Source organism: Pseudaquabacterium rugosum, from assembly GCF_038066575.1.
Lineage (GTDB): Bacteria > Pseudomonadota > Gammaproteobacteria > Burkholderiales > Burkholderiaceae_C > Pseudaquabacterium > Pseudaquabacterium rugosum.
Genome location: NZ_JBBUTF010000035.1, coordinates 1 through 44,896 on the forward strand (window position 1 = coordinate 1; position 44,896 = coordinate 44,896).

Genomic DNA, 44,896 nt, shown 5'->3' on the forward strand with positions numbered 1-44,896 from the left:
TGCCGGGCGATCTCCGCCGGCTTCACGTCCTGGCTGCGCAGCAGGCTGATCTGCGTGCGCTCCTCGATGCTCAGGCTTGAATATGCTTGGCCCATCGCCTCAGGTCTTTGATTCAGTTCAGGTGTTGCACTTCAGTTTAGAGTGCGCCAGGGCTTGATGCGCGGGCTGATCATGAGGGGCGATGTTGCCGCAGGTCGGCGCGGGGTGCGGGCGTCAGGCGCGGGGTTTCAAGAAGCGCCCATCAGGCGCGGGGTTTCAAGAAGTGCCCCAATGGAGGTGGCCAGCATCACGGGACATAAGACCCTTCAAATGCTGAAGCGATATACCCACCGCAATGCCCGCGATCTGGCTCTCAAACTCAATTAGAAGTGCGCGAGAGTTTACGGTGCTTTCGGGGTTATTGGAAAGATGGCGTCTTCGATGCTTTTTAGAAATTTTGATAGACTCTGCGATCGGCCTCGTGATGTTAGATAGAACTCATCCATATCTATTGAGTTTATGGTTCTCCTTATGTGGGGGATCTTCTTTCGATAGCGGCGACCCTCTAGTTTGTAAATTGTGTCCAGGGTTTCTGCTGGGTGATCCCAGCTGCTGCCATTCTTGTTGGCAAGATCGAACCCGGCAGCAGTAATGCGTGGCAACGTTAGATTTGGATGAATGCGCTGAAAATGTGTTAACTCATCAAGAAACCAAGATTCGACTTCCATGATTGCCAGGTGCATGTCAATTGGAAGGGGGTGCGTTGGCATGCCGAACATTTGCATTTGTTCGATTTTCTGTGTATTGCCTCGGGCTTCTGGGTAAACATCCCGCAATCCAATAATCTTTGAATACCCCGCGCGCACGAGATCAGCATACCGGTCACGGATCTGAGTCTTTACTTGACCATCACATGCGCAGTTTGCTACCAGAGCAAAGGCTGGCGCTGGATCAGTGCCGCGCATTTCGATAAATTGAAGCGACCCTTTATGTTGCTTCAAGACCTTAACTGATATACCATTCTTCCCGCAGATCGCATCCAGCAAACTAACTGTGAGCTCTAGTTCGGTGTGCCCCTCAACAAATATTGCGAGCTTCGTCATCTTAGTGGAAACCGCCAGAGGTGAAAAAATCGAAATTACTGAGTCCCGTAAATCGGAAGCTCTCGAATTCGTTGGGTGAGTTTCTGGAGGTGTAGCCCTTGACCTCGGGGCCATTTCGTTGGAGGACGATCCAATGATCGAGGGAAACTGAGTTCATGACGAAACGATCATTGCTCGTCATTATTATTTGGCAGGCCCCGCTGGCAGCCTTTTGCATGGCAATTTCTACTGCTGCGCACGCCCGCTCGTAGTCTAAGCCTTCACCCAGGTCGTCAATTAGGATCAGGCCCTTTCTCCCTGAGAAAGTGCTCCAATTCAGCTTGATGGTAAGCGCAAGCGCTCGGAACATGCCCTGCGATAGGAAAATTTGAGGAATTCGGGGGCTCAAATCTCGTTCAACCACAACCAATGACAACAGTGGCGCACCATGGGGGGCCATGGCAATTCCAGGATCCAACGGTTCTACTGCAACCTCTCGGAGTGCGTAACCCAATTTCCCCATGTCTTCAATGATTGCCCGATCAAAGGCGTCACCAAAGTGCTTGTACCCAGCTATGTACGTGCCGACAGCATCATCTGGATCTTCCTTATTTGAGCTTGCTTGAAGCTCTTCGATCACTGATGTTTGCTGTGCTGCTACGTGTAATCTGGACCTTCCGAAATCACTTCCAAAAATGTATGTTGCGGAAGACGAGGCCCAGTTTGAAATGTCAACAATGAACGGGTGCTGCAACTGGTCCTTCTTTGCCTGTAAAGCAATGGTCCCAGTCGGCACTGCGAACTCCAGATACCGATCCTCTTTAGAGTAATATATTGATCCCTGACCCGTTTCATTGCGAGTTAGTCGATCTGTTCCGTCAACGGAAAGGCGTTCATGTTGGACAATTTTCTGTTTAAATGATATCTCATAAACATACCTCTTTTCCTCAATTAGAAATTCGGCACTATAGGTTCCGGAATCGAGGGCATTCGGTCTTGCGCCAGATATTATTCCCATTAGGCCGGTGATCACGCTGATAAGCCGTGATTTTCCTGTTGCGTTCTTGCCGACGACCAGATTTGAAGGGCCAAAGTCCAGGAGGTTTAGTCTCCAGAACCTCGGCTCGTTCTCGAACTCGGCGTAGGAAAGGTTCAGTAGTGTCATGGGATTCTCGATTTTTGGCGTTGTGTTACTGGAGTGAGGCGGATGCCATCCGGCTCATAATTTTGACAGGCGGGCAATCTTGATATCGTATATGTGGCCCGTTATCGAACCATCTATGATTTTCTGAACCACTTCATCAACCACAGATAAGGGCACAAGAAACCATTCCCGTGGCTTGACTGGATTCCCAAGCCGATCCTCAATAGTCAAGTCAATCTGCGCCGCGCCAAACAGCCGGTGAAAGATGGCCTCCAGCTTCACACGGTTCAGGTTGTGCAGTTTGTAGGTGGCGACCACCTCAACGTCCGCCAGCAGGTAGGTGGCGTCCTTGTCCGCCCCGGCGATGCGCGTCTCCACCTTGCCGCCCGTCACCCCGATCTTGTGGATCAGCTCGCGGTGCGCGGCGACGAACGGGTGATTGGACTTGCTGCGCAGCACGTAGATCGTGCCGGACTCGATGTCGTCGGGCTCGGCCTCGCCGCCGAACAGCGGCCCCATGTCGGGGTCGGACAGGCGCCGGCCGGTGTCGTCCTTGTACAGGGCGCGCTGCAGGGATCGACGAAGCAAGTTGCTCTCGGTGCCGTTGGCGTAAATGACGCGCAAGCGCGCATCGCTTTCGCCATTCGGGGCCTTGATGGTGTCGCCCACCTCGGCCACGTAGGCGAGTTGACCGCCGAGGACGAAGAAGTTGCCATCGGCCACGCTGGCATCGCGACCAAAGCGCAGCGCCTTCCGCACGCCGGCCTTCAACTCCTGTTCCACCTGCTCAAACAGGGGTTGGAAGGTCTCGAAATCTTTGCAGGGCTCGCGGTCTGCCACCTCTTCGGCGGCACGCTTTTCCAGGCTGGATCGCACGTGGCGAAGCACGGTGAGGTCGTCATTTGCCTGTGCAACATCGCCGATTCCCAACTCGGCAAGCAAGGCGTCTTCGTCGAGGACATCGACATCGGCCGCGGCGCTGGATGCGCCTGCCAGCAGGCCCGGCGCGTCCAGCGCGGCCAGCAAGGCACGCGCCTCTGGCAGCTTGCGCAGCTGGTCCAAGCGCACGGCGTACAGGCGCTCGAAGATGTCACCGCCTTCACCATGCTGTGGTCCACGTCCGTGGGCCTGGTGAAAGCGCAGGATGTCTTCAAAGCCCGCGATGATGCGTTCCTCTCGCGGGGTGCGGCTGGATGCCTTGAGCGGGGCGACTTCAACACCCAGCGCATCCAGCAGTTCGTCGTCGTCCATGTCAGCCATTGGCGGCGCCTCCCTGTGCTTGCGCTGCCTTGGCCTGTGCCCGGTAGCGCGCGAAGGCGGCCACGCCCTCGGCCATGCGTTTCTCCCAGGCATCGGCCGAGTTGATGTCCGGCACACGGCCCCGTTCGTTCTTGAACTGCAGGGCCCGCTTGGCCAGGTCGCGCGCTTCTTCCTCGGGGATGCTCACTTTCTTTGCCGCAATGGCGGCCTGCACCTGGCGCAATGACTTCTCGTCCATTGCCTTGGCCAGCACCGAGTAGGCGGCGTCAAACGGGTTGATGCTGTCGATCAGGTCGATGTCCAGGTCGCGCACGTTGACGAACTTGCGCACGCCGTCCAGCAGCGCCGTGCTGCCTTGCACCGCGCCACCGCCCGAACTGCTGCCTTGTGCATCGGCCTGCGCCAGGGCCAGCTTGGCCTGCTGGGTGATGTTCATGGCCGCGATGGCGTGCTGTCGAATGGCCTCTTGGTCGCCCTCGCTCAGCTCCGGGTAACGCTCGCGCACGATCTTGCCCATCCGCAACTGCGTCAGCTCTTCGGGCACCGTGTTTTCCTTGTCGAACAGGCCGCGTTCTAACGCGGTCTTGTCCTGCAAGAAACTGGTCACCACTTCGTTCAGGTCTTCCTTGCAGATGCGTGTGGCCTCCGGCGTTTCCGGCTTGGCCAGGCCGTTGATCTCGACGTGGTACTGGCCCGTCGCCTCGTTCTTGCCGACGTTGGTGCGACCTTCTTGATAGCCCTCCGGTCCGTAGTTGAAGCCGTCCTGCGCGCCAGCATTCTTGGGCGTGAACTCATAGCGCGGTGCCAGCACCTGTTCCATCAACAGGCTGGCCGAGATGGCCTTGAGCATGTCGTTCACGGCCTCGGTCACGGCAGATTGTTCGGCCGTGGGCTCGGCGATCAGGTTGGTGAAGCGCGAGCGCTCCTTGCCTTTGGCGTCACGCGTGGCGCGGCCGATGATCTGCACGATCTCGGTCAGGCTGCTGCGGTAGCCGATGGTCAGCGCGTGTTCGCACCAGATCCAGTCGAAGCCTTCCTTGGCCATGCCCAGCGCAATGATCACGTCCACGTGGTCGCGGTCGTCCTTGTGCGCCGGGTCTTTCAGCGCTCCCAGCACGCGGGTGCGCTTGGCCGCGTCGCTGTCGTCCACCAGATCGGCCACCTTGAGCACCCGGCCAGCTTGGGTCTGCACCAGGTGGAAGCCGGTGACAGCATCAACGCCGGTCCAGGTGCCCAGGCCGTGCATGATCTCGTCCACCTCGCGCTGCTTGTCCTTCAGGCTTTCGCGCGCGTTGACGTTGGGGATGTGGACGATGGTCTTCAGTGCTGGGTCCAGCACCTTGGTAACCGCATCCACATACGGCCCGGTGTAGAAAAAGTAGCCGATGTCCAGCGACTTGAGCCACTGGTAGCCGTTGAGCTGCTCGTAGTAGGTGTAGGTGATGGTCTCGAAGCGGGATTCGTCCGCCGGGCCCAACACCGCTTCGCTGTCGCCACGGAAGTAGGAGCCCGTCATCGCCACCAGGTGCACCTTGTCGCGGGCGATGAAGGCACCCAACTGGCTTCCCAGCACGTTGTCGGGGTTGCTGGAGACGTGGTGAAACTCGTCGATGGCGATCAGCCGGTTGTCGAAAGCCGCGATGCCCATCTCTTCCACCGCAAAGCGAAAGGTGGCGTGCGTGCAGACCAGCACCTTGTCGCTGTTGGCCAAGAACTGGCGCACTGCGGCCACCTTGGACTTGGCCGCACGGGGCTCGTCCCCACCTGGCGCGTTGCACAGGTTCCACTGTGGGGCCACCTGCCAGTCCCAGTAGAAGCCGAACCGTGTCAAGGCTTCATCGGCAAAGCTGCCGCCGATAGACCGCTCAGGCACCACCACGATGGCCTGCTGCAGGCCTTGGTTGTGCAGCTTGTCGAGCGCAATGAACATCAGCGCACGTGACTTGCCCGAAGCCGGGGGCGACTTGATCAGCAGGTACTGCTCACCGCGCTTGGCGTAGGCGCGCTCTTGCATGGCGCGCATGCCCAGCTCGTTGGCCTTGCTGGATGCGCCGGTGCGTGCAGTGGCGATGGACACCGAGGGCACGGTGTAGGCGTTGGTCGGGTTGTTGGCGTGGTCGCTCATGATGTTTTCTTTTTTCCCTTGGCGGCCTTCGCTGCAGGCTTGACCTTCTCGGCCGCCGTCATCTTGGTGTACAGCTCAAACAACTTTTCCAGCCGCTCTGTGTCGTTCTTGAAGCGGCGGCCGATGTAGATGCGCTCCAGCACCTCGTCGTTCTGCTCGTGGGCGTGGTGCAGGTTGTCCGGCATGGTTTCCGGGTCGTACAGGTCGGCGATGGTGGCGGGGAAATGCGCCTCGCGGGCCAGCAATATGTCTTCGGCGCAGCGGGTCAAGTCGGCCTTGTTTTGCTCGGTTAGCAGCGGGACGGGAAAGGTGTTCCAGCCGAGGGTGTTGGAGTACGAAAAATCGGTGCGCATCCGCACGCAAACCGTGCCAATCCAAACCCAATGAAGACGCGAGGCGATCAAGGCCATATTCCACAGTGGCGCGTCATACAGCGCAAAGCACTTGTTGCTCGGCACTGAACCTGACTCAATCAGCCCAACCGGCAGGAAGGGGCGATTTTCTGAACTGACCCCCGGCACCACGATTGAATGAATCTGTCCTTCATTCATCCGCTGGAACTGATGTGGGCGATTGGCAATCTCCCTTGCCGTTGTACCGCCTTTCTTGCGGGACTCTTTGACCAGATCGAATCTATTTCTTACGGCCGGGATCGACATGGACTCTGCGAGATCGCCATCAGAAATCCAAAGGCAGTGTCTCGGAATGCCGCGAATGAACTCCGACGAACCGTAGATCCTTCGGGTCAATCGCGAAGTCTGTTCTGCAGATAGGCCGAGTGCTTGCAGCTCCTGCGTATCCATAAGTAGGTGGCCACCGTCTATCGGCGTGTTGCCGAAGGTCATTTCGGCCTGCGGACCCATCGGGCTGCTTGTCTTTTGAACCTCAATGTTTGGGCCCGCCGTCAGATAGCCATTGATGTTCTCCGCGATCTTCACAATCGAATTGCCATCATCGGTAGCCGAGATCAAGCGCCTGGCGCCCCGGATGTTCTTGCCAAAGCCGACGATGGCAACGGTCACTCCAGCATTCTTGCTGGCAAGGTTTTGCCACTTGAAGCTGGTATGCGCGAAGAAGATTTCGCAGCCATCTGAAAAGAGCATGGACCAAAGTGTGGGGACTTGAACCCCTTGACACGCCGAGTTCGTGGTCACAAAGGCAGCGAGTGCTCTGCCATGTCCCATGTAGTCGCTGGCCTTGATGAACCAACCCGAAACATAGTCGAGTGACTTCCAGTTTTTACAACGATGAGCGAAGAGGGCTTGGATGTCGCTCTTCTGCGCGTCGTCCTGCCATCGCGCGCCCAAGTACGGTGGATTGCCGAAGATGTAGAGCTCGCCGCCCTCATTTTCGAAGTCGATCTGCGCCTGATCCTGTGGCGTATCAAACAGATCATCCGCAGCTAACTTCACGCCGGTCCCCGTCGGCGGGCAAATGCTCGACCAATCCAGCCGCAACGCATTGCCGCAAACAATCCAGTTCTGGGCATCCAGCGGCAAAAATTCCGCCAGCGCGTCCTTCTGCCCGCGATACAGCACGTCGCACTGAAACTCGGCAATGATCAGCGCCAAGCGGGCGATCTCTGCCGGAAAGTTGCGAAGCTCGATGCCCCGGAAGTTGGTCAGCGGAATCTCGCTGCCCAAATGCACTTCACCCCTGCGGCGGTTGATCTCTGCCTCGATCTCGCGCATCTGCTTGTAAGCGATGACCAGGAAGTTGCCCGAGCCGCAGGCTGGGTCGAACACCCGAATGCGCGCCATGCGCTTGCGCAGGTTCAGCAGCTTGCGCTCGTTGTCACCGGCCTCGGCCAGCGCGGCGCGCAGGTCGTCCAAGAACAACGGGTTCAACACCTTCAGGATGTTGGGCACGCTCGTGTAGTGCATGCCCAGAGCGCCGCGTTCTTCGTCGTCGGCCACCGCCTGGATCATGCTGCCGAAGATGTCGGGGTTGATCTCGCGCCAGCTCAGCGCCCCGGCGTGCAGCAGGTAGGTGCGCGCCATGCGCGTGAAGCGCGGCACCTCGGTGCTTCCGGAGAACAGGCCGCCGTTCACGTAGGGGAAGCCGTTGGCCCAGTTGGGCAAGCGCGGCAAGGCGGTGGCGCGGTCGGCCACCTTGATGTTCATGGCGCGGAAGATCTCGGACAGCACCTCGTGGGTGTTGCTGCCGTCGCTGGCGCTCATCTGGTCCACGGTCTGGGTGAACAGGCCGTTGCCGTTGAAGATGTCGGTGTCTTCGGCAAAGAAGCAGAACACCAGGCGCGCCATGAAGTGGTTCATGTCGCTGCGGCGCTCATCCGAGGCCCAGGCCGGGTTCTCGCGCAGCAGTTCGACGTACAGCTTGTTCAGCCGCCCCGTGGCGCGCACGTCGATGGGGTTGTCCTTGATCTCCTTGATGGTGGAGATGCCGGCCAGCGGCAGCAGGAAGCCGAAGTGGTTCGGAAAATCGGGGAAGGCGCTGGCGATGGTTTCGCCACTGACTAGCTCTTCAGCCTCCAGCGTCTGGCCATCGGTGGCGAGGATGAACTTGGCCTTGGCCTTCGTCGTGGCCAGGCTGGTGCGAAGGGCCTTGAGCGTGTCGCCTACTGCCCCGGAAGCGCAGACCGCGAGGTGGATGTTGTTGCGCAGCAGCACGCCGCCCGCAACGTCAGAGGCGTTGTTGTTGCCCGTGCGCAGGCGCTTGAGCGTGGTGTCCTTGTTGCCGAAGGCGGCCAAGAAGGCAAAGGGGAACTCCGCCGCGTTGAAGGGCTGGAAGGCTAGCTCTGACAGGGCCTGCTCGATTTCTACTGCGTTCATGCTGAAGGGGGCATTCCGGCGCCGGGCCACAGGCGCGCAAAGTCGAAGGAGAGTTGTCGGTGGTGGCGGATGGACAGAAGGTACACCGTCGCCTCGGCATCCATGGCCGCGTACATCAGCAGGTAGTCGCCGTGCAGGTACTCGCGCAGCGCACTGGCAGCGCCCTGCGGTAGCGTGGCAAGCTGGGCCAGCGCCTCCGCTGACTGCGGCGGGTTGTCCAGGTAGCGCCGGCCGATGCGGGGGAAGCGGGCCAAGTTCGGGATGACCGTGGCGCGCAGCTCGGCCAGCAGGTCGTCAAACGCAAAGGCCGCGTCGGCTTCGATCAGAAACGCCTCGATGGCGTCCAGCCGCTCTAGGAAGCTCGCGGTCAGCTCGATCCGGTACAGATCCTCAGTCACGCTTCTTGGCGATCTTGCCTGCTGCCTCTGCAACTGCGGCGCGGCGCTGCTGAAGCTGGGCAATGGCGGTATCGGCCCCAGCGGTGCGGCCGGCCTCGATGTCGGCCAGGCCGCGTTGTGCATCGGCGATCAGCAGCAGATGGATGCGCTCGCGCTCCAGTCGGTGGTAGTAGTCCAGCCGGTCGGCGTCGATCAGCGCGACGTAGCTTTCACCGTTCTTGGTGATGATCTTTTCGGCGCCGGCCTTGGCCTGGTCGGCCAGCTCGGACAGGTTCGCTCGTGCCTGGGTGAACGGCACGACGTCGCGGGCTGAAAAGCCCATGGCCGGCTCCTTTGCGGGGTAGATGACAGGATTCTGTGCAGTCTACTCCAGCGCAGGGCTCGGCTGGCCTACGGCGGCGTGCTTGTCAGTGGTGATCTTGAGGGGGGGGCTGTCGCTGCCGGTCCAGGCGACCGGTGTGCCGATGTCGGCGTTGGTGAGGACGGCTCTGTTGCACAAATTCTTAGCGAGCCCCCACGTAGCATCCACCCCATGACCACCGACACCGACGACCTGCCCCCGCTCCCCGACACCCCCACCGGCCGCTACCGCCACTACAAGGGCGGCGAGTACGAGGTGCTGGGCTGCGTGCGCCACAGTGAGACCTGCGAGCCGATGGTGCTCTACCGCCCGCTCTATGCCGCCCGCGGCGACTGGGTGCGGCCGCACGCGATGTTCTTCGAGGACGTGGTGATCGACGGCGTGCGGCGGCCGCGCTTCGAGCGCATCGCGTGACGCTCCCCGACCTCGCCCCGCCGCTTCCCCTCCGCCCGGCGCCCCTTGACCCACCTGAGGAGTCGATCCGCATGACCCCGACCTACCGCAAGCCCCAGATCTGCATCCTCGGCAGTGCCGAGCCCGGCAGCCCGGCGTATGACCTTGCGGCCGAGGCCGGTCAGGCGCTGGCGCGGCTCGGGGTCACCGTGGTCAGCGGCTGTGGCAGTCCGGCCACCCGGGTGGCGGCCGAGCACGCCGTGAAGGCCGGCGGGCTGGTGCTCAGCATCGTGCCGCCGGGCGAGATGCCGCCGCCGGACTGGCCGGCCACGGTGGTCGTGCCCTGTGGCATGGGGGATGCGCGCAATCTGCTGATGGCGCTGGCCGGCGATGCCTGCATCGTCATCGGTGGGCGGGCGGGCACCAAGTCCGAGGTGCATCTGGCCTGGCTGCACCGGCGGCCGCTGCTGCCGCTGGTGGGCTGTGGCGGCTGGTCGGACGAACTGCCGACCCATCCGCCGGACGAGCGCGCCAACGCGCCCATCCTGCCCTGGGCCACGGTGGCCGAGCTGGAGCAGCAGCTGCGCACGCTGGGCCTGCTGCCGTCGGCGGACCAGGGGGCCACGGCGGGCTGAGGGGCGATGTTCCGGGCGGTGCTGACGGTCCGGGGTCCGGGGCCCGGCCCGGCCCACCCGCCGCCGATCGGCTGTCTCCTTGACCTGAGCGTCAGCCCTCGAACGTCGACGCCCCGTCCGCCGCGCCGCTGACCCACACCGTCGCTGGCTCGCCGGTGGGGGCGCGGTAGCCGTCGGCAATCGCGGCGCGCACCGCGTCCACCCGCTCGCGCGGCAGCAGGGCGACGACGCAGCCGCCGAAGCCGCCGCCGGTCATGCGGGTGCCGCCCTGGCCGCCGTCGCGTTCGATCGCCGCGCGGGTCACCTCGACCAGGGCGTCGACCGCCGGGTGGGTGATCTCGAAGTCGTCGCGCATCGAGGCGTGGGAGGCGGCCATCAGCGTGCCCAGGCGGGCCAGGTCGCCGGCGCGCAGGGCCTCGGCGGCCTGCAGCGTGCGGGCGTTCTCGGTCACGATGTGGCGGGCGCGGCGCCACACCAGCGGGTCCAGCCCGGCGCGGTGCTGGTGCAGCGTGGCCTCGTCGATGTCGCGCAGCGCGGGCACGCCGTAGTGGCGCGCGGCGGCCTCGCACTGCTGGCGGCGCTCGTTGTAGGCGCTGTCGACCAGGCCGCGGCGCACGCGGCTGTGGATGATCATCACCGCCATGCCGGCGGGCAGCGGCACCGGCTCGGCCTCCAGGCTGCGGCAGTCGATCAGCAGCGCGTGGCCGCGCTGGCCGCGGGCCGAGATCAGCTGGTCCATGATGCCGCAGGCCACGTCGATGAAGCGGTTCTCGGCGCGCTGGGCGAGCTGGGCGATGCGGGTCGGGCTCAGGCCGTCGAGGTCGCAGCGCGCGCGGAAGGCCTGGCCGAGCGCGACCTGCAGCGAGGCCGACGACGACAGGCCGGCGCCCTGCGGCACGTCGCCGGCCAGCACCAGATCGACGCCGGCCAGCGCATGGTCGTCCTCGCGCAGCATCTTGACCATGCCGCGCACGTAGTCGGCCCACAGCGGGTCGTGGCGGCGGGTGATCGGGGCGTCGAGGTCGAAGGTGTCGGTGGCCGCGCCGTGGTCGGCGGCCACGACGTGGACCGCGCGGTCGGCGCGCGGGCGCAGGCCGATGACGGTCTGGTAGTCGATCGCGCAGGGCAGCACGAAGCCGGCGTTGTAGTCGGTGTGCTCACCGATCAGGTTGACGCGGCCGGGGGCGCGCACCCAGGCGGTGGGGGCGCCGCCGAAGGCGTGGTCGAAGGCGGTGGCGGCGCGCTGGCGCAGCGGGTCGAGGCTCATGGTGGGGGCGGGCGGCGGGGCGTGAGGGGGCGGGCAGGCCGGGCCCGGCTTCAGGTCGGGGGCAGCAGGGCGCGCAGGCGCTCGGCGGCCTGTTCGGGCGTCAGGTCGCGCTGGGGCTCGGCCAGCATCTCGTAGCCGACCATGAACTTGCGCACCGTGGCCGAGCGCAGCAGCGGCGGGTAGAAGTGGGCGTGGACGGTCCAGGCGGCGTCGGCGGCGGCGCGGGCCGTCTCGTCCAGCGCCGGCTCGTCGGGGCGGGCGTGGGGTGCGCCGTGCCAGCCCATCGAATAGGGAAACGGGCAGTCGAACAGGCGGTCGTAGAGCGCGGTCAGCCGCTGCAGGGCCAGGGCCAGATCGCGGCGTTGCGCGGGCGTCAGGTCTTCCAGGCGGCGGGCGGGGCGCAGTGGCAGCAGCAGGGTTTCGAAAGGCCAGGTCGCCCACCAGGGCACGATGGCCAGCCAGTCGTCGGTGCGCAGCACGACGCGGCGGCCGTCGGCCAGCTCGGCGGCGGCCAGATCGGCCAGCAGGGGGCGGCCGTGGCGCGCGGCCCAGGCGCGCTGCTCGCGGTCCTCGTCGCGGGCGGCGTCGGGCAGGTGGCCGGTGGCCCAGATCTGGCCGTGCGGATGGGGCTGCGAGCAGCCCATCAGCTCGCCCTTGTTCTCGAAGACCTGCACCCAGGCGTGCTGGCGGCCCAGCTCGGTGCTCTGCGTGCACCAGGTGTCGACGACGGCGGTGATCTCGTCGACCGACAGCTGCGGCAGGCCGCGGCCGTGGTCGGGCGAATAACAGATGACCCGGGCGGTGCCGCGGGCGGGGGCGGCCTGGAACAGGGCGGCGGCCGATGCCGCGGCCGGCGCGGCCGGGCTGTTGGCCGCGCGGGTGCTGGCGGCAGGCGCATCGCCAGCGGCCGCCGGGCCCGGGCCGTCGGCGGCGCAGGACGCGTCCGCCAGCCCCGGCACCTCGGCCTGCAGCGCCGGGTGGTCGTTGTCGAACACCCAGGGGCCGCGGTAGTCGGGGTTGCGCTGGCCGCTGACGCGGGTGTTGCCGGCGCACAGATAACAGCCGGGATCATGCGCCGGCAGGGCCGGTGCGGACACCGCCTCCTGCCGGCCCTGCCAGGGCCGGCGCGCGCGGTGGGGCGACACCAGCACCCACTGCCCGGTCAGGGCGTTGCGGCGGCGGTGGCTGTGCTGTTCGGGATCGAAGAGGTCCATGGGGCGGCGCGGCAAGCGCTGGGGAAGGGGCCGGTCAGCCCTTGGTGGCGCCGAGCGTCAGGCCGGCGATGAACTGCTTCTGCATCAGGAAGAAGATGGCCACCGGCGGCAGCGCGGCGACGATGGAGCCGGCCGACACCAGATGCCACTGCGCCACCCACAGGCCGTTGAGCGACTTCAGCCCGCCGGTCACCGGCATCGCGTGTTCGCCCTGGATCAGCACCGTGGCCCAGAAGTAGTCGTTCCAGATGAAGGTGAAGACCAGCACGGACAGCGCGGCCAGCGCCGGGCGCACCAGCGGCAGCACGACGCGGCGGAAGATCTGCCATTCGCTGGCGCCCTCGATGCGCGCGGCCTCGATCAGCTCATAGGGCAGATCGCGGATGAAGTTGCGCATGAAGAAGGTGCAGAAGCCGCTCTGGAAGGCGATGTGGAACAGCACCAGGCCGCTGATCGTGTCGTACAGGCCCAGCTGCACGCTGAGCTCGCGCACCGGCACCATCAGGATCTGGAACGGCACGAAGTTGCCGCCGACGAACAGGAAGAACAGCGCCAGATTGCCCTTGAAACGGTAGACGCCGAGGGCGAAGCCGGCCAGGCAGGCCAGGCCGACCGCGCCGATGACGGTGGGCACCGTCACCAGGAAGCTGTTGCCGATGTAGCGCAGGATGGGCGTGTGGCGGAACACGTCACCGTAGTTCTGCGCGATCTGCCACTGGCTGGGCCAGCCCCAGTAGTTGCCGCTGGCGATGTCGCCCTGGCCGCGGATCGAGGTCAGCGCCACCGCGATGATGGGCAGCAGCCACACCAGCAGCGCCAGCGGCAGGCCGATGCGGTAGAGCGCCTGCGTGGCGCGCGAGGTGCGCTGGATCGGTGTCGGGAACATCAGTGCAGGTCCTTCTCTTGCTGCCGGATGCGCCACAGCACGAACACGATGTAGACCAGCATGATCGCGAACAGCACGGTGGCGATGGCGGTGCCGTAGCCCATGCGGTAGCCGTACTCGGACAGCGCCTGCTCGTACATGTAGTACGCCAGCACGCGCGAGGAGCCGTAGGGGCCGCCGGCGGTCATGATCGAGACCATGTCGAAGCTGCGCAGCGAGCCCACCACGGTGACGACCACCGCGATGAAGGTGGCCGGGCGCAGCTGCGGCAGCACGATGCGCCACAGCATGGTCCAGCCGCGCGCACCCTCCAGCCGCGCGGCCTCGATCAGGTCGGGCCGCACGTTGTTCAGGCCCGTCAGGTACAGGATCATGCAGTAGGCGATCTGCGGGTAGAGGCCCGCGGCCACGATGGCCCAGGTCACCCACTGCTCGTCGGCCAGCACGGCCAGATCGGGCCGTCCGAACAGGCCGAAGACCTTGTCGACGATGCCGAGCGCCGGGTTGTAGAACCAGGTGAAGACCAGGCCGATGACGACCTGCGAGATCACGAAGGGAAAGAAGAACAGCGACTTCACCGCGCGGATGCCGAACACCGTCTGGTTCAGCAGCAGGGCCAGGCCCAGGCCGGCCGGGATGGCCAGCAGGAAGCCGAACAGCCAGATCAGGTTGTTCTTCAGCGCGGTGTGGAAGTCGGGGTCCTCCATCAGCTCGCGGTAGTTGCCGAGGCCGACCCAGGCGGGCTGGCCCAGGCCGTCCCAGTCGTACAGGCTCAGGCCGATGGATTCGACGATGGGCGCGATGACGTAGGCCAGGAACAGCAGCAGCGCCGGGCTGAGGAACAGCCACGGCGCCAGGCGCCGCTGGTGGCGGGCCCACCAGGACGCCGGGGCCGCGGCGACCGCCGGTGACGCGCCGTGGGCGAGCGGAAGGGGACGGCCCGCGGACGGGCTGGCCACCGGATTCAGGCGCACGTCGGCCACCGGCATGCTCCTCACTTGTAGACGCGCTTGCGCACGCTCTCCAGGCGCTCGAGGACTTCCTTGCGGCTCTCGGGCTTGATCATGTAGCGCTGGAAGCCTTCCATGCCGGCCTTGGCCATCTCGGCCGGTGCGTCGCGGTCATAGAACTGGCCCAGGCCGGCGGCGCCCGACAGCATCGCGAAGCCGTCCTTCAGGTAGGTGTCGGTGGGGCGGGTGGCGTCCTTGTTGACCGGCAGCTGGCCCAGGATCTCGTTGACCTTGGTCTGCGTCTCGGCCTTGGCCATGAAGGCCAGGAAGCGGCGGGCGTCGGCCTTGTTCTTCGCCTTGGCGGGGATGTGGGCGGTGTCGGTGGGCGCGTCCTCGGCCATCGGCACGTCGTTGATCTTCGGGAACTGCATGAAGCCCAGCTGGGCCTCGGTCAGGCCGGCCTTCTTCATCGGATCGACCGCGAAGTTGCCCATCAGGTACATCGCGGCCTCGCCCTTGACGAAGGCGGGCACCGCGTCCTGCCAGTCGATGGCCGCGTGGTTGGCCAGGAAGTAGCCGGGCTTGACCAGCTCGTCCCAGCGGTCGAAGACGGCCTGCACGCGCTTGTCGGTGTAGGGCACCTTGCCGGCGGTCAGGTCCATGTGGAAGCCGTAGCCGTTGACGCGCATGTCGAGGTAGTCGAACCAGCCGCCGGTGGGCCACAGCGCCTTGGTGCCGATGGCGAACGGGGTCACGCCCGCGGCCTTGAGCTTGGCGCAGGCCTCCAGCAGGGCCTTCCAGTCCTTGGGCACGGTCAGGCCGTGCTTGGCGAACACGTCCTTGCGGTAGTAGATGCCCCACTGGTAGTAGGTGTAGGGCACGCCCCACTGCTTGCCGTTGATCGTCATCGACGGCGTGGCCGACTTCAGCTTGTCGGTCAGCCCTTCCTTGGCCCAGACGTCGCTCACGTCCTCGAACAGGGCGGCCTTGACGAAGGGCGCCATGCGGTTGCCCGCGTACCAGGTGACGATGTCGGGCGGATCGGCGGTCAGGAAGTTGCGGATCGAGGTCTTGTAGCCCTCATGATCGAAGGTATTGATCTTGACCTGCACGTCCGGGTTGGCCGCCATGAAGGCCTTGGCCATGTGGTCCCAGGCCGCCTTGGGTGCCGGATCGGAGGCGTCGGTGTTGATCACCAGCGTGCCGGCCTGGGCCAGGCTGGCGACGGCGGCCAGGGCGATGGCCAGCGCGGCGCCGCGGGCGGTGGCGCGGGGGGCTTGCGGCGGATTCAGGGTCTTGCGGGACGTCACAGCGGGTCTCCTGTCGTGCGTCGCGTCGAGGCGGCGCGGGATGTCGTCGGGCCGGGCGGTGCCTGGGTCTCAGGCGCCGTCAGGTCCGCCAGATCGTCACGCCCTGGGGCGCGACCTGCTCCTCACCCAGCAGGCGCTCGGGCGGTGGGGCATCGGGGGCGCTGTCGTCGGCGGCCGGGCGCCAGGACAGCGGTTGATCGGTGAAGTTGACGGCGAAGGTCAGCGCGCCGCGGCGGCTGATGCGCAGGCCTTCGGGCAGGGTCTGCGGGCGCAGGCCGGCGGCGCGCGCGGCGTCGCCGAGCACCGTCTGCCAGCCGGCCTCGTCCAGCCAGCCGGCCACGGTGTGCACGCGGCCGTGGCGCAGCACGGCCGGGCTGCCGTCGGCATGGCGGGCGACGGTGACGGTCTGCTCGCCCGTGGGCTCCAGGTGGTCGCGCCAGCGGCTGGCGCTGGCCTGGCGGCCGTCGTCCCAGGTCAGCGTCTCGGTCAGGCCCGGCGGCAGCGATTCGACGCGGCCCACGCGTGCGCCGGCCAGGTCGGCCAGCGCGCCGGGCGGGCCGTCGGCCGGCCACTGCAGGTCGACCGTCTTGGCGCCGGCGCGCGGGCCCAGCACCAGCTGCGCCGCGCTCTGCGCCAGGCGCTGCACCAGGTCGTCGGCCGCGTGCAGCTGGGCCGGCAGCACGATCATCGCGTAGCGGCCGAGGGCCGCGTGCGGGCCGACGATGTCGACGTCCAGGCCGAGCGCGCGCAGCGCGCTGTAGACGCGGAAGCACAGCTCGACCGGGTCGTAGTCGGCGCCCTGGGGCTGGATCTGGGCCATCCACAGCGACGGATAGTCCAGCACCAGTGCGACGGCCGGCTGCGGCAGCGGCGCGTCGGTCAGTGCCGGGCCGAGGGCCTGCAGCTCACGGCCGACCTGCGCGGCCTCGTGGCCGCCGGGCGCGGTGACGCTGTCCGGGCGCAGCAGCCCGGTGTGCATCTGCTCCTGGCCGAAGGGCGCCTGGCGCCACCTGAAGTAGCTGACCACCTCGGCGCCATGGGCGCAGGCCTGCCAGGTCCACGCCCGCACCATGCCGTCGGCCGGCGCGGTGTTCCAGCGCGCCCAGTTGACGGGGCCGGGCTGCTGCTCCATCACCCACCAGCGGCCGCCCGCGCACATGCCGCGGTAGAGATCGTGGTGGAAGGCCGGGATGTCGGGATGGCCGGTGCGCGCCCAGCGCACCTTCTCCTGCGGGCTGAAGAAGAAGTCCTGGGTGAAGCCCAGCGGGTAGCTGTCCCAGGTGGCGATGTCCAGATCGGCGGCCACGTCGTGGTGGTCGAAGCCGGTGAAGAAGCCCATGAAGTTGTGGCTGACCGGCCGCCCGGGCGAATGCCGGCGCAGGATCTGCACCTGCTCGCGGTTGAAGGCCGCGACCTCGTCGGAGGCGAAGCGCCGCCAGTCCAGCCGGTGCGAGGGATTGGCCTCGGTGACGGTGCCCACCGGCAGATCCACCTCGTCGAAGCTGCGGTACTCCTGGCTCCAGAACACCGTGCCCCAGGCGCGGTTGAGCGCGGCCACGCTGCCGTAGCGCTTCTCCAGCCAGCGGCGGAAGGCGGCACGGGCGTCGGGCGAGGTCGACAGCACGGTGTCGTGGCAGCCGTACTCGTTGTCGGTCTGCCAGGCGACCACGGCCGGATGCTGGCCATAACGCTCGGCCACCGCGGTGCTGATGCGGCGCGATTCGGCACGCCAGCTGCGGCTGGAAAAGCAGGAGTGGCGGCGCGAGCCGAAGCCACGCACGCGGCCGTCCAGGCCGTGGGCCAGGATGTCCGGATGGGCATCGACCAGCCACTTCGGTGGCGTGGCGGTGGGCGTGCACATCACGATGCCGAGCCCGGCGGCGTGCAGGGTCTGCACCGCGCGGTCCAGCCAGGCCCAGTCGAAGCGGCCGGGCTCGGGCTCGATGCGGCTCCAGGCGAACTCGGCGATGCGCACCACGCGGATGCCGATGGCGGCCATGCGCGCGGCATCGTCGGCCCACAGGGCTTCGGGCCAGTGTTCAGGGTAGTAGCAGACGCCGAGTTGCATGGCGGTGGGGCGTGGTGGATGCCGCGCGCGGGCGGGCACCGCAGGTGGGCGGGAAGGGGGCGGTCGCTTCAGGCGGTTTCAGGTCGCTTCATGCCGTTTCATGCCGCTTCGGGCAGCGGCAGGTCCGCCTCGGTCACGCAGCGCGGCAGCGCGACGCCGTCGGGGCCGAACAGGTGCAGCGCGTCGGCCGGCAGGCCGATGGCCACGCGCTGGCCCGGGCTGGCGTGGGTCTGGCCCGGGGCGCGGGCGACCAGCGGGGCTTCGGTTCGGCCGTCCTGGCGGCCGCTGTCCAGGTACAGATAGGTGGCGTCGCCCAGGCGCTCCTGCCATTGCACGGGGCGCACCAGGTGCTGCACCGCGCTGCCCAGCACCGTGTGCTCGGGGCGGATGCCCAGGCTCACCGGGCTGTCGGGCGGCAGGGACTGCGCGTCGACGGCGGCGGCCAGCTCCTCGCCGCTGTCCAGCCGCACGCGGGCCAGGCCCGGGCGGGCCTCGACCAGGCGGCCGGCCAGCACGTTCATCTTGGGCGAGCCGATGAAGCCGGCGACGAACAGGTTGCGTGGCCGGTGGTAGAGCTCCAGCGGCGTGCCGCACTGGGCCACGCTGCCCTCGCGCTGCACCGCCTCGCCGCTGTTGAGCAGCAGGATGCGGTCGGCCAGCGTCATCGCCTCGACCTGGTCGTGGGTGACGTAGACGGTGGAGGCGTGGCCGAACTCGCGGTGCAGCTTGGCGATCTCGAAGCGGGTCTGCACGCGCAGCGCGGCGTCGAGGTTGGACAGTGGCTCGTCGAACAGGAAGACGCCGGGCTGGCGCACGATGGCGCGGCCGATGGCCACGCGCTGGCGCTGGCCGCCGGACAGGGCCTTGGGCTTGCGGTCCAGCAGGTGATCGAGCTGCAGCACGCGGGCGGCCTCGTCGACCTTGCGGCGGATCTCGGCCTTGGGCGTGCCGGCCAGTTCCAGCCCGAAGGACATGTTCTCGCGCACCGTCATGTGCGGAAACAGCGCGTAACTCTGGAACACCATGGCCACGCCGCGCTGGGCCGGGGCGACGTCGTTCATGCGCTGGCCGCCGATGTGCAGCTCACCGCTGCTGATGTCCTCCAGGCCCGCGATCATGCGCAGCAGCGTGGACTTGCCGCAGCCCGAGGGGCCGACGAAGACGCAGAACTCGCCCGCGGCGATGCTCAGGTCGACGTCGCGGATCACCGGGGTGTGGTCGCCGTAGCGCTTGCAGACGGCGTGCAGATCGATACCGGCCATGGTCGTGCGCCGGTGCGGCCGGCGTCGCGTGTTGCTGATGGCGGCGGATTCTGCTGCTAATAATATTGGCAAAAATCAGTGATAACCCGTGGGTGGCCGGGGCGGGCCCACCCTGGGGTCTGCGGACGTGGGGGCGGGCGGCGTGGCGGACGCCGGCCGGACCGGTGGCTGGGGGCCGGTGGCCGGTGCGCTCAGCGCCGGCGCACGCTCTCGCGCTCGACCAGCGGGCAGTCGATCTTGGTCAGCCAGCGGCGGCCGGCCGGCGCGGTGTCGGCGATCTGGCCGGTGGCCAGGCCCAGCAGCGCCTCGACGGCCGCGCGCCCCATCTCGTAGTTGGGCAGCACCATGGTCGTCAGCGGCGGGTGGGTGTGGCGCGAGATCTCCTGGTCGTCATAACCCATGACCGAGATGTCCTCGGGCACGCGCAGGCCGAGCTGGCGCAGCGCCTCCAGCGCGCCGATGGCCATCAGGTCGTTGGCGCAGAACAGCGCGGTCGGCGGGCGCGGCTCGCGCATCAGCGACAGCGTGGCGTCGTAGCCCGAGCCCGACATCCAGTCGCCGTCGCGCACCAGCGCCGGGTCGAAGGGCAGATCGGCGGTGGCCAGCGCGCGCTTGTAGCCCTTGAGCCGGTCCTTGGCCGCCTCCATCCAGGGCTCGCCGTTGATGAAGCCGATGCGCGGGTGGCCATGGCGGATCAGGTGCTCGGTGGCGCCGTGGCCGCCGCCGACCTCGCCCGGCACGATGGCCGGGCGGCGCAGCTCGTCGTCATGGCAGTTCAGCAGCACCACCGGCAGGTGGCCCGCGCGCAGCGGCTCGGGCAGCCGCACCTCGCGGGTGAAGATGGTCGAGTAGACGATGCCCAGCAGGCCCGGATGGGCGGCGAGGGCGGCCAGTGTGGCCGCCTCCTGCGCGGTGTTGCCGCGGGTGACGTGGACGGCCAGCACGCAGCCGTGCTCCCAGGCCGCATCGCGCGCACCGTCGACGCTGACCACCGGGTGCGGGCTGGTCGAGATCTCGTCGACCAGGTAGCCGATGACGGTGCGCGGCACCGCACCGCCAGCGCCACCAGCGCCGCCGGCGCCGGCCAGCGCCGCCTGCGGCTCGGGCTGGCCGTCGCGCCGCGGCAGGCGGTAGCCCAGGCGGGCGGCCTCCTCGAACACGCGGGCGCGGGTCTCGGGCGCGAGCCGTGCGCCGCTCATGTGGTTGAGCACCATCGAGACGGTGGACTGCGAGACGCCGGCCGCCTTGGCGACGTCGGTCATCGTCGGGCGGCGGGGGCTGGCGGCGGGCTTGGGGCGGGTCGTCACGGCGGGGCTGGGGGCTCGGGTCTGGCGCCGATCTTAGGGGGTCGGCCGCGGGGCGCCGTGCCGCCGCACGCGGGGGGCGGCCCGGTCTAGGTGTTGGTCCGGGTGTCGGACGGTCGTCGTTTGCTAATAATCAGCACCAGCTAACGCGCGTTAGCCAGCGTCTGACGGGCCTGCGATCGAACGCGGAACCCGCTGGATGCGCGGCCCACAGCTGCCGTGGCACGCCGCCGACGTGCGTTCGACACGCGCCTTTCCCCTCCGCCGCCACGCCCGGCCCACCGCCCATGACCGCACCGTCCACCCCCGCCGCACCCGGCGCGCTGTCCCGCACGCGCCGTGCCGAGACGCTCGCCGCGTGGGCGCTGCTGGCGCCGGCGCTGACCGGCTTCGCGCTGTTCCATGCCTGGCCGCTGTGGCGCGCGGTGCAGATCAGCCTGACCGACTGGAACCTGCTGCGCGAGCCGCGCTTCATCGGCCTGGACAACTACCTGCGCCTGTTCGAGGACGCCACGTTCTGGAACGGCATGAAACTCTCCGGCCTCTACGTGCTGCTGAACATCCCGCTGCAGACGGCGCTGGGCCTGTTCCTGGCCGTGGCCATGCACCGGCTGACGCGGTCGCTGACCGTGCGTGCGCTGGTGCTGCTGCCCTATCTGCTGTCCAACGTGCTGGTGGCGCTGATCTGGCTGTGGATGCTGGACCCGATGCTGGGCCTGGTGAACCACCTGATCAGCGCCGCGGGCCTGGAGCGCCAGCCCTTCTTCGGCGGCGCCGACAGCGCGCTGCTGACGGTGGCGGCGGTCAACATCTGGCGCCACATGGGGCTGGTGGCCATGCTGTTCCTGGCCGGCCTGCAGGCCATCCCGGCCAGCCTGTACGAGGCCGCCGCGCTCGAAGGCGCCAGCGAGTGGCAGATGTTCCGCCGCATCACGCTGCCGCTGCTGCGCCCGGTGATGGTCTTCGTGCTGGTCACCAGCGTGACCGGCTCGTTCCAGATCTACGACACGATCGCCGTCACCACCAACGGCGGCCCGCTGGACACCACCCGGGTCGTCGTCCACTACATCGTGCAGAACGCCTTCTCGTTCTACCGCATGGGTTACGCGTCCGCGATGGCCATGGTGCTGTGCGCGGTGATGGTGGTCTACACGCTGGCGCAGATGCGCCTGATGCGCGCGGCCGAGAGCGATCTGGCCTGAGCTGCTGCCGACGCCGCCGCCACTGCCGCCACCGCCGTCATCGCCGCCCCACAGCGCAACAAGGGTTCCCATGAGCGACACCACGACCCTGCCGGCTCCAGCCGTGGCCCGCGCGGACAGCGCGACGCCGCCGGCCCGTCCGGCCCACCCAGCCCACCCAGCCCATCCGGCCCATCCGGCCCATCCGGCCAGCCCGCTGCCCGCCACCGCCACCGCCCGCCGGCCGCGCCTGCCCTGGAGCCGGCTCGCCGCCTGGCTGGTGCTGGCGGCCCTGCTGACGCTGACGCTGGCGCCGTTCTGGATGATGCTGAAGACGGCGCTGACGCCGGCGGCCGAGCTGTTCGCCCAGAGCACCCGGCTGTGGCCCGAGGCGCCGACGCTGGACAACCTGCGCCGCGTGCTCGGCGGCATGGACGCGGCGCAGGCGATCGCCGCCGGCGGCTCGGGCGCGCGGATCGACGTCGGCGGCGCGGTCGTCAACTCGCTGCTGTTCACGGCCGTGGTGGTGGCGCTGCAGACCGCCAGCGCGGCCATGGCCGCCTATGCCTTCGCGCGTTTGCGCTTCCCGGGCCGGCAGGCGCTGTTCGGGTTGTTCGTCGCGTCGATGATGGTGCCGGGCGTCGTCACCTTCATCCCCAACTTCATCCTGATCAAGGACCTGGGCTGGCTGAACACGCTGCCCGGCCTGGTGGCGCCGTTCGCGCTGATGCAGGGCTTCTCGGTGTTCTTCCTGCGCCAGTTCTTCCTCTCGATCCCGCGGGACCTGGAGGAGGCGGCGCGGCTGGAGGGGGCCGGCTTCTGGTGCATCTTCCTGCGCATCGTGCTGCCGCTGTCGACCACGCCGTTGGCCACCATCGCCGTGCTGACCGGCATCGGCATGTGGAACGAGTTCTTCTGGCCCTCGCTGGTGGCGCGTGACGAGACCTGGCAGGTGCTGCCGGTCGCGCTGCAGGCCTTCAAGTCGCAGACGCCCCAGGGCCAGCCCGACTGGTCCGGCCTGATGGCCGCGGCCAGCCTGGCCGTGCTGCCCACCCTCGTGCTGCTGCTGGTGCTGGGCCGGCGGGTGGTCGAGTCGGTGCAGTTCAGTGGCGGCAAGTGAGGCGGGTGGCCGTGTGCTCCCCGCGGTCCCTGCGAGCCCTGTGGCTTGGCACCGCGCCGTGCCCGCGCCGGTCCGTCCGGCCGCCCCGCATCCCCCCGTGTTCCCCGGCGGCGCCCACCCAGGCGACGCCTCCTGCCGACGGGCCCGCAGCGGCCCGCACCGTTCCTGACCGACACATCGAGGAGACACGCATGCCGTTCGATCTGACCGCCATCCTGAGGATGCCCGCCCGGCGCTCGCACGCCGTGGCCCGTACCGGCGTGACCGCCAGCGCCATCACCCTGCTGGCCGGCGCACTCGCCCCGGCCGCCCAGGCCGCCGAGGTCAGGTACATGCTGTGGGACAGCAACCAGCTGCCCGCCTACCAGCAGTGCGCCGCCGACTTCGCGAAGAAGACCCCCGGCACCACCATCAGGATCACCCAGGCCGGCTGGAACGACTACTGGACGGCGATCTCCACCGGCTTCGTCTCCGGCACCGCGCCCGACGTCTTCACCAACCACCTGGCCAAGTACCCCGAGTTCGCGAAGAACCAGCAGCTGGTCGACCTCACGCCCTACATCCAGAAGGACAAGGTCGACACCCAGGCCTATGCCGCCGGTCTGGTCGATGTCTGGGGCCGCGACGGCAAGCAGTACGGCCTGCCCAAGGACTGGGACACCATCGGCTTCATCGTCAACCTGGCCCATGCGAAGAAGCAGGGCGTGACGCTGGCCGATCTGCAGGCCATGACCTGGAACCCGAAGGACGGCGGCAGCTTCGAGCAGTTGGTGCGCCGGCTGACCATCGACGCCAAGGGCCGCAATGCCGCCGATCCGGCCTTCGACCGCAAGTCGGTGGCCGTCTACGGCTACCAGAACCCCGGGCCCGGCGGCATGATGGGCCAGACCGAGTGGAGTCACTTCGCCGTCACCAACGGCTTCAGGTTCCAGGACAAGCCCTGGGCCGGCAAGTTCTTCTACGACGACCCGAAGCTGGCCGAGACGCTGGACTGGCTGGCCGGGCTGCCGGCCAAGGGCCTGTCGGCCGGCTACGAGAGCACGCGCAGCCTGGGCTCGGACGCGATGTTCGTCGGCGGCAAGGCGGCGATGGTGCCGCAGGGCTCCTGGATGATCACCTACTTCGCCGGCAACGCGAAGTTCGAGCATGCCTGGGTGCCGCTGCCCAAGGGTCCGAACGGCCGCCGCGCCACCATGTTCAACGGCCTGGCCGATTCGATCTGGGCCGGCTCCAAGGTCAAGGACGAGGCCTGGAAGTGGGTGAAGTACCTGGCCTCGGCCGACTGCCAGCAGGTGGTCGCCGGCCATGGCGTCGTCTTCCCCGCCATCCGCGGCATGGCCGAGAAGGCGGTCGAGGCGCAGAAGAAGAAGGGCGTCGACGCGTCCGCCTTCCTGGCGATGTCGAAGGAGCAGACCTTCCTCGCGCCGATCGCCGACAACGGCTCGCAGGTCGACGAACTGGTCAAGGGCGCGGTCGAGTCCGTGCTGCTGGGCCGGCAGCCGGCCGGCGTCGCGCTCAAGGACGCCAACGCCAAGGTCAACGCGCTGTTCCGCTGACCCCCTTCTTCCGACGTCATCCCCCTTCCCGAAAGGCCCCCACCGCATGAGCACCCGCCGCCCCAAGATCACCCTCATCGGTGCCGGCAGCACCGTCTTCACCCGCAACCTGCTGGGCGACATCCTGGCCTGGCCCGAGCTGGCCGAGGCCGAGATCGCGCTGCACGACATCGACGCCCACCGGCTGGACCTGTCGCGCCAGGTGGCCGAGCGTCTGGCCGGCCTGCTGGGCGCCAGGCCGCTGATCACCGCCACCACCGACCGCCGCCGCGCGCTCGACGGCGCGCGCTTCGTCATCAACACCATCCAGGTCGGCGGTTATCGCCCGTCGACGGTGATCGACTTCGAGATCCCGAAGAAGTACGGCCTGCGCCAGACCATCGGCGACACCCTCGGCATCGGCGGCATCATGCGCGCGCTGCGCACCATCCCCGTGCAGATGGCCATGCAGCGCGACATGGACGAGCTGTGTGCGTCCGGCGCCCTGCACCTGAACTACGTCAACCCGATGGCCATGCTGACCTGGGCGCTGAACCGGGCCAGCACCCGCGTGCCCACGGTGGGCCTGTGCCACAGCGTGCAGGGCACCGCCCACGAGCTGGCGCGCGATCTGGGCCTGCCGCCCGACGAGATCGACTACCGGTGCGCCGGCATCAACCACATGGCCTTCTACCTGCGGTTCGAGCACCGCGGCGAGGACCTGTACCCGCGCCTGCGCCAGATCCACGCCGAAGGCCGCGCGCCGGACTGGAACCGCGTGCGCTACGAGATGCTGGCCCAGCTCGGCCACTTCGCCACCGAGAGCAGCGAGCACTTCGCCGAGTACACACCCTGGTTCATCAAGAAGGACCGGCCCGAGCTGCTGGAGCGCTTCAACGTGCCGCTGGACGAGTACCCCGGCCGCTGCCAGGTCTACGAGCGGGCCTGGCCGCACATCGAGCGCGAGCTGCAGCAGCCGGGCGCGGCCGATCCGGCCGCCCTGCGCGCCGAGCTGGAGGCCGCGAAGATCCACGTCATGCCACGCGAAGTGAGCGGTGCGACCGGCCTCATCGAGGGCCTGCGCACCGTGAACCGCTCGATGGAGTACGGCGGCACCATCATCCACAGCATGGTCAGCGGCCAGCCCAGCGTCATCTACGGCAACGTGCCCAACCGCCAGCTGATCGACAACCTGCCGCAGGGCTGCTGCGTCGAGGTGCCGTGCCTGGTCGATGCCAACGGCGTGCAGCCCACGCGCGTCGGCGCGCTGCCGGTGCAACTGGCCGCGCTGATGCGCACCAACGTCAACGTGCAGGAGCTGGTGGTCGAGTCGGTGTTCAGCCAGCGGCGCGACCATGTGTACCATGCGGCGATGCTGGATCCGCACACCGCGGCCGAGCTCGATCTGTCGCAGATCCGCGCGATGGTCGACGAGCTGCTGGCCGCCCACGGCGACATCCTGCCCGAGTACCTGCGGGGCTGACGCGGCGGGCGCCGCGCGGCGCACCGGGCGGCCGGCGGCCTGCAGGGTCCGCTGCCTTGCCGTTCCCGCCGCCGATGTCTCCGCCCCGTCCACCGTCCAGCCCCCCGCCCGCCCGCCAGCCGCCGGCCCGCAAGGCGCCCACCAGCGCCGAGGTCGCCCGGGTGGCGGGGGTCTCGCGCACCACGGTGTCCTTCGTGCTCAACGGCGTCGCGCACCAGGGCATCAGCGAGGCCACGCGCGAGCGGGTGCTGGCCGCCGCGCGCGAGCTGGGCTACACGCCGCATGCCGGCGCCCGGCGCCTGGCCGGCGGGCGCAGCCACACGGTGGGCGTGCTGATCCCGCGGCTCAAGCACCTGTACGTCGATGTTTTTCTGGCCCAGCTGGTGGCAGCGGTCAACGACCGCTGCCGGGCGCTGGGCCTGCGCCTGCTGGTCGAGGCCTGTGGTGACGAGGGCGCCGAGCACGGCCCGCCGCCCAGCGCCGACCGCGTGCGGGCGCTGATCCGCGGCGGCGCGGTCGACGGCCTGATCGCCTTCGGCGGCGACGCGGCGCTGAACCGCGCGCTGCTGGAAGGGCCCGGGCACGGCGTGCCGGTGGTGATGATCGGGCTCGACCTGCCCGGGCTCGGCACGCTGCCCTGCGTCGGCAGCCCGGGCGTGGCGGCGGCGCGCGCGCTGGTCGAGCACCTGATCGCCGGCGGCCGGCGCCGCATCGGCTTCATCGACTACGAGACCCACGCCGCGCCCGAGGGGCCGGCCGATGGTCCCGCGGATGGTCCCGCCGATGGCCTGGTGCCGCCGGCGTCGCGGACGGTCGGCGAGCGGGAGCAGGGCTGGCGCGCGGCGCTCGCGGCCGCCGGCCTGCCGGCACCGCCGGCCTGGTGCGCGCAGGCCGACATCACCGCCGAGAGCGGGCATCGGGCGATGGTCGCGCTCCTGGCGGCCGCGGCCGCTGCAGGCACGACCACGACCATCGGCACGGGCACGGGCACGGGCTCGGCCGAGACCAACGACACCGACACCGACACCGACACGGCATCGGCCCACGCATCAGCATCCTCAGCGCCCCCGCTGGATGCCGTCTTCGCCGGCAACGACACCATCGCCTTCGGCGCGCTGCGGGCGCTGCGCGAGGCCGGCTGGCGGGTGCCGCAGGACATCGCGCTGGTCGGCTTCGACGACATCCCGCTGGCGCCGTATGCCGAGCCGCCGCTGACCACCGTCCACACCGATGCCGCCGCCCACGGCCATGCCGCGATGGACCTGCTGGCCGCGCTGATGGACGGCCGCACGCCCGAGCGCAGCCGCATCGAGCTGCCGACACGGCTGGTGGTGCGGCGCTCCTGCGGCGTGGCGGGCTGAACGCGGATCCGCGGCCGCAGGTCGACCGGCCCCTCAACGCGGCAGCGACGATCCCCCGCAGACCTGGATTTCCTGCCCGGTGATCGGCGCGGCCGCCGGCGACAGCAGGAAGGCGACCAGTGCGGCCACCTCCTCGGGCCGCACCAGGCGGCCCATCGGCGGCAGGCGCGGCGTGGTGCCGGCGCGGGCCGGATCGGCCAGCATCGGCGTGTCGGTGGCCGCGGGCGAGACCACGTTGACGGTCACGCCGCGGGCCACCACCTCGGCGCCCCAGCTGCGCGCCAGCGAGACCAGCGCGGCCTTGCTGGCCGCGTACTGGCTGCGCCCGGCCTGGCCGTGGGCGGTGCGGCTGCCCAGCAGCACGCAGCGGCCGCCGCCGGCCTCGGCCATGCGCGGCAGCAGCGCGTCGGCCAGGCGCTCGGCGGCGGCCACGTGCACCCGCCACAGCCGCTCGCCGCCGTCCGCATCCAGCGCGCCGAGCGCTGCGCCGCGCATCAACCCGGCCGCATGCACCAGGGCCTGCGGCGTGGGCAGCGTGGGCGCCAGCGCGCCGAGCGCGGCGGTGTCGGCCAGATCGACGGCGACGTGGGTGTAGGCCGGATGGACGTGATCCCCGGCCCCGCGCGACAGGCCGATCACCCGCCAGCCGCCGTCCAGCAGCGTGCGCGCGATCGCCTGCCCGATGCCGGAGCTGGCGCCGGTGACGAGGGCCAGCGGGGCGGCCGCGCCGGTCGCCGGCCGATCCGGCCGCCCCTGCGTCAGCCCCTCATTCGGCACGGATGCCCGCCTCGGTGACGATCTTCTGGCTGCGGGCCATGTCCTCGCGCTGGAACTTCTGGAAGTCCTCGACGCTGCCGCCGCCCACCAGCAGGCCCTGGCTGACCAGCTTGTCGCGCATCTCGCCGGCCAGCGCCTTGTGGACCTCGGCGCTCAGGCGGGCGGTGACCTCGGCCGGCAGCCTGGCCGGGCCCCACAGCCCGTACCAGCTGTAGAACTCGAAGCCAGGGATGGACTCGCCGACGGTGGGCACGTCGGGCAGCGTCGGCACGCGGGCCTTGGACGTGACGGCCAGGATGCGCAGCTTGCCGCCCTTGTGGAAGTTGACCGCGCCCAGCAGCGGATCGACGAAGCCGTCGATCTGGCCGCCGATCAGGTCCTGGAAGGCCGGCGCCGTGCCCTTGTACGGCACGATGGTGACGTCGAAGCCGCCCGAGCGGGCCAGCAGTTCGGTCGCCAGGTTGCCGGCCGAGCCCGAGGAGCCGATGGCGAAGGTCAGCTTGCCCGGGTTGGCCTTGGCGCGGGCGATCAGGCCCTTGATGTCCTGCACCGGCAGGCCGTTCGTGACCGAGACGGCCAGCGGCGCCTTGGCCACGAGGGCGATCGGCTGGAAGTCGCGCCAGACGTCGTAGGGCGCGCTCTTGACCGTCATCGGCGTGGTGGTGAAGGTGCTGGCGTTGAACAGCAGCGTGTAGCCGTCGGCCGGCGCCTTGGCCACCGCATCCGAGCCGACCATGCCGTTGCCGCCGGCGCGGTTCTCGACGATGAAGGTCTGGCCGGTCTGCTCGCCCAGCTTCTGCGCCAGCAGGCGGCCGACGGTGTCCAGCGTGCCGCCGGGCGGAAACGGGATGATGAACTTGACCGGCCGGGCCGGCCAGGTCTGGGCGGACGCCGTGCCGGGCAGGGCCAGGCCGAGGACGGCGGTGGCCAGCGCGCAGGCCGAGGCCGCGCCGGCACGCAGGAAGCGCGAGCGGTTCATGGGATGTCTCCTGAGGGGAAGGGTCCGCGCCGACGGCATGGGCCGGCGCTGGGTCTGGGTCTGGATCGGGGCGGTCCGGGCCGGGCCTGTCCGCGACAGGCCCCGGTGTCACCTCAGGCCGGCGTGTAGCGCCGGACCAGCGCGTCGGCCGCGGCCACCAGCAGGTGCAGGTCGGTGCCGATGCCCACCATCGTCGCGCCGGCCTCCAGGTAGTGCTCGGCCTTGCCGTCGGCCGCCAGGATGCCGACCGCGCAGCCCGCCGCCCGGGCGATGCCGATGGCGCGCGCGATCTCGGCCTGCACCTCGGGCCGGCCGGCGCCGCCGCGGTGGCCGAGGCTGGCCGCCAAGTCCGACGGGCCGATGAAGACGGCGTCGACGCCGGGCACGCGGCAGATCGCGTCCAGCTCGGCCAGCGCCTCGCGCGACTCGATCTGCAGGATCAGGCCGATCTCGTCATTGGCGCGCGCCATGTAGTCGGTGTAGCGGGTCCAGCCGCCGGCACGCGTGCTGCCGGCCACGCCGCGCAGGCCTTCGGGCGCGAAGCGGGTCCAGGCCACGGCCTCGGCGGCCTCGGCCGCGCTGCGGATGTTGGGCACCATCACGTTGGGCGCACCGGCATCCAGCACGCGCTTGATCCAGGCCATGTCGTGGATGGGCACGCGCACCACCGGCGTCACCGGCGTGCCGCGCAATGCCAGCAGCTGCTGGCCGACCGTCTCCAGGTCGTTGGCCGTGTGCTCCATGTCCATCAGCATCCAGTCGAAGCCGGAGCCGGCCAGCGACTCGACGATGGGCGCGTAGGGGAAGTTGATCCACAGGCCGAGCTGGCGCGTGTGGGCGCGCAGGGCCTGCTTGAAGGTGTTGACGGGCAGCGAGCGGCTCATCGGGGTGTCTCCTCGTTCGGTCGTCCAGGCGCTCAGATCAGCGCGGCGTAGATCGCGCGCATGTCGGCGCGCGACATCGGACGCGGGTTGTTGTCCAGCAGGCGCGTGACCTTGGCCGCGCCGTCGACCAGGCCGTCCAGGTCCTCGGGCTTCACGCCCACGGTCTTCAGGTCGCTCGGGATGCCGAGGTCCTCGTTGAGGCGGCGCAGCGCGGCGACGAAGGCGTCGGCGGCCTCGCCATCGCCCAGGCCCTCGGTGTCCAGGCCCATCGCGCGGGCCATGGCGGCGAAGCGGCGCTCGTTGCCGACGCGGTTGAAGGCCATCACGGTCGGCAGCAGCATCGCGTTGGACAGCCCGTGCGGCACACGGTACTTGCCGCCCAGCGGGTAGGCCAGCGCGTGCACGGCGGTGGTGCTGGAGGTGGCGATGCAGGCGCCGCCGTAGTAGGCGCCCAGCAGCAGGTCGGCGCGGGCGGCCAGGTCGGTGCCGTCGGCGCAGGCGCGGCGGATGCTGCCGGCGATCAGGCGGATGGCCTCCAGGCCGTACAGGTCGGAGAAGGGCGTGGCCTTCTTCGAGCAGTAGCACTCGATGGCGTGGGTCAGCGCGTCCATGCCGGTCGCGGCGGTGACGGCCGCCGGCAGGCTGACGGTCAGCGCCGGGTCCAGGATCACCGCGTCGGGCATCAGCAGCGGGCTGACGATGCCGACCTTCAGCGCGTCCTCGGCCACCAGGATGATGGAGTTGGGCGTGGCCTCGGAGCCGGTGCCCGAGGTGGTGGGCACCATGAAGGTGGGCAGGCCGCGGGCGGCGAGGGTCTGGCGCTTGTCGAGCAGGGCGCGCAGGTCCAGCGGATGGGCCAGCAGCACGGCGACGATCTTGGCCACGTCCATCGCGCTGCCGCCGCCGATGCCGACCACCAGCTGGTGATCGCCGCCGCGGCGGGCCTCGGCCAGCACGGCCTCGACGTCGGCCACCTCGGGCTCGGGCGGCGTCGAGTCGATGACCTGCACCTGGCAGCCGGCCGCGGCCAGCGCCGCGCGGGCGGGCTCGACCAGGCCGGCGCGGGCCACGCCGCGGTCGCTGATGATCAGCACGCGGCTGGCGCGCCATTCGGCCGCCAGCGTGGGCAGCTGGGCCAGACTGCCGGCGCCGCCGATGACGCGGCCGGCGTGGTGGAGGGTGTAGGTCGTGCTCATGCGCGGCTCAGCCAGTCGTCGGTGATCGCCAGATGCCGGATGCGCTGGCGGTGGTGGGTGTAGGCCACGTGCAGCACGCCGTCGGGCGTCTGCACCAGGCTGGGATAGCTCAGCTCGCGGTTGCGCTGCTCGGCCGAGTTGTTGGTCATGCAGTAGCCGTCGCCGGTCTCCAGATCGCGGCGGATCGGCCAGCTCAGGCCGTCGTCGTCGGACAGCGCCAGCGTCATCGGTGCGCGCGGCGTGCCCCAGAAGGCGCTGCGGGCGGCGGCGGGGGCGGCGTAGGTGGCGGCCGGCGTGGCATCGGGGCCCTCGGTCTCGTCCTCGATCTCGTCGTAGAGCGAGACGCGGCGCTCGGTGGCCTGCTCGGCGCTGATGGCGTTGAAGACCATCGCCAGCCAGCCGGCGTGCGTGCCGTGCTGCAGCCGGATCACCTGGATCGACGAGTTGTTGTTGGGCAGCACGGTGGGCTGCGGCGCGGACCAGCGCACGCCGTCGGCCGAGGTGCTGCGCCAGACGTGGTCGGCCCAGCGGCTGCGGTAGAAGGCCAGCAGGCCCTGGCCGTCGCGCGCCGGCACGATGTTCATGTGCACGGCGCCCAGGCTGTCGGGCACGGCGTGCTCGGTCCAGCTGCGGCCGGCGTCGGTCGACACCAGCACCGCGCTGTCGTCGGCATCGCCCGACCAGCGTGCGCCGCCGACCGTGCGGCAGTGCCAGATCGGCAGCAGCCAGCGGCCCTGGTGCACCACCGGCGGATGGCGCACGAACAGGCCGGTGTCGGGCAGCAGGGCCTCGGGTGCCGACCAGCTGTGGCCGCCATCGGTCGAGCGGCGCACGCGCACGATGGCCGTGTCCTGGTGGCCCGAGCGCTGGGCGGTGTGCAGCAGCCACAGCGTGCCATCGGGCGCCGGCCACAGGATGGGGTTCTGCTCCGAGCGCGCGGCATCGTGCGAGAGCTGCTGCGGCACGCTCCAGCCCTGCGCCGTGCGGCGGGCGAACCACACCGAGATGTCGGCCACGCCCTCCTGCGTGCCGCCGAACCAGACGCAGCCCAGGCTGCCGTCGGCCAGGGGCATCAGGTTGGCCGCATGGCACTGCACGGTGGGCGCGGGCAGGTCGTCGGCCAGCAGGCCGCTGGCCAGGCCGCTGGCGTCACCGGCGGCGCGGGCGCCTTCCAGCCAGGACGTGGACGCCGTCATGCGGCCTGCGCGGTGCGGTCCGCGCCCTCGATCAGGTGCATCGCGTACTCGACCGCCTCGACCAGGCTGTCGGCATTGGCGCGGCCGGTGCCGGCGATGTCGAAGGCCGTGCCGTGGTCGACCGAGGTGCGCAGGATGGGCAGGCCCAGCGAGATGTTGACGCCGCTGATCGCCTGCCACTGGCCAGTGGCCGGATCGACGTTGAAGCCCAGCAGCTTGACGGGAATGTGGCCCTGGTCGTGGAACATCGCCACCACCGCGTCGTACTGGCCGGCGCGCAGCTTGATGAACACGGTGTCGCCCGGGTGCGGGCCGCTGAAGTCGAAGCCCTTGGCCGCGTACTCGCGGATCACCGGGGCGATGACGGCGTCGTCCTCCTTGCCCAGGATGCCGTTCTCGCCGGCATGCGGGTTCAGGCCGGCCACGGCGATGCGGGGGGCCTGCAGGCCCAGGCGGTGCAGCGCGTCGATGGTGACGTCGAACACGCGGCGCAGGCGCTCGGGCGTGACGCGGCGCGGCACGTCGGCCAACGCGCAATGCGTGGTGACGTGCGAGACCCGCATGCCGCCGTGGGCCAGCATCATCACCGCGTCGCGCTGGCCGGTCAGGTGGGCCAGCATCTCGGTGTGGCCCTCGAAGGCATGGCCGGCCAGGTGCAGCGCCTCCTTCGACAGCGGGGCGGTGACGATGGCCTGCGACTGCCCGGCCTGCACGCGGCGCACCGCGCGTTCGACCGCACGGTAGGCCCACTCGCCGCCGGCGGCCGAGACCTGGCCGACGGTGATCGGCGCGTCCACCGGGCCCACGTCGACCATCTCGTAGGGCGGCGCGTCGTCCAGCGCCAGCTGGGCCTCGGCGCGGCGCATGGCCTCGCCGCTGCCGCAGACCTCCAGCGCCAGCGTGCCGGCGTCGATCTGCGGCCGCAGCGTGCGCGCGGCCTTGGCGATGATCTCGGGGCCGATGCCGGCCGGATCACCCATCGTGATGGTGAGTCGAATCATGGAACCTCGGGGGGACGGGAAAGGGTTGGACGGGCCCGTGTGGGCGGAACGCAGCGGGGGGAACGGGCCCGTGCCGGCGGGCCGTCAGTCGGCCTTGATGTTGGCGGTCTTGATCAGCTTGCCGATGCGGTCGTACTCGATGGGCACCAGACGGGCGAGTTCAGCGGCATCGCCGCTGGCCGTGCTCACGCCGACGCCGCGCAGCTTGTCGATCACCTCAGGGTTCTTCAGCGCCTTCTGCAGCGCGCCGGAGAGCTTGGCCACCACGTCCTTGGGCGTCTTGGCCGGGGCGAACAGGCCGTACCAGGCGCTGAACTGCCACTGCGGATAGCCCGATTCGGCGAAGGTCGGCACGGTGGGCAGATCGGCCGAGCGCTGGGCCAGGCCGATGGCGATCGGGCGCACCTTGCCGCCCTTGATCTGGCCCATGGCGGCGGTGGTGGTGTCGAAGATCACGTGCAGGCGGCCGCCGATCAGGTCCAGCGAGTGCGCGTTGCCGCCCTTGTAGGGCACGTGGGTCATCTTCGTGCCGCTCATTTCGGTGAACAGCTCGCCGGCCAGGTGCAGCGGCGAGCCGTTGCCCGAGGAGCCGTACATCACCGAGCCCGGGTTCTTCTTGTCGGCGTCCACCAGGTCCTTGAGCGACTTGTAGGGCGAGTCGACGTTGACGTTGACGACGATCGGGGCCTGGCCGATCAGGCCGATGGCCTCGAAGTCGGTCAGCGGGTTGAAGTCGGCCTTGATCAGGTGCGGGCTGGCGGCGTGCGTGGCCAGACCGCCGACCAGCACCGTGTAGCCGTCCGGCGCGGCCTTGGCCACGGCGTTGGCGCCCAGCAGCGCGCCGGCACCCGGCTTGTTGTCGACGATGACGGTGGCGCCGAGCGCCTCGCCCATCTTCTGGCCGAGCAGGCGGCCCAGCATGTCGTTGGCGCCGCCGGCCGGGTAGGGCACGACCACGGTGATCGGCTTGGACGGGAAGGTGTCGGCGAAGGCGGTGCCGGCGCAGCAGGCGCTGGCCAGGGCGACGGCGGCCAGGGCGGCGCGGCGGGTGATCGGGTGCATGGAAGTCTCCTGGTGGGTGTCGTTGCGCTCACGATCCCTTTGGCGTTGGCTGCGCGGTTCTGGAAGATCCGGTGCCTGAATCGCTCATTCTGCGTCGGGAGCGGTCTCAATGATGCATAAACTTCCACAAACGATCAATAACGTCCAAATCCGGTCAAACCCCGATGGCATGATGTCGGCGCGCGGTGATCCACTCGCGCCGCGGTGCCTGTCACCGCCGCGGGGATCGCCGTCCGGCCCCCCGCGACCCTCGCCCGCCGCCCACGGCGCGGGCCGGGCGAGGGGCCCGACCCGGGCGCCCGCTGCCCACCGTTCCGCCCACCGCCCATGTCCGATCCGATGTCGCCGTCCGACGCCCCCCCCGACGTCAGCCCTGCCACCAACCTGCTGCCCGCCCAGCGCCGCCAGCGCATCATCGAGTTCCTGCGCCGGCATGGCGCCGTCACGCTGGCGCAGCTGGAGCAGGCGCTCGGCGTGTCCGTCAGCACGCTGCGGCGGGATCTGGACACGCTGGCCGACCGCGGCGAGATCGACCGCACCCACGGCGGCGCGCTGCTGCGCCACCAGGACTACAGCACCTTCGAGCCCGACCGCCATGCCGCCAGCGCGCTGGCCGCCGGCGAGAAGGCCGCCATCGGCCGTGCCGCCGCCGAGCAGCTGCAGCCGCGCCAGAGCGTGATCTTCGACAGCGGCAGCACGGTGCTGGAGGCCGCGCGCGCCGTCGTCCAGCGCGGCATCGCGCTGACGGCGGTGACCAACGACCTGGCCATCGCCCAGATCCTGGGCGCCAGCGCGCAGATCCAGGTGCATGTGCTGGGCGGCGTGCTGCGCCCGGGCAGCCCGACGCTGATCGGCGACGCGCTGATCCAGTCGGCCCGCCTGATCCAGGCCGACGTGCTGCTGTGCGGCGCCCACGCGCTGACCGACGGCCTGATCAGCGAGACCTCGGCCGACGTGGCCGCGGCCAAGCGCGCGCTGATCCGCGCCGCCAGCGTGCGCCGCCTGCTGGTGGACGCCGGCAAGCTCCGCCCGCGCGCCTTCATGCAGGTGGCCCCGGTCGCCGAGTTCGACGAGGTGCTCACCGCCGGCGACGTGCCGGCCGACGAGATCGAGCGCCTGGAGGGCCTGGGCGTCAAGGTGACGCTGGTGACGGGCTGAGGGCGCCGCCGTCAGCCGCCAGCTGGTAGCTGACGGTTGCCAGTCGCCCCGGCCTCTGCCTGCCGGGTGCCGATTGCCCGTCCTGTCGGGCGCAGCGTCGCCGACCCGGTTCCAGCCGGCCGTGCGTCCGCATCAGACCCGCTTCCGACCCGCTTCCGGCCCGATTCACGCCTGATCCCCGCCCGATCCCCGCCCGATCCCCGCCCGTGTCCCGACGCTGACCATGACCCCCGACCTGCGCATCCTCGCCGACGACCTGACCGGCGCCCTCGACACCGCCGCGGCCTTCGTCGCGCCGGTGCCCGTCCATCTGGACCACCCGCCCGCCGTGCCGGTGGCCGCGCCCGTCAGCGCGCTGGCCATCGCCAGCCGCGACGTGCCGCCCGCGCGCCTGCCGGCGCTGCTGGCCCCGGCGGCCGACTGGCTGGCCGGCGCCGGCATCGCCTACAAGAAGATCGACAGCCTGTGGCGCGGCAACACGCTCGACGAGCTGGTGTGGCTGGTGCGTGCCGGCGGCTTCGAGCGCCTGATCTTCGCGCCCGCGTTCCCGGCCCAGGGCCGGCTGTGCATCGGCGGCCGGCTGCGCCTGGCCGACGGCCGCCCGCCGCCGGCGGCCGACGATGCCAACGGCCTGCGTGAGCGGCTGCCGGGCGTGCAGGTCGATCTGCCGGACGTGCGCGACGAGGCCGATCTGCAGGCCGTCGCCGGCCAGGTGCACGGTCAGGTGCACGGTCAGGGCGGACGCCGCTGGCTGTGGTGCGGCAGCGCCGGGCTGGCGCAGGCGCTGGCCCGCGAGCTGGCGTGTGCGGCGGGCGGGCGGGCGGCGTCGGAGTCGGCGTCCTCGGTGCGGGCGATGACGATGGCCGCGTCGTCGGAGGCGGGGACAGCGGCCGGCGTCCCGGGCCTGCTGCTGATCAGCGCCAGCCACCAGGATGTCACCCGCGGCCAGCTCGACCGGCTGCAGGCCGACTGGCCGCGGGCCACCTGGGTGCGCGACGGCGATGCCGCGGCCCTGGACGCGGTGCTGGCGCCTGGCGCCGCGGCCCGGGCCCTGGCCCGCGGCGGCCTGCTGCTGGACCTGGCGCCGCGCGGGCGGCTGACACCGGAGGCCGCCGCCGCCTTGCTGGCCGCACAGATCGGGCGTCTGACCCAGGCCCAGGCCCTGCCACGGCCGGCGCGGCTGGTGGTGATCGGCGGCGACACCTTCGTCGCCCTGTGCCGGGCCACCGGCGCGACCGCCCTGCACACCGAACCGGCCCGCCAGGCCGGCTGGGGCCGTGCCCGCTGGGCCGGCGGCGCGTGGGACGGCGTGGTCTGCGACAGCCGCTCCGGCGCCTTCGGCGGCCCGGACGATCTGCGGAGCTTGCTGGGCACGGGCCCCGCTTGACTCGGCGGAGACGGGCCGCGGCGCGCGCCCGCCCACGCTGGAGCGTGGCACCGCCGGCCCTCCTGGCGTGGCCCGGCCCCTGGGCTATCATCGCCGCCTGTTGCAACGACCGCCGTGCCGGCGCCAGATCGGCCGGTGGTGGCCGCCAGGGAGGCGGCACCTGATGATCGACGTCCGCTCCTTCGACCGCCTGGTCTTCGCCGGTGGTGGCAACCGCTGCTTCTGGCAGGCCGGCGTGCTGGCCCGCTGGGCCGAGCTGGGCCACCGCCTGCCCGCCGACCTGTACGGCACCAGCGCCGGCGCCTCCATCGCGGCCTCGGCCCTGACCATCGGCCCGCGTGCGGCCCTCGACCACTGCCGCCGCCTGTTCGCCGCCAACGAGCGCATGGTCGACTGGCACGATCTGGCCCGGGCCCGCCTGCGCTTCGCCCACCAGACCACCTACCCGGACTGGGTCGCGCAGATCGTCAATGCCGACACCTTCACCCGCCTGCGCGAGGCGCCGCAGCGGCTGTGGGTCTCGGTCGCCCGTCCGGCCACGCTGCTGGGCCAGCGCGGCAGCGTCGTCGCGGCCACGCTCGCCTACCTGATCGACAAGAAGGTCAGCCACAGCATCCATCCGCGGCTGCCGCGATTCCTGGGGCTGCGCCAGCAGTTCTTCGCGCTCGGCACCAGCCCGTCGGTGGCCCATGCCCAGGCGGTGCTGAACGCAGCCGCCGGTGCGCCGCCGATCACCCCGTCGATCCACCTGGGCGGCGCCTGGGCCTTCGACGGCGGCTATGTCGACAACGCCCCGGTGCCGGCACAGGCGCCGGACGAGCGCCAGCGCACGCTGGTGCTGCTGACGCGCCACTACCCCGACCGGCCGGCCACCTTCGTCCACCAGGGCCGCCAGTACTGGCAGCCCAGCCGCAAGGTGCCGGTGTCGACCTGGAACTGCACACACCGCGCGACGGTCGACGATGCCTGGGCGCTCGGGCAGGAGGACGCGCGGCGCGTGCTGGGCTGAGCGTCCCGCATCCGTCGCGCGCCTCCGCTCAGGTGTCGCGCCCCGCCCCCCTCACCGGCACAGATCCAGCCCTTCCGGTATCCCGCCGTCCGGCGAGTCGATGCCGATGCAGCCCAGCAGGCTGGCGTACAGGTTGTGGTGGCCGTGGCGGCCGTTGTCGGGCGGCAGGGTGGCGGCCGCGCGGGCGCGCTGCTGCAGGCGCTCGAAGCGGCGGGCCAGCTCGGGCTGGCCGCGCCATTCGGGGCTGGCCCAGAACACCAGGGGCACGCGGCGCTGCTCGGGCGGGGCCAGGTGGCGCGGCGTGGCGTGGAAGTGGCGGTTCTCGTCGATCGATTCGCCGTGGTCGGGCACCCACACCATCAGTGCCTTGCGGCCGGCCAGGCTCTGGCGCAGCTCGTGCAGCACCTGGTCGGCATAGAGCACGCTGTTGTCGAAGGCGTTGAACAGCTCCTCCACGCTGCAGGAGCGGCCCAGCGTGCACTCCGGTGTCCAGCGGGCATGGCTGCGGGGATAGCGCTCGCGGTAGTCGGCGTGCGATCCCTTGGTGTGCAGCACCACCAGCTGCGGGCCGCGGCCGGCCGGGTGCTGGCGCACGGCGCGCGCCAGCTCGGGGACCAGCAGTCCGTCGTCCAGGCGGCGGCGCTGGTTCTCGGGCTGGGCGGCGATCACCTCACGCAGCTTGTAATGGTCGGGCCGCACGCGGCCGTAGAAGCCGGCCTCGGCCTGCATCGCGTAGAGCTCGATGCGGAAGCCCAGCTGCCGGTAGACCGAGAACACGTTGTCCTCGACGATGCGGTCGGGCTGGCCGGGGCCGCCGGCCACGATGCCCTGCGGGCGCACGAACATGCAGGCCAGCGACAGCTTGGTCGAGGTGTCGCAGGACCAGCCGGCGAAGGCGGCCACGCCGTCGGCACGGCTCAGGTGGGGCGTGGTGTCGCGGCGGTGGCCCAGCAGGCCCAGACGGTCGGAACGCGTGGTCTCGCCGATCACCAGCACCACCACCAGATCGTCCAGCGGTACCGACGGCTGATGCCGGTGCAGGCGGGCGGGTGCGCGCAGCGCGGTGTCGTCACGGGCCTGCTGCCAACGGCCATGCAGCACCATGGCGGTGCCGGCCAGCCAGTTGGCCGGCAGATAGCTGTGCAGGGCCACGCCCACCAGGTTGACCCGCTGGGCATCGGCAGGGCCGACCGCCTCGCGCGCGCGCTCCAGCACGCCACGGCCGGCTGCGGCCAGGGCCAGGCTGGCCAGGGCGGCCAGCAGCATCGTGGCGGCGCAGCGCAGGCGGCCGCGGGCGGGTGGGGGCTGGTGCTTGGATTGGTACTGGGCTGGTTGTCGGGGCCCGCGTGGCGGCGCGCCGGTGGCACGCCACAGCAGCCACAGCGGCAGCAGACCGAAGCCCAGCACCCACAGGCCGACCCAGTGGTCGATCAGTTCGACCGACAGCGCGTGGTCGGTGGTCAGCACCGCGTTGACCACGCCGTGGCCGACGATCACCTGGTAGCGCGCCATGAAATGCGCGGTGATGGCCGAGACCAGCAGCAGCGCGCCACCGATCAGGCGCAGGCCGTGGCGTCCGGCCAGACCGGCCAGGGCCAGCAGCGCGCCGGCCAGGCCCAGCATCAGGGCGCCCTCGGCCAACGGACCCAGCCAGGGCCAGGGGCCGGACAAGGGACGCCACAGGTGCCCGTGGCGCTGCACGGCGGTCGGCAGGTTCAGCAGGGCGCCGATCCACAGGGCGGTGGCGGCCCAGACGGGCAGCAGGCCGGGGGGGCGGGCGGCTGCGGAAAGACGGGCGGAACACATGGGAGACGGTACGGCTGTCGTGTCCGTGGAGAACGGTGCGGATCCGCGGCGGCGTCGGTGGATCGTCTGCCTGTGGAAGGGGGCCGGTCGCACGCCGGTGGCCGCGGATTCTGGCGCGGTTGCCGGCCGGTTCGTCCGGGGGCGGACTCGGGGTTTGCACGGGCTGCCCCGTGGCCGCGGCGGCATGCGGAGCGTGGGGGAGGCCCCCGATCCGCCGCGGCGACGGGCACAGGGGCGGTGACAATCGCGGCGGTCGCTCAACCGCTGTGTCAGCGGTCTGGGCGCCTGCTCCAGTCAACGGGACCCGTCCGCATGCCTTTGCCGCGTCTGTTCGCGCCGTCGATCCTGTCCCGGCCGCCCCGTGCGCGGGGGGCGGGGCCCTCGTCGGGCCCTCCTCACGGCCTGCGCCGGATCCTGCGGCCGGTCGCGGCTCTGGCCGCTGTGGCCCTGGCGGGCGCGCTGGCCCCGGCCGGGGCGTCGCCCATCCACCGCTGCGAGTCCGACGGCGCCGTCACCTTCCAGAACACGCCGTGTGCCGACGGCCGGGGCCGTCGGTTCACGCCGCAGCACGACGCCACGTCGCCGGCCGCGCAGCCGGCCTCCACCGCGCGCAACCAGGCGGCCTATCGGGCCGCTGCCGCGCCGGCCCTGGCCGAGGAGCGTGCGCGTCTGGGCAGTGCAGGGCCTGGCAGTGCCGGGCCCGGCCGCCCGGGCGCTGCGCCGCGTGCCAGCCTGCCGGCGACAGCGTCAGCCGCCGCGGCGCTGCCGTCGACCGCCCCGCGCAGCCCGGCCGCGGGCGGTGCCTTCCGCTGTGACGGCCGCCAGCACTGCAGCCAGATGCGCTCCTGCGCCGAGGCGCGCTACTTCCTGGCCCGCTGCCCGGACGTGAAGATGGACGGCGATGGCGACGGCATCCCCTGCGAGGAGCAGCTCTGCGGGCATTGAGCGGGTCACCGGACCGGTCATCGAGCCGGCCGAGGGTGGATGTCAGGGCCGCGGGCCTCAGGCACCAGGCATCAGCGGGCGGCCCGAGCGCTCGCACGCCGGCCTGCGTCATCGGATGGATGGCGCGTCCGCGCGGGCGGACCTACGATGCGTGGCTGATCCGCGCGCCGATGGCGACGGCGGCCGTCCCCCGTTCACAGGAGTCCTCATGAGCCCTTCGACCCCGTCCGCTGGCACACCGCCGTGCCGCGCCCCTCTGTCCCTGGCCGGACGCCGTCTGGCGGTGGCGCTGGCCGCCAGCCTGTGTGGCCTGGCTCAGGCCGCGACCCAGACCTGGACGGACGAGGCGGACTTCCTGGCCGCCGTCGGCACGGTCCGCACCGAGACCTTCAATGCCTATGCCGCCGACCAGACCGCAGGTGGCACGCGGCTGATCCTCGACGACTTCACCGTCACGCCCAACGCGAGGGTGGATGCCCCGCCGCTGGCACGCGACATCGACGGCAGCACGCTGCTGACCTTCGACCTGAGCTGGGGCGGCTGGGCCGATCTGGTGTTCGACCAGCCCTTGCGGGCCGTCGGCTTCTGGATCAACAGCGCCTCGGTGACGGTCAGCGTCGCGGCCTCCGGGCTCGACGGCTTCGGCAGCTACCGCCACCTGACCTCGCTGGACTCGGGCAGCAGCGGGCTGGCCTTCATCGGCTTCACGTCGGACCAGACCTTCAACCGCCTCGCGTTCTCGGGCCCGGGCTGCTGCAGCCGCGTGATGGCCCTCGACAACGTGATGTCGGCCAGCGTGCTGGCGCCGGTGCCCGAGCCGACCCAGGGTCTGCTGATGGCGGCCGGGCTCGGTACGCTGCTGGGCTGGCGCGGCCTCAGGCGCCGGGCAGCCGGTGCTGACGGAACTGCTCGCGCAGCTTGAGCTTGAGCAGCTTGCCGGTGGCCGTGTGCGGCAGGGACTCGACGAAGACCACGTCGTCGGGGATCTGCCACTTGGCGATGCGGCCCTCGTAGAAGCCGAGCATCGCCGTGCGGTCGAGGTCCGCGGCCTCGGGCTTGCGCACGACGACCAGCAGCGGGCGCTCATCCCACTTCGGGTGCGGCACGGCCACCACCGCGGCCTCCTGCACGCCGGGGTGGGCCATCGCGATGTTCTCCAGCTCGATCGAGCTGATCCACTCGCCGCCGGACTTGATCACGTCCTTGCTGCGGTCGGTGATCTGCATGTAGCCCTCGGCGTCGATCGTGGCCACGTCACCGGTGGGAAACCAGCCGCCCTGGCCGTCGACCGCGCGCAGCGGCAGGGCCGCGTCCTGGCCGAGGTAGCTGTCGACCACCCAGTGGCCGCGCACCATCAGGTCGCCGGCGCTGCGGCCGTCCCACGGCAGGCTCTGGCCCTGGCCGTCGACGATGGCCATGTCCACGCCGTAGATCGAACGGCCCTGCTTGGCCTGCAGCGCCTCGCGCCGCTCCTGCGGCAGATCGGCATGGTGGCGGCGCAGCCGGCTGAGCGTGCCCAGCGGTGACAGCTCGGTCATGCCCCAGGCGTGCACCACCTCGACGCCGTGCACCTGCTGCAGCGTGTGCAGCATGGCCGGCGGGCAGGCCGAGCCGCCGATCACCGTGCGGCGGAAGCTGGAAAAGCGCAGCTGCTGGCGCTCCATGTGGGTCAGCAGGCCCAGCCAGACGGTGGGCACGCCGGCGCTGAAGGTGACCTGTTCGGACTCGAACAGCGCATGCAGGCTGGCGCCGTCCAGGTGCGGGCCGGGCAGCACCAGCTTGGCGCCGACCATCGCACTGGCATAGGGCAGGCCCCAGGCGTTGACGTGGAACATCGGCACCACCGGCAGGATCACGTCGTTGCCGGAGAGGTTCATCGCGTCGGGCATGGCCGCGGCCATCGCGTGCAGCAGCGTCGAGCGGTGGCTGTAGACGGCGCCCTTGGGGTGGCCGGTGGTGCCCGAGGTGTAGCAGATGCTGGCCGCCGCCTGTTCGTCGAACTGAGGCCACGCGTAATGGCCGGACTCGGCGTCCAGCAGATCCTCGTAGCACAGCAGGCCCGGCAGGGTGCTGGCTGCCGGCATGTGGGCACGGTCGCTCATCAGCACGTAGTGGCGCACCGTGTGCAGCTGCGGCGCCAGCTGCTCGACCAGCGGCAGGAAGCTGAGATCGAAGCACAGCACGGTGTCGGCCGCGTCGTCGATGATCCAGGCGATCTGCTCCGGGAACAGGCGCGGATTGACCGTGTGGCAGACGCGCTGCGAGCCGCTGATGCCGTAGTACAGCTCGACATGGCGGTGGCCGTTCCAGGCCAGCGTGCCGATGCGCTCGCCGGCGGCGCAGCCCAGCCGGTCGAGCGCCTGGGCGACCTGCTGCGCGCGGCGCGCCAGCGTGGCCCAGGTGCAGCGGTGGGTGTCGCCCTCGACCCGGCGGCTGACGATCTCCACGTCGCCGGCATGCCGCCGGGCGTGCTCCAGCAGGCTGGAGACCAGCAGCGGCATCTGCATCATCTGTCCGTTCAACATCGCGCGAGTCTCCTCGTGGGGGTGGAAATCAGGGCAGGGTCGGCGGGCGGTCAACGCCTGTCAATCCGGAATGCGCCGGGCGTCGACCGACGGGCTCAGCACCGAGCCTGACCCGTCTGAACTAGGGGGGTGCTCCGCGGCGCCGCGCCGCGGCCCGGTTATGGTTCCGGCCCCATGCCGGTGCGATGACGCCGGCCCATCCGGCCCGAAGCCCCACCCCCCCTCGCCATGCAGTTGATCTGGTTGTCCGGGCCGACGTCCCGCGTGCTGACCGTCTCCGTCGGCCTGAAGACCGTGCTGTGCTCGGTCGCCGCGCTGGCGGTCACGCTGGTGGCCCTCGGTGGCGTGCTGCAGCTGCTGGGCATCCGCATCGCCGTCGACGTGCGGCCGGAGCTGGCCCGCAGCCTGGGCGGCGTGACCTCGGCCAGCGAGCAGCAGCGCGTCGAGCAGCAGCTGCGCGAGCAGCTGACGCGGGTGCAGGGCCGGGTCGATGCGCTGTCCGGCCAGCTGCAGCAGCTGGAGCAGACCAAGCAGGCGATGGTCGGCCTGATCGGCGATCCGCCACCGGTGGCCCCCCCGGCGGCGGGCCGCGGCGGTCCGCTGCGCCGCCTGCTGGCGCTCGACTGGTTCGCGCCGCGCGCCGTCGACGGCCTGGTGCGGCTGGACGAGCAGTCGCAGGGCCTGAGCCAGCGCAGCCAGCAGCTGCAGCAGCTGTGGCAGGCCGAGCTGCAGGTGCTGCAGGCGCTGCCGCTGCGCGCCCCGATCGACGCCGCCCACGAGCGCAGCAGCGATTTCGGCGTCCGGCGCGATCCGTTCACCGGCGGCTTCGCCCGCCACGAGGGCATCGATTTCGTCGCCCCGGCCGGCACCCCGGTGCAGGCCACCGCGGCGGGCACCGTCGTCACCGCCGAGGCCTCGGGCGCCTACGGCCTGCTGGTCGAGATCGACCACGGCCACGGCCTGAGCACCCGCTATGCCCACAACAGCCGGCTGGAGGTCACGCGCGGCCAGGCGGTGCAGGCCGGGCAGCTCGTCTCGCGCCTGGGCTCGACCGGCCGCTCGACCGGCCCGCACCTGCACTACGAAGTGCGCATCGACGGCCGGGCGATCGATCCCGGCGCCCGCGAGGTGCTGCAGGCCACCCGCGGCCTGCAGCGTCAGCGCACCCTGGCCCTGATGGAGGACTGAGAGACCATGTTCGGAACCCGCCGCACCGCTGACGACCCGAGCGTCGCCACCAAGGAACGCTTCGCCACCCTGATCGGTGAGCGCACCACGATCAAGGGCGACCTCAGCCTGGCCGAGGGCGTGCGCATCGACGGTCGCCTCGAAGGCAACACCGGCCGCGAGGGCGACGCGCCGGTGACGGTGGTCATCGGCCAGAACGGCAGCGTGACCGGCAACATCGTCGCCACCCGGGTGGTGGTGGCCGGCCAGGTGCTGGGCACCATCCAGGCCGACGAGGAGGTCGAGCTGCACGCCACCGCCGTCATCCAGGGCGACGTGCACTGCAAGTCGCTGCGCATCGCCCATGGCGCGCGGGTGATGGGCCGCATCGCCACGGCCGACCATCCGGCCGTCAGCCGGCCGACGCTGGTGGTCGACCAGCGCGATGTGCCGAAGGTGGCCAACGGGTCGGCCTGAGGGCCGGCGCCTTCGGGCCCGAGTCCACGGTGTCGCGGGGCTGCAGGGCCGCGGCGCAGGCCGCCGCAGCCGCGGTCGCCGTCGCCCTGGTGGCGCAGCGCCTCAGAGGGTGTCCCCTAAATGATTTTTTTGGCCAATCGTGTTGCGAGGATACGCGCCTCGGTCAGCCAGACCCAGGCAAGAGGGGCCCAGGTGGAGCGATCATGGTGAGCCATGA

Annotated in this window: 38 protein-coding genes; 14 read left to right on the plus strand and 24 right to left on the minus strand. The window is 70.2% G+C overall.

Annotated features, from left to right (window positions below; translation table 11 throughout):
• Window positions 1-380 precede the first annotated feature (380 nt).
• Genes AACH11_RS23605 through AACH11_RS23635 form a run of 7 tightly spaced genes read right to left on the minus strand, consistent with a single transcriptional unit; the run spans window position 381 to window position 9,102 of the window.
• On the minus strand, window positions 381-1,082 hold the full coding sequence (locus tag AACH11_RS23605; RefSeq protein ID WP_341376742.1) for a hypothetical protein: 702 nt from the start codon (window positions 1,080-1,082) through the stop codon (window positions 381-383).
• A 1-nt stretch (window position 1,083) separates the two neighbouring features.
• On the minus strand, window positions 1,084-2,226 hold the full coding sequence (locus tag AACH11_RS23610; protein WP_341376743.1) for an ATP-binding protein: 1,143 nt from the start codon (window positions 2,224-2,226) through the stop codon (window positions 1,084-1,086).
• A gap of 54 nt (window positions 2,227-2,280) precedes the next feature.
• Window positions 2,281-3,465 (minus strand): GIY-YIG nuclease family protein, encoded by a 1,185-nt coding sequence (locus AACH11_RS23615; RefSeq protein ID WP_341376744.1) that lies wholly within the window; start codon window positions 3,463-3,465, stop codon window positions 2,281-2,283.
• Window positions 3,458-5,590: a DEAD/DEAH box helicase gene (locus AACH11_RS23620; protein WP_341376745.1), complete on the minus strand. Its 2,133-nt coding sequence runs from the start codon at window positions 5,588-5,590 to the stop codon at window positions 3,458-3,460. Before AACH11_RS23620 ends, AACH11_RS23615 begins: the two co-directional genes overlap by 8 nt.
• Window positions 5,587-8,382, minus strand: coding sequence for a class I SAM-dependent DNA methyltransferase (locus AACH11_RS23625; protein WP_341376746.1), 2,796 nt, complete (start codon window positions 8,380-8,382; stop codon window positions 5,587-5,589). Before AACH11_RS23625 ends, AACH11_RS23620 begins: the two co-directional genes overlap by 4 nt.
• Window positions 8,379-8,780, minus strand: coding sequence for a type II toxin-antitoxin system RelE/ParE family toxin (locus AACH11_RS23630; RefSeq protein WP_341376747.1), 402 nt, complete (start codon window positions 8,778-8,780; stop codon window positions 8,379-8,381). The genes AACH11_RS23625 and AACH11_RS23630 overlap by 4 nt, the downstream gene beginning before the upstream one ends.
• Window positions 8,773-9,102, minus strand: coding sequence for a type II toxin-antitoxin system Phd/YefM family antitoxin (locus AACH11_RS23635; RefSeq protein WP_341376748.1), 330 nt, complete (start codon window positions 9,100-9,102; stop codon window positions 8,773-8,775). The genes AACH11_RS23630 and AACH11_RS23635 overlap by 8 nt, the downstream gene beginning before the upstream one ends.
• Before the next feature lie 210 nt (window positions 9,103-9,312).
• Between AACH11_RS23635 and AACH11_RS23640 the strand changes: the two genes are divergently transcribed.
• Both AACH11_RS23640 and AACH11_RS23645 read left to right on the plus strand, forming a co-directional pair.
• The gene (locus AACH11_RS23640; protein WP_341376749.1) at window positions 9,313-9,555 is read left to right on the plus strand and encodes a DUF1653 domain-containing protein; all 243 of its coding nucleotides are present in this window, start codon (window positions 9,313-9,315) and stop codon (window positions 9,553-9,555) included.
• A gap of 71 nt (window positions 9,556-9,626) precedes the next feature.
• The gene (locus AACH11_RS23645; RefSeq protein WP_341376750.1) at window positions 9,627-10,169 is read left to right on the plus strand and encodes an SLOG cluster 4 domain-containing protein; all 543 of its coding nucleotides are present in this window, start codon (window positions 9,627-9,629) and stop codon (window positions 10,167-10,169) included.
• 91 nt (window positions 10,170-10,260) lie between these two features.
• On the opposite strand, the gene galK is transcribed toward AACH11_RS23645, so the two are convergent.
• The 8 genes from galK to AACH11_RS23685 form a co-directional block, all read right to left on the minus strand.
• Window positions 10,261-11,436, minus strand: a complete 1,176-nt coding sequence (gene galK / locus AACH11_RS23650) for a galactokinase (RefSeq protein ID WP_341376751.1) — start codon at window positions 11,434-11,436, stop codon at window positions 10,261-10,263.
• Window positions 11,437-11,486: 50 nt separating this feature from the next.
• Window positions 11,487-12,650 carry a UDP-glucose--hexose-1-phosphate uridylyltransferase gene (locus AACH11_RS23655; protein ID WP_341376752.1) on the minus strand — a complete coding sequence of 388 codons (1,164 nt, stop codon included), beginning with the start codon at window positions 12,648-12,650 and terminating at the stop codon, window positions 11,487-11,489.
• Between the two features lie 34 nt (window positions 12,651-12,684).
• Window positions 12,685-13,536, minus strand: coding sequence for a carbohydrate ABC transporter permease (locus AACH11_RS23660; protein WP_341376753.1), 852 nt, complete (start codon window positions 13,534-13,536; stop codon window positions 12,685-12,687).
• On the minus strand, window positions 13,536-14,525 hold the full coding sequence (locus AACH11_RS23665; RefSeq protein WP_341376754.1) for a carbohydrate ABC transporter permease: 990 nt from the start codon (window positions 14,523-14,525) through the stop codon (window positions 13,536-13,538). Before AACH11_RS23665 ends, AACH11_RS23660 begins: the two co-directional genes overlap by 1 nt.
• Window positions 14,526-14,530: 5 nt before the next feature.
• The gene (locus tag AACH11_RS23670; RefSeq protein ID WP_423228809.1) at window positions 14,531-15,796 is read right to left on the minus strand and encodes an ABC transporter substrate-binding protein; all 1,266 of its coding nucleotides are present in this window, start codon (window positions 15,794-15,796) and stop codon (window positions 14,531-14,533) included.
• Window positions 15,797-15,875: 79 nt separating this feature from the next.
• On the minus strand, window positions 15,876-17,864 hold the full coding sequence (locus AACH11_RS23675; RefSeq protein ID WP_341376755.1) for a beta-galactosidase: 1,989 nt from the start codon (window positions 17,862-17,864) through the stop codon (window positions 15,876-15,878).
• A gap of 98 nt (window positions 17,865-17,962) precedes the next feature.
• Window positions 17,963-19,126: an ABC transporter ATP-binding protein gene (locus AACH11_RS23680; RefSeq protein WP_341376756.1), complete on the minus strand. Its 1,164-nt coding sequence runs from the start codon at window positions 19,124-19,126 to the stop codon at window positions 17,963-17,965.
• Window positions 19,127-19,317: 191 nt separating this feature from the next.
• Window positions 19,318-20,388 (minus strand): LacI family DNA-binding transcriptional regulator, encoded by a 1,071-nt coding sequence (locus AACH11_RS23685; protein WP_341376757.1) that lies wholly within the window; start codon window positions 20,386-20,388, stop codon window positions 19,318-19,320.
• Between the two features lie 329 nt (window positions 20,389-20,717).
• Between AACH11_RS23685 and AACH11_RS23690 the strand changes: the two genes are divergently transcribed.
• The 5 genes from AACH11_RS23690 (at window position 20,718) to AACH11_RS23710 (ending at window position 27,110) form a co-directional block, all read left to right on the plus strand.
• The gene (locus tag AACH11_RS23690; RefSeq protein ID WP_341376758.1) at window positions 20,718-21,632 is read left to right on the plus strand and encodes a carbohydrate ABC transporter permease; all 915 of its coding nucleotides are present in this window, start codon (window positions 20,718-20,720) and stop codon (window positions 21,630-21,632) included.
• Between the two features lie 70 nt (window positions 21,633-21,702).
• A complete protein-coding gene (locus tag AACH11_RS23695) occupies window positions 21,703-22,731 on the plus strand; it encodes a carbohydrate ABC transporter permease (protein ID WP_341376759.1) in 1,029 nt (342 codons plus the stop codon).
• Window positions 22,732-22,922: 191 nt separating this feature from the next.
• Window positions 22,923-24,287, plus strand: coding sequence for an ABC transporter substrate-binding protein (locus AACH11_RS23700; RefSeq protein ID WP_341376760.1), 1,365 nt, complete (start codon window positions 22,923-22,925; stop codon window positions 24,285-24,287).
• 46 nt (window positions 24,288-24,333) lie between these two features.
• Window positions 24,334-25,749 carry an alpha-glucosidase/alpha-galactosidase gene (melA, locus tag AACH11_RS23705; RefSeq protein WP_341376761.1) on the plus strand — a complete coding sequence of 472 codons (1,416 nt, stop codon included), beginning with the start codon at window positions 24,334-24,336 and terminating at the stop codon, window positions 25,747-25,749.
• A 74-nt stretch (window positions 25,750-25,823) separates the two neighbouring features.
• Window positions 25,824-27,110 carry a LacI family DNA-binding transcriptional regulator gene (locus tag AACH11_RS23710; RefSeq protein WP_341376762.1) on the plus strand — a complete coding sequence of 429 codons (1,287 nt, stop codon included), beginning with the start codon at window positions 25,824-25,826 and terminating at the stop codon, window positions 27,108-27,110.
• A 33-nt stretch (window positions 27,111-27,143) separates the two neighbouring features.
• Here the strand turns inward: AACH11_RS23710 and AACH11_RS23715 are convergent, their stop codons facing one another.
• The 7 genes from AACH11_RS23715 to AACH11_RS23745 all read right to left on the minus strand — a co-directional run bounded on the left by AACH11_RS23715 (window position 27,144) and on the right by AACH11_RS23745 (window position 34,205).
• Entirely contained in the window at window positions 27,144-27,872 is a 729-nt protein-coding gene (locus tag AACH11_RS23715; RefSeq protein WP_423228810.1) for an SDR family NAD(P)-dependent oxidoreductase, read from the minus strand.
• Between the two features lie 4 nt (window positions 27,873-27,876).
• Window positions 27,877-28,866 carry a Bug family tripartite tricarboxylate transporter substrate binding protein gene (locus AACH11_RS23720; protein WP_341376764.1) on the minus strand — a complete coding sequence of 330 codons (990 nt, stop codon included), beginning with the start codon at window positions 28,864-28,866 and terminating at the stop codon, window positions 27,877-27,879.
• Window positions 28,867-28,979: 113 nt separating this feature from the next.
• Complete coding sequence (locus AACH11_RS23725) at window positions 28,980-29,750, minus strand: HpcH/HpaI aldolase family protein (protein ID WP_341376765.1); 771 nt, start codon at window positions 29,748-29,750, stop codon at window positions 28,980-28,982.
• A 32-nt stretch (window positions 29,751-29,782) separates the two neighbouring features.
• Window positions 29,783-30,946, minus strand: coding sequence for an iron-containing alcohol dehydrogenase (locus AACH11_RS23730; protein ID WP_341376766.1), 1,164 nt, complete (start codon window positions 30,944-30,946; stop codon window positions 29,783-29,785).
• Window positions 30,943-32,142, minus strand: a complete 1,200-nt coding sequence (locus AACH11_RS23735; protein ID WP_341376767.1) for a sialidase family protein — start codon at window positions 32,140-32,142, stop codon at window positions 30,943-30,945. Before AACH11_RS23735 ends, AACH11_RS23730 begins: the two co-directional genes overlap by 4 nt.
• Window positions 32,139-33,143, minus strand: coding sequence for a 4-hydroxythreonine-4-phosphate dehydrogenase PdxA (gene pdxA / locus AACH11_RS23740; RefSeq protein WP_341376768.1), 1,005 nt, complete (start codon window positions 33,141-33,143; stop codon window positions 32,139-32,141). The genes AACH11_RS23735 and pdxA overlap by 4 nt, the downstream gene beginning before the upstream one ends.
• A gap of 84 nt (window positions 33,144-33,227) precedes the next feature.
• Window positions 33,228-34,205, minus strand: coding sequence for a Bug family tripartite tricarboxylate transporter substrate binding protein (locus AACH11_RS23745; protein ID WP_341376769.1), 978 nt, complete (start codon window positions 34,203-34,205; stop codon window positions 33,228-33,230).
• Between the two features lie 327 nt (window positions 34,206-34,532).
• Here AACH11_RS23745 and AACH11_RS23750 point away from each other — a divergent pair, with 327 nt between their 5' ends.
• The 3 genes from AACH11_RS23750 to AACH11_RS23760 all read left to right on the plus strand — a co-directional run bounded on the left by AACH11_RS23750 (window position 34,533) and on the right by AACH11_RS23760 (window position 37,759).
• Window positions 34,533-35,363 (plus strand): DeoR/GlpR family DNA-binding transcription regulator, encoded by an 831-nt coding sequence (locus AACH11_RS23750; RefSeq protein ID WP_341376770.1) that lies wholly within the window; start codon window positions 34,533-34,535, stop codon window positions 35,361-35,363.
• 223 nt (window positions 35,364-35,586) lie between these two features.
• Window positions 35,587-36,750 (plus strand): four-carbon acid sugar kinase family protein, encoded by a 1,164-nt coding sequence (locus AACH11_RS23755; protein WP_341376771.1) that lies wholly within the window; start codon window positions 35,587-35,589, stop codon window positions 36,748-36,750.
• 163 nt (window positions 36,751-36,913) lie between these two features.
• Window positions 36,914-37,759, plus strand: a complete 846-nt coding sequence (locus tag AACH11_RS23760) for a patatin-like phospholipase family protein (protein WP_341376772.1) — start codon at window positions 36,914-36,916, stop codon at window positions 37,757-37,759.
• Window positions 37,760-37,810: 51 nt separating this feature from the next.
• Here AACH11_RS23760 and AACH11_RS23765 read toward each other — a convergent pair whose 3' ends face one another.
• Entirely contained in the window at window positions 37,811-39,565 is a 1,755-nt protein-coding gene (locus tag AACH11_RS23765) for a sulfatase-like hydrolase/transferase (RefSeq protein WP_341376773.1), read from the minus strand.
• A 312-nt stretch (window positions 39,566-39,877) separates the two neighbouring features.
• On the opposite strand from AACH11_RS23765, the gene AACH11_RS23770 reads away from it, so the two are divergent.
• Window positions 39,878-40,510, plus strand: coding sequence for an excalibur calcium-binding domain-containing protein (locus AACH11_RS23770; protein ID WP_341376774.1), 633 nt, complete (start codon window positions 39,878-39,880; stop codon window positions 40,508-40,510).
• Between the two features lie 208 nt (window positions 40,511-40,718).
• Window positions 40,719-41,432, plus strand: a complete 714-nt coding sequence (locus AACH11_RS23775) for a PEP-CTERM sorting domain-containing protein (protein WP_341376775.1) — start codon at window positions 40,719-40,721, stop codon at window positions 41,430-41,432.
• Here AACH11_RS23775 and AACH11_RS23780 read toward each other — a convergent pair.
• Window positions 41,386-43,035, minus strand: a complete 1,650-nt coding sequence (locus tag AACH11_RS23780; protein ID WP_341376776.1) for a 3-(methylthio)propionyl-CoA ligase — start codon at window positions 43,033-43,035, stop codon at window positions 41,386-41,388. The two genes, AACH11_RS23775 and AACH11_RS23780, sit on opposite strands and share 47 nt — an antisense overlap.
• 228 nt (window positions 43,036-43,263) lie before the next feature.
• On the opposite strand from AACH11_RS23780, the gene AACH11_RS23785 reads away from it, so the two are divergent.
• Window positions 43,264-44,223: a M23 family metallopeptidase gene (locus tag AACH11_RS23785; RefSeq protein ID WP_341376777.1), complete on the plus strand. Its 960-nt coding sequence runs from the start codon at window positions 43,264-43,266 to the stop codon at window positions 44,221-44,223.
• Window positions 44,224-44,229: 6 nt separating this feature from the next.
• Window positions 44,230-44,679 carry a bactofilin family protein gene (locus AACH11_RS23790; protein WP_341376778.1) on the plus strand — a complete coding sequence of 150 codons (450 nt, stop codon included), beginning with the start codon at window positions 44,230-44,232 and terminating at the stop codon, window positions 44,677-44,679.
• The last annotated feature ends 217 nt before the right edge of the window (window positions 44,680-44,896 follow it).

Bases quoted from the DNA above. Each gene is read 5' to 3' on its own strand.
- AACH11_RS23605 (WP_341376742.1), bottom strand. From the start codon at position 1,082: ATGACGAAGCTCGCAATATTTGTTGAGGGGCACACCGAACTAGAGCTC.
- AACH11_RS23610 (WP_341376743.1), bottom strand. From the start codon at position 2,226: ATGACACTACTGAACCTTTCCTACGCCGAGTTCGAGAACGAGCCGAGG.
- AACH11_RS23615 (WP_341376744.1), bottom strand. From the start codon at position 3,465: ATGGCTGACATGGACGACGACGAACTGCTGGATGCGCTGGGTGTTGAA.
- AACH11_RS23620 (WP_341376745.1), bottom strand. From the start codon at position 5,590: ATGAGCGACCACGCCAACAACCCGACCAACGCCTACACCGTGCCCTCG.
- AACH11_RS23625 (WP_341376746.1), bottom strand. From the start codon at position 8,382: ATGAACGCAGTAGAAATCGAGCAGGCCCTGTCAGAGCTAGCCTTCCAG.
- AACH11_RS23635 (WP_341376748.1), bottom strand. From the start codon at position 9,102: ATGGGCTTTTCAGCCCGCGACGTCGTGCCGTTCACCCAGGCACGAGCG.
- AACH11_RS23640 (WP_341376749.1), top strand. From the start codon at position 9,313: ATGACCACCGACACCGACGACCTGCCCCCGCTCCCCGACACCCCCACC.
- AACH11_RS23645 (WP_341376750.1), top strand. From the start codon at position 9,627: ATGACCCCGACCTACCGCAAGCCCCAGATCTGCATCCTCGGCAGTGCC.
- galK (WP_341376751.1), bottom strand. From the start codon at position 11,436: ATGAGCCTCGACCCGCTGCGCCAGCGCGCCGCCACCGCCTTCGACCAC.
- AACH11_RS23655 (WP_341376752.1), bottom strand. From the start codon at position 12,650: ATGGACCTCTTCGATCCCGAACAGCACAGCCACCGCCGCCGCAACGCC.
- AACH11_RS23660 (WP_341376753.1), bottom strand. From the start codon at position 13,536: ATGTTCCCGACACCGATCCAGCGCACCTCGCGCGCCACGCAGGCGCTC.
- AACH11_RS23665 (WP_341376754.1), bottom strand. From the start codon at position 14,525: ATGCCGGTGGCCGACGTGCGCCTGAATCCGGTGGCCAGCCCGTCCGCG.
- AACH11_RS23675 (WP_341376755.1), bottom strand. From the start codon at position 17,864: ATGCAACTCGGCGTCTGCTACTACCCTGAACACTGGCCCGAAGCCCTG.
- AACH11_RS23680 (WP_341376756.1), bottom strand. From the start codon at position 19,126: ATGGCCGGTATCGATCTGCACGCCGTCTGCAAGCGCTACGGCGACCAC.
- AACH11_RS23685 (WP_341376757.1), bottom strand. From the start codon at position 20,388: ATGACCGACGTCGCCAAGGCGGCCGGCGTCTCGCAGTCCACCGTCTCG.
- AACH11_RS23690 (WP_341376758.1), top strand. From the start codon at position 20,718: ATGACCGCACCGTCCACCCCCGCCGCACCCGGCGCGCTGTCCCGCACG.
- AACH11_RS23695 (WP_341376759.1), top strand. From the start codon at position 21,703: ATGAGCGACACCACGACCCTGCCGGCTCCAGCCGTGGCCCGCGCGGAC.
- AACH11_RS23700 (WP_341376760.1), top strand. From the start codon at position 22,923: ATGCCGTTCGATCTGACCGCCATCCTGAGGATGCCCGCCCGGCGCTCG.
- melA (WP_341376761.1), top strand. From the start codon at position 24,334: ATGAGCACCCGCCGCCCCAAGATCACCCTCATCGGTGCCGGCAGCACC.
- AACH11_RS23710 (WP_341376762.1), top strand. From the start codon at position 25,824: ATGTCTCCGCCCCGTCCACCGTCCAGCCCCCCGCCCGCCCGCCAGCCG.
- AACH11_RS23720 (WP_341376764.1), bottom strand. From the start codon at position 28,866: ATGAACCGCTCGCGCTTCCTGCGTGCCGGCGCGGCCTCGGCCTGCGCG.
- AACH11_RS23725 (WP_341376765.1), bottom strand. From the start codon at position 29,750: ATGAGCCGCTCGCTGCCCGTCAACACCTTCAAGCAGGCCCTGCGCGCC.
- AACH11_RS23730 (WP_341376766.1), bottom strand. From the start codon at position 30,946: ATGAGCACGACCTACACCCTCCACCACGCCGGCCGCGTCATCGGCGGC.
- AACH11_RS23735 (WP_341376767.1), bottom strand. From the start codon at position 32,142: ATGACGGCGTCCACGTCCTGGCTGGAAGGCGCCCGCGCCGCCGGTGAC.
- pdxA (WP_341376768.1), bottom strand. From the start codon at position 33,143: ATGATTCGACTCACCATCACGATGGGTGATCCGGCCGGCATCGGCCCC.
- AACH11_RS23745 (WP_341376769.1), bottom strand. From the start codon at position 34,205: ATGCACCCGATCACCCGCCGCGCCGCCCTGGCCGCCGTCGCCCTGGCC.
- AACH11_RS23750 (WP_341376770.1), top strand. From the start codon at position 34,533: ATGTCCGATCCGATGTCGCCGTCCGACGCCCCCCCCGACGTCAGCCCT.
- AACH11_RS23755 (WP_341376771.1), top strand. From the start codon at position 35,587: ATGACCCCCGACCTGCGCATCCTCGCCGACGACCTGACCGGCGCCCTC.
- AACH11_RS23760 (WP_341376772.1), top strand. From the start codon at position 36,914: ATGATCGACGTCCGCTCCTTCGACCGCCTGGTCTTCGCCGGTGGTGGC.
- AACH11_RS23765 (WP_341376773.1), bottom strand. From the start codon at position 39,565: ATGTGTTCCGCCCGTCTTTCCGCAGCCGCCCGCCCCCCCGGCCTGCTG.
- AACH11_RS23770 (WP_341376774.1), top strand. From the start codon at position 39,878: ATGCCTTTGCCGCGTCTGTTCGCGCCGTCGATCCTGTCCCGGCCGCCC.
- AACH11_RS23775 (WP_341376775.1), top strand. From the start codon at position 40,719: ATGAGCCCTTCGACCCCGTCCGCTGGCACACCGCCGTGCCGCGCCCCT.
- AACH11_RS23780 (WP_341376776.1), bottom strand. From the start codon at position 43,035: ATGTTGAACGGACAGATGATGCAGATGCCGCTGCTGGTCTCCAGCCTG.
- AACH11_RS23785 (WP_341376777.1), top strand. From the start codon at position 43,264: ATGCAGTTGATCTGGTTGTCCGGGCCGACGTCCCGCGTGCTGACCGTC.
- AACH11_RS23790 (WP_341376778.1), top strand. From the start codon at position 44,230: ATGTTCGGAACCCGCCGCACCGCTGACGACCCGAGCGTCGCCACCAAG.